This is a genomic window from Psychromonas sp. MME2, from assembly GCF_040566515.1.
Taxonomy (GTDB): Bacteria; Pseudomonadota; Gammaproteobacteria; order Enterobacterales; family Psychromonadaceae; genus Psychromonas.
The window spans coordinates 57672-115342 of the sequence record NZ_JBEWXI010000007.1 but is presented as its reverse complement, the minus strand read 5'-3'; the positions used below and the strand labels follow the sequence as shown (position 1 = coordinate 115342).

General features: G+C 39.2%; 60 protein-coding genes and 2 pseudogenes (2 of these 62 cut by a window edge). 17 read left to right on the top strand and 45 right to left on the bottom strand.

The window, feature by feature from the left end:
* Positions 1–835, bottom strand: partial view of an EAL domain-containing protein gene (locus AB1A03_RS07545; RefSeq protein ID WP_354624045.1) — the 5' end (the start) only. Its footprint begins 1931 nt before the window's first position; 835 of the gene's 2766 nt are visible here — the first part of the coding sequence; the start codon lies at positions 833–835; its stop codon lies off the left edge, out of view.
* 336 nt (positions 836–1171) lie between these two features.
* Here AB1A03_RS07545 and AB1A03_RS07540 point away from each other — a divergent pair, with 336 nt between their 5' ends.
* Positions 1172–1906, top strand: coding sequence for a dienelactone hydrolase family protein (locus AB1A03_RS07540; protein WP_354624044.1), 735 nt, complete (start codon positions 1172–1174; stop codon positions 1904–1906).
* 289 nt (positions 1907–2195) lie between these two features.
* Here the strand turns inward: AB1A03_RS07540 and AB1A03_RS07535 are convergent, their stop codons facing one another.
* From AB1A03_RS07535 to AB1A03_RS07520, 3 genes and pseudogenes are all read right to left on the bottom strand, one after another.
* Positions 2196–3242, bottom strand: a complete 1047-nt coding sequence (locus AB1A03_RS07535) for an ABC transporter ATP-binding protein (protein ID WP_354624043.1) — start codon at positions 3240–3242, stop codon at positions 2196–2198.
* Positions 3242–4878 (bottom strand): annotated as a pseudogene (locus AB1A03_RS07525) (ABC transporter permease). Before AB1A03_RS07525 ends, AB1A03_RS07535 begins: the two are co-directional and overlap by 1 nt.
* Complete coding sequence (locus AB1A03_RS07520) at positions 4856–5860, bottom strand: Fe(3+) ABC transporter substrate-binding protein (protein WP_354624040.1); 1005 nt, start codon at positions 5858–5860, stop codon at positions 4856–4858. Before AB1A03_RS07520 ends, AB1A03_RS07525 begins: the two are co-directional and overlap by 23 nt.
* 244 nt (positions 5861–6104) lie before the next feature.
* Between AB1A03_RS07520 and murQ the strand changes: the two genes are divergently transcribed.
* A complete protein-coding gene (murQ, locus tag AB1A03_RS07515) occupies positions 6105–7016 on the top strand; it encodes an N-acetylmuramic acid 6-phosphate etherase (protein WP_354624039.1) in 912 nt (303 codons plus the stop codon).
* 67 nt (positions 7017–7083) lie between these two features.
* Here murQ and AB1A03_RS07510 read toward each other — a convergent pair whose 3' ends face one another.
* The 3 genes from AB1A03_RS07510 to AB1A03_RS07500 form a co-directional block, all read right to left on the bottom strand.
* The gene (locus AB1A03_RS07510) at positions 7084–8469 is read right to left on the bottom strand and encodes a sigma-54-dependent transcriptional regulator (protein ID WP_354624038.1); all 1386 of its coding nucleotides are present in this window, start codon (positions 8467–8469) and stop codon (positions 7084–7086) included.
* Between the two features lies 1 nt (position 8470).
* Entirely contained in the window at positions 8471–9586 is a 1116-nt protein-coding gene (locus tag AB1A03_RS07505; protein WP_354624036.1) for a sensor histidine kinase, read from the bottom strand.
* Positions 9587–9764: 178 nt separating this feature from the next.
* Positions 9765–11213: a sigma-54 dependent transcriptional regulator gene (locus AB1A03_RS07500; RefSeq protein ID WP_354624035.1), complete on the bottom strand. Its 1449-nt coding sequence runs from the start codon at positions 11211–11213 to the stop codon at positions 9765–9767.
* 379 nt (positions 11214–11592) lie between these two features.
* On the opposite strand from AB1A03_RS07500, the gene fliS reads away from it, so the two are divergent.
* The 15 genes and pseudogenes from fliS (at position 11593) to AB1A03_RS07425 (ending at position 24570) form a co-directional block, all read left to right on the top strand.
* On the top strand, positions 11593–11988 hold the full coding sequence (fliS, locus tag AB1A03_RS07495; RefSeq protein ID WP_354624033.1) for a flagellar export chaperone FliS: 396 nt from the start codon (positions 11593–11595) through the stop codon (positions 11986–11988).
* Positions 11988–12305: a hypothetical protein gene (locus tag AB1A03_RS07490; protein WP_354624032.1), complete on the top strand. Its 318-nt coding sequence runs from the start codon at positions 11988–11990 to the stop codon at positions 12303–12305. Before fliS ends, AB1A03_RS07490 begins: the two co-directional genes overlap by 1 nt.
* Before the next feature lie 28 nt (positions 12306–12333).
* Positions 12334–13329: a UDP-N-acetylglucosamine 4,6-dehydratase (inverting) gene (pseB, locus tag AB1A03_RS07485; RefSeq protein ID WP_354624031.1), complete on the top strand. Its 996-nt coding sequence runs from the start codon at positions 12334–12336 to the stop codon at positions 13327–13329.
* 9 nt (positions 13330–13338) lie between these two features.
* On the top strand, positions 13339–14496 hold the full coding sequence (pseC, locus tag AB1A03_RS07480; protein ID WP_354624030.1) for a UDP-4-amino-4,6-dideoxy-N-acetyl-beta-L-altrosamine transaminase: 1158 nt from the start codon (positions 13339–13341) through the stop codon (positions 14494–14496).
* Positions 14493–15188, top strand: coding sequence for a pseudaminic acid cytidylyltransferase (pseF, locus tag AB1A03_RS07475; RefSeq protein ID WP_354624029.1), 696 nt, complete (start codon positions 14493–14495; stop codon positions 15186–15188). The genes pseC and pseF overlap by 4 nt, the downstream gene beginning before the upstream one ends.
* Positions 15188–16057, top strand: coding sequence for an N-acetylneuraminate synthase family protein (locus AB1A03_RS07470; protein ID WP_354624028.1), 870 nt, complete (start codon positions 15188–15190; stop codon positions 16055–16057). Before pseF ends, AB1A03_RS07470 begins: the two co-directional genes overlap by 1 nt.
* The gene (gene pseG / locus AB1A03_RS07465) at positions 15969–17009 is read left to right on the top strand and encodes a UDP-2,4-diacetamido-2,4,6-trideoxy-beta-L-altropyranose hydrolase (RefSeq protein ID WP_354624027.1); all 1041 of its coding nucleotides are present in this window, start codon (positions 15969–15971) and stop codon (positions 17007–17009) included. The genes AB1A03_RS07470 and pseG overlap by 89 nt, the downstream gene beginning before the upstream one ends.
* Positions 16999–17616, top strand: coding sequence for a methyltransferase domain-containing protein (locus AB1A03_RS07460; protein ID WP_354624026.1), 618 nt, complete (start codon positions 16999–17001; stop codon positions 17614–17616). The genes pseG and AB1A03_RS07460 overlap by 11 nt, the downstream gene beginning before the upstream one ends.
* Before the next feature lie 4 nt (positions 17617–17620).
* Positions 17621–18361, top strand: a complete 741-nt coding sequence (locus AB1A03_RS07455; RefSeq protein WP_354624025.1) for a hypothetical protein — start codon at positions 17621–17623, stop codon at positions 18359–18361.
* On the top strand, positions 18358–18828 hold the full coding sequence (locus AB1A03_RS07450; protein WP_354624190.1) for a class I SAM-dependent methyltransferase: 471 nt from the start codon (positions 18358–18360) through the stop codon (positions 18826–18828). Before AB1A03_RS07455 ends, AB1A03_RS07450 begins: the two co-directional genes overlap by 4 nt.
* 23 nt (positions 18829–18851) lie before the next feature.
* Positions 18852–19595: an SDR family NAD(P)-dependent oxidoreductase gene (locus AB1A03_RS07445; protein ID WP_354624024.1), complete on the top strand. Its 744-nt coding sequence runs from the start codon at positions 18852–18854 to the stop codon at positions 19593–19595.
* A 63-nt stretch (positions 19596–19658) separates the two neighbouring features.
* A pseudogene (locus tag AB1A03_RS07440) lies at positions 19659–20936 on the top strand (1-deoxy-D-xylulose-5-phosphate synthase); the annotation flags it as partial.
* Positions 20928–21398, top strand: coding sequence for a transketolase C-terminal domain-containing protein (locus AB1A03_RS07435; RefSeq protein WP_354624188.1), 471 nt, complete (start codon positions 20928–20930; stop codon positions 21396–21398). The pseudogene AB1A03_RS07440 and the gene AB1A03_RS07435, both read left to right, overlap by 9 nt.
* Positions 21395–22669, top strand: coding sequence for an ATP-grasp domain-containing protein (locus AB1A03_RS07430; protein ID WP_354624023.1), 1275 nt, complete (start codon positions 21395–21397; stop codon positions 22667–22669). The genes AB1A03_RS07435 and AB1A03_RS07430 overlap by 4 nt, the downstream gene beginning before the upstream one ends.
* Positions 22666–24570 (top strand): polysaccharide deacetylase family protein, encoded by a 1905-nt coding sequence (locus AB1A03_RS07425; protein ID WP_354624022.1) that lies wholly within the window; start codon positions 22666–22668, stop codon positions 24568–24570. Before AB1A03_RS07430 ends, AB1A03_RS07425 begins: the two co-directional genes overlap by 4 nt.
* Before the next feature lie 28 nt (positions 24571–24598).
* Here the strand turns inward: AB1A03_RS07425 and AB1A03_RS07420 are convergent, their stop codons facing one another.
* The 38 genes from AB1A03_RS07420 to cheY form a co-directional block, all read right to left on the bottom strand.
* Positions 24599–25027, bottom strand: a complete 429-nt coding sequence (locus tag AB1A03_RS07420) for a hypothetical protein (protein WP_354624021.1) — start codon at positions 25025–25027, stop codon at positions 24599–24601.
* The gene (locus tag AB1A03_RS07415; RefSeq protein ID WP_354624019.1) at positions 25024–25977 is read right to left on the bottom strand and encodes a tetratricopeptide repeat protein; all 954 of its coding nucleotides are present in this window, start codon (positions 25975–25977) and stop codon (positions 25024–25026) included. Before AB1A03_RS07415 ends, AB1A03_RS07420 begins: the two co-directional genes overlap by 4 nt.
* 24 nt (positions 25978–26001) lie before the next feature.
* Positions 26002–27798: a motility associated factor glycosyltransferase family protein gene (locus AB1A03_RS07410; protein WP_354624018.1), complete on the bottom strand. Its 1797-nt coding sequence runs from the start codon at positions 27796–27798 to the stop codon at positions 26002–26004.
* Positions 27767–27991: a hypothetical protein gene (locus AB1A03_RS07405; protein WP_354624017.1), complete on the bottom strand. Its 225-nt coding sequence runs from the start codon at positions 27989–27991 to the stop codon at positions 27767–27769. The genes AB1A03_RS07410 and AB1A03_RS07405 overlap by 32 nt, the downstream gene beginning before the upstream one ends.
* 214 nt (positions 27992–28205) lie before the next feature.
* Positions 28206–29768, bottom strand: coding sequence for a flagellar filament capping protein FliD (gene fliD / locus AB1A03_RS07400; protein ID WP_354624016.1), 1563 nt, complete (start codon positions 29766–29768; stop codon positions 28206–28208).
* Positions 29769–29878: 110 nt separating this feature from the next.
* Positions 29879–30265 carry a flagellar cap protein FliD N-terminal domain-containing protein gene (locus AB1A03_RS07395; protein WP_354624015.1) on the bottom strand — a complete coding sequence of 129 codons (387 nt, stop codon included), beginning with the start codon at positions 30263–30265 and terminating at the stop codon, positions 29879–29881.
* Between the two features lie 123 nt (positions 30266–30388).
* Positions 30389–30778, bottom strand: a complete 390-nt coding sequence (locus tag AB1A03_RS07390; protein ID WP_354624014.1) for a flagellar protein FlaG — start codon at positions 30776–30778, stop codon at positions 30389–30391.
* Positions 30779–30877: 99 nt separating this feature from the next.
* Positions 30878–32578, bottom strand: a complete 1701-nt coding sequence (locus tag AB1A03_RS07385; RefSeq protein ID WP_354624012.1) for a flagellin N-terminal helical domain-containing protein — start codon at positions 32576–32578, stop codon at positions 30878–30880.
* Positions 32579–32925: 347 nt separating this feature from the next.
* Complete coding sequence (locus AB1A03_RS07380; protein ID WP_354624011.1) at positions 32926–34602, bottom strand: flagellin N-terminal helical domain-containing protein; 1677 nt, start codon at positions 34600–34602, stop codon at positions 32926–32928.
* Between the two features lie 182 nt (positions 34603–34784).
* Positions 34785–35195, bottom strand: coding sequence for a MaoC family dehydratase (locus tag AB1A03_RS07375; RefSeq protein ID WP_354624010.1), 411 nt, complete (start codon positions 35193–35195; stop codon positions 34785–34787).
* Positions 35196–35221: 26 nt separating this feature from the next.
* Positions 35222–35470 carry a hypothetical protein gene (locus AB1A03_RS07370; RefSeq protein WP_354624009.1) on the bottom strand — a complete coding sequence of 83 codons (249 nt, stop codon included), beginning with the start codon at positions 35468–35470 and terminating at the stop codon, positions 35222–35224.
* Positions 35470–36183: an orotidine-5'-phosphate decarboxylase gene (gene pyrF, locus AB1A03_RS07365; RefSeq protein ID WP_354624008.1), complete on the bottom strand. Its 714-nt coding sequence runs from the start codon at positions 36181–36183 to the stop codon at positions 35470–35472. Before pyrF ends, AB1A03_RS07370 begins: the two co-directional genes overlap by 1 nt.
* Positions 36184–36324: 141 nt before the next feature.
* Positions 36325–37497: a lipopolysaccharide assembly protein LapB gene (gene lapB / locus AB1A03_RS07360; protein WP_354624007.1), complete on the bottom strand. Its 1173-nt coding sequence runs from the start codon at positions 37495–37497 to the stop codon at positions 36325–36327.
* Positions 37498–37503: 6 nt separating this feature from the next.
* Positions 37504–37797: a LapA family protein gene (locus tag AB1A03_RS07355; protein WP_354624006.1), complete on the bottom strand. Its 294-nt coding sequence runs from the start codon at positions 37795–37797 to the stop codon at positions 37504–37506.
* A gap of 245 nt (positions 37798–38042) precedes the next feature.
* Complete coding sequence (locus tag AB1A03_RS07350; protein ID WP_354624005.1) at positions 38043–38321, bottom strand: integration host factor subunit beta; 279 nt, start codon at positions 38319–38321, stop codon at positions 38043–38045.
* A gap of 125 nt (positions 38322–38446) precedes the next feature.
* Positions 38447–40117, bottom strand: a complete 1671-nt coding sequence (gene rpsA / locus AB1A03_RS07345) for a 30S ribosomal protein S1 (protein ID WP_354624004.1) — start codon at positions 40115–40117, stop codon at positions 38447–38449.
* A gap of 114 nt (positions 40118–40231) precedes the next feature.
* Positions 40232–40909, bottom strand: coding sequence for a (d)CMP kinase (gene cmk / locus AB1A03_RS07340; RefSeq protein WP_354624003.1), 678 nt, complete (start codon positions 40907–40909; stop codon positions 40232–40234).
* 23 nt (positions 40910–40932) lie between these two features.
* Complete coding sequence (locus AB1A03_RS07335) at positions 40933–41715, bottom strand: MlaA family lipoprotein (protein ID WP_354624002.1); 783 nt, start codon at positions 41713–41715, stop codon at positions 40933–40935.
* Positions 41716–41802: 87 nt separating this feature from the next.
* Entirely contained in the window at positions 41803–43095 is a 1293-nt protein-coding gene (ccmI, locus tag AB1A03_RS07330; RefSeq protein WP_354624001.1) for a c-type cytochrome biogenesis protein CcmI, read from the bottom strand.
* Positions 43092–43598 carry a cytochrome c-type biogenesis protein gene (locus AB1A03_RS07325; protein ID WP_354624000.1) on the bottom strand — a complete coding sequence of 169 codons (507 nt, stop codon included), beginning with the start codon at positions 43596–43598 and terminating at the stop codon, positions 43092–43094. Before AB1A03_RS07325 ends, ccmI begins: the two co-directional genes overlap by 4 nt.
* Before the next feature lie 3 nt (positions 43599–43601).
* Positions 43602–43952 (bottom strand): DsbE family thiol:disulfide interchange protein, encoded by a 351-nt coding sequence (locus AB1A03_RS07320; protein ID WP_502945935.1) that lies wholly within the window; start codon positions 43950–43952, stop codon positions 43602–43604.
* A gap of 3 nt (positions 43953–43955) precedes the next feature.
* The gene (locus tag AB1A03_RS17345) at positions 43956–44138 is read right to left on the bottom strand and encodes a hypothetical protein (RefSeq protein WP_502945931.1); all 183 of its coding nucleotides are present in this window, start codon (positions 44136–44138) and stop codon (positions 43956–43958) included.
* Between the two features lies 1 nt (position 44139).
* Positions 44140–46101 carry a heme lyase CcmF/NrfE family subunit gene (locus AB1A03_RS07315; protein WP_354623999.1) on the bottom strand — a complete coding sequence of 654 codons (1962 nt, stop codon included), beginning with the start codon at positions 46099–46101 and terminating at the stop codon, positions 44140–44142.
* Between the two features lie 11 nt (positions 46102–46112).
* Entirely contained in the window at positions 46113–46580 is a 468-nt protein-coding gene (gene ccmE / locus AB1A03_RS07310; RefSeq protein ID WP_354623998.1) for a cytochrome c maturation protein CcmE, read from the bottom strand.
* Entirely contained in the window at positions 46577–46783 is a 207-nt protein-coding gene (gene ccmD / locus AB1A03_RS07305) for a heme exporter protein CcmD (protein ID WP_354623997.1), read from the bottom strand. Before ccmD ends, ccmE begins: the two co-directional genes overlap by 4 nt.
* 2 nt (positions 46784–46785) lie before the next feature.
* A complete protein-coding gene (locus tag AB1A03_RS07300; RefSeq protein ID WP_354623996.1) occupies positions 46786–47550 on the bottom strand; it encodes a heme ABC transporter permease in 765 nt (254 codons plus the stop codon).
* 22 nt (positions 47551–47572) lie between these two features.
* Positions 47573–48241, bottom strand: coding sequence for a heme exporter protein CcmB (ccmB, locus tag AB1A03_RS07295; RefSeq protein WP_354623994.1), 669 nt, complete (start codon positions 48239–48241; stop codon positions 47573–47575).
* Positions 48234–48869, bottom strand: coding sequence for a cytochrome c biogenesis heme-transporting ATPase CcmA (gene ccmA / locus AB1A03_RS07290; RefSeq protein ID WP_354623993.1), 636 nt, complete (start codon positions 48867–48869; stop codon positions 48234–48236). The genes ccmB and ccmA overlap by 8 nt, the downstream gene beginning before the upstream one ends.
* 173 nt (positions 48870–49042) lie before the next feature.
* Positions 49043–49435 carry a DUF2802 domain-containing protein gene (locus tag AB1A03_RS07285; RefSeq protein ID WP_354623991.1) on the bottom strand — a complete coding sequence of 131 codons (393 nt, stop codon included), beginning with the start codon at positions 49433–49435 and terminating at the stop codon, positions 49043–49045.
* A 12-nt stretch (positions 49436–49447) separates the two neighbouring features.
* Entirely contained in the window at positions 49448–49936 is a 489-nt protein-coding gene (locus AB1A03_RS07280) for a chemotaxis protein CheW (RefSeq protein ID WP_354623990.1), read from the bottom strand.
* 156 nt (positions 49937–50092) lie between these two features.
* The gene (locus AB1A03_RS07275; RefSeq protein ID WP_354623989.1) at positions 50093–50599 is read right to left on the bottom strand and encodes a chemotaxis protein CheW; all 507 of its coding nucleotides are present in this window, start codon (positions 50597–50599) and stop codon (positions 50093–50095) included.
* Between the two features lie 134 nt (positions 50600–50733).
* Positions 50734–51504 (bottom strand): ParA family protein, encoded by a 771-nt coding sequence (locus tag AB1A03_RS07270; RefSeq protein WP_354623988.1) that lies wholly within the window; start codon positions 51502–51504, stop codon positions 50734–50736.
* Between the two features lie 2 nt (positions 51505–51506).
* Positions 51507–52439 carry a flagellar motor protein MotB gene (locus AB1A03_RS07265; protein ID WP_354623987.1) on the bottom strand — a complete coding sequence of 311 codons (933 nt, stop codon included), beginning with the start codon at positions 52437–52439 and terminating at the stop codon, positions 51507–51509.
* Complete coding sequence (locus AB1A03_RS07260) at positions 52439–53191, bottom strand: flagellar motor protein (RefSeq protein WP_354623986.1); 753 nt, start codon at positions 53189–53191, stop codon at positions 52439–52441. Before AB1A03_RS07260 ends, AB1A03_RS07265 begins: the two co-directional genes overlap by 1 nt.
* Complete coding sequence (locus AB1A03_RS07255) at positions 53184–54368, bottom strand: protein-glutamate methylesterase/protein-glutamine glutaminase (protein ID WP_354623985.1); 1185 nt, start codon at positions 54366–54368, stop codon at positions 53184–53186. Before AB1A03_RS07255 ends, AB1A03_RS07260 begins: the two co-directional genes overlap by 8 nt.
* A gap of 14 nt (positions 54369–54382) precedes the next feature.
* Positions 54383–56602, bottom strand: coding sequence for a chemotaxis protein CheW (locus tag AB1A03_RS07250; protein ID WP_354623984.1), 2220 nt, complete (start codon positions 56600–56602; stop codon positions 54383–54385).
* Positions 56603–56613: 11 nt separating this feature from the next.
* Positions 56614–57369 carry a protein phosphatase CheZ gene (locus AB1A03_RS07245; RefSeq protein ID WP_354623983.1) on the bottom strand — a complete coding sequence of 252 codons (756 nt, stop codon included), beginning with the start codon at positions 57367–57369 and terminating at the stop codon, positions 56614–56616.
* 13 nt (positions 57370–57382) lie between these two features.
* Positions 57383–57671, bottom strand: partial view of a chemotaxis response regulator CheY gene (gene cheY / locus AB1A03_RS07240; protein ID WP_354623982.1) — the 3' portion only. 95 nt of this gene lie beyond the right edge of the window; 289 of the gene's 384 nt are visible here — the last part of the coding sequence; the start codon falls outside the window, past its right edge; it ends in the stop codon at positions 57383–57385.

Sequence of the window (57671 nt, the reverse complement as noted above, 5' to 3'; positions counted from 1 at the left end):
AAGCAGCTCTTGCTGCATGTTGCCGCCCATCTAGCTCGTGCGCACCAACCACTCCATAATCTAATGTTGTAATAGCAATGGTATATACGGGGTTAGTTATACGATCAGTCACCGCCTTTACACCATCATTCCAGCTTAATAAAGCATCATTAAGCGCTGGGCTGACTAACTGCCCGATTAATAACACGGGAATTTTTTCACCAATCCCCTGAAAAGATGCTGTAATAGTCGTGTCTTTCAAATCATCAATAATGGTGACTTTTGCCGGTGATTCAGGGTGGTTTTTGACTTGTTCAATTTTCCAAACATTTGCTTTTCCAGCCTCGGATTGATCTGTTATCACCACCACGTGGTTTTGCCCAGTGTGATTTTTTATATCTATCAACGTTTGACCAATATCTCTATTTTCAAAAACCCCTGTCATGTTAGGCTCATTGACTAACTCCTCTGATACGCGGTTTATGCCTAAGAAAACAATCGGCACTTCAGGAAAAAAACGAGAACGATTGGCTCGAATTAAACTAAGAGCTGCATCATCAGAGATAACTAAAACATCAATGACGGTATTTTTGTATTTATCGCGGAGATAGTTGATAAACAACGAACGAAATTCCTCTTTTGGATTGGGGAATCGCTTGGCATCCATATACTCATGAAATAGACGGGTATCATTATCGTCTTTAAAAGCATCATTAAACCCCTGCTTTAAAAAACTGGTCCAACCATGTTCACCATGATAAGAGTGAATGAATAGCACATTATTAATGGCACTTGCGGGGCTTGATAGACTAAACAACAATAGTATTGAAATATAATAAAAGAAACAATGTCGCATATTTATACCTATAGATTTACCATATTATTTTTATTGTAGGTATTTGTTGAATGATTTAATAACAACAATAACCACTACAGCACAGCAACTAACAAAATTAAAGCACGCTGAAACAGGTAATTATAACGCAAATGTTTGATATCAATGAAATAAAAAGCAATTATCACAAACATATGCGACCAGAGTCACACTCGGCCATTTATGGCTAGAATAGATAATTATTGGGTTAACTATAAGCAATGAAATGGCTCAGCGGCAAGCTTCTGATACTTTTTTTAACAGCAATTTCAACAATCCGCTGCTAAAGTAAATGTATAACTGATGAGGTGATTAGGTATGAAAGCAATAGGTTTAGGATTAGCATTATTAATGAGTTTCCCCGTTGCAGCGCAACAGGTTATTTATCAATTAGATGGCAAAGATTACCAAGGATATTTTGCTAAAGCGCAGGGAACAGCAAAAGGCAGTGTACTGCTCATTCATGACTGGGATGGCTTAACTGAGTACGAAATAAAACGTGCAGATATGCTCGCAAAACTCGGTTATAACACCTTTGCCGCTGATCTCTATGGAAAGGGAAACCGTCCCGTAGAAACGCAAGCCAAAAAAGAGGAAACCGGCAAGTTATATAATGATCGCGATAAAATGCGCCGTTTAATTTTCGCCGGCATCAATGAATCGAAAAAATTGAGCCAAGATGAGATGGTGGTGATGGGTTACTGCTTTGGTGGAGCTGCGGTGTTAGAGCTTGCTCGATCTGGAGAAGCGCCAGCGGTGAAAGGTTATGCTACTTTTCATGGAGGATTAACAACACCCGATGGGCAAAACTACAATAAGCTAACAGCGCCAATTTTTGTCGCCCATGGCGGTGCAGATAGTGGAATCCCATTAACTGAGGTAGCAGAGTTGGGTGTACAACTTGAAGCGGTAAAGGCTAATTATGAAATTCAAATTTATTCTGGTGCTCCACACGCCTTTACGGTGTTCGGCTCTGAAAGGTATCAAGAAGTGGCAGATAAAAAATCTTGGCATACTTTGATCGATTTTCTTGAACAAAATCTACACCCCTGATGGATAATAATTAACTTTATCATGCGACCAATCCGCTTAATTAAATGGTGATCATTATGCGGATTGGTATTATACCAATTCCGATAAATAGCTAATCTATTTTACTGGTTAAAACAACTTGCTGCTGCGTTGTAATTTTCGCAAAGGAAATAACCATTTACGTCAAATTACGCCTTGAATTAAGCTGTTTTTCCTGCGCAAAATTTAAATCACATACTTACCGGAATTGGTATTACTTGAACGAGATAACAGAGGGGCTCATTTTCATTGCAACAACAAAAAGTTGTAATCAATTTAAAATAACAAAGTCATGGCTTAACACGCTCAGTGACACCTTGTCACCGACCGAAAATTGTAGACAATCCCCCAAATAATTGGCCTGTTTAATGCAGTAATCATGACCACGATAGACAACTCTTATTTGCTGGTATGCACCTAAAAATTCAACTTGTTTAACCTGACCTTGCCCTTCAATATCCCGTGCAATGGCAATCTGCTCTGGACGTAACAGTAAACTAAACATGGCGCCAATGGGAGCATCTATTAAACTGTTACTAGTGAGCAAACCAAGGTCAGATTGATAGCTATATTTATCTTCGACTACTACCTGAAGATAATTACTCTCGCCCATGAAGTCGGCAACATACTTCGATTTTGGGTGGCTATATAAATCTTTTGCTGTGCCAATCTGCACGATTTTGCCTGCCTGCATTAAGGCGATTTTATCGGCAAAGGCAAAGCCTTCTTCCTTTGAATGGGTGACAAATAAGGCGCTCATTGCCTGCGCCTTAAGAATATCTCTAATCTCATGGATCAATTGAAAACGAACATTGTGATCCAAATTAGAAAAGGGTTCATCGAGTAACATTAGTTGCGGTTGATAGGCTAAGGCGCGAGCGATGGCAACACGCTGCTGCTGCCCCCCTGATAATTGATGCGGAAAACGCTGTGCATAATTACTCAATTGCACTAAGGCGAGCACCTCATCGACCCGCTTTTGTTGCTCTTCTTTAGGCAGCTTGCTTAACGAAAATGCTACATTATCAGCAACATTAAGGTGTGGAAAAAGTGCATAGTCTTGAAAAATAAAACCAATTTTGCGCTGTTCTGGCGGTAAAGTAATGCCGTCATCATTAACGACTTTACCATTAATTTCAATTCTCCCCTGCAGCTCTGTTTGCAAACCAGCAACGGCTTTTAGCAAGGTTGTTTTGCCACATCCACTCTCACCTAATAAACAGATAATTTCGTTATTATTAAGGGCTAAATCAAGCGATTGTAAAACTTGGTTAGATTGATAAAAACAGCTTAATTGCTGAACAACTAATGAAGGCATTAAGAGCTTTTCTCCAATAAACGATTGACAATAATAAAAGGTAATAATCCCATTAACACGATCAGCAATGCAGGCAGTGCCGCATACTCAATCATCTCATCGGAGACAAACTGATAAACATAAGTGGCCAGTGTTTCAAAGTTAAATGGTCGCAATAATAGTGCCGTAGGTAGCTCTTTCATTGCTTCAATCAACACTAAAATAAATGCCGTTAACATCCCTTTTCTAATCAAGGGCAAGTTAATACGGCGAATAGTTTGCGCTGCACTTTGTCCAAGTGAGCGTGATGCTTGGTCTAGTGATGGCGATACTTGCGCCAAACTACTGTCAATACTGCCCACGGCAATTGCACTAAAACGCACCAGATAACCGACCACCAAAATGAATAGCGATCCAGAAAAAAACAGCCCAATTTGAGAAAAACCATAGTTAACAAGCAACTCATTCAGCCATAAATCAACTTTTGTAAAAGGTATTAACACCGCAATAGCGACAACCGTTCCGGTACAGCATACCCCAATGACGATAAACGGATACAACTCTTAGCCGCAAAACCGGGCGATAAACGTTGATAAAAATTAACCACCAATGCAATGATTAAGGCAATGGTTGCAACAATCATCGCTAAGTAAAAACTATTCTGCGTATAACGCCATAACTCATCCGTTAAGGATTCAGCAAAATAGTGCCAAGCATAGTAACAAAGTATTGCCAACGGCAGAATAAAGGCACAAAAAAGCAACAACCATGCGTAGCCCATGACGCTCCATTTTTTCCAACCCGTTAATTTAAAACGGAGCTCAGTATAAGTTGCACCACTGCGTTGGTAAATTTTCTGCTTACGGCGGCTATAATTCTCCAAACTAATTAAAATCACTAAAATTAGCAGCATTAAAGAGGATATTTTAGCAGCGGTCGTCAAGCTACCTAGCTGTAACCAAGTATCATAAACGGCAGTGGTCAAGGTGCTCACCGCAAAATAATTGACCGTGGCAAAATCGCCTAATGTTTCCATCGCGATTAAAGAGATGCCTACCGCCAGAGCCGATCGGGAAAGCGGTAAAGAGACTCGAAAAAACGCCTGTACAGGGGATAGCCCTAAACTTCGTGCAGCCTGAAACAATCCTCCAGATTGGCCTAAAAATGCACCACGCAACAAAAGATAAAGATAAGGATAGAGTGCCAAACTCAAAATAACTGCGGCACCGAAAAGAGTACGAATATCGGGAAAATAGTAATCGGACATTTGCTGCCAGCCCATCATTGAACGTAACAGCTGTTGCACAGGCCCCGAATAATCTAATAAATCCGTATAAACGATGGCGACGATGTAGGGAGGAAGTGCCAAGGGTAACATTAAAGCCCATTGCAAAATAGTTCGACCAGGAAAATCACAGCAAGCAATAAACCAAGCCACGGGCATCGCAAAGATAAAACTGAAACAAATCACAGCAACAATAAGCAACAAGGTATTGATACTATAATCCATTAAGACGGTATCAATAAGATGTGTAAAACTACCACTATCATCAATAGAAAAAGCGCTTATAACAAGCGCTAAAATAGGAACAAATAAAAGAGTAGTTACTGCCAAAGGCAGTAACTTATAAATATTAGAGGTCAAATTTAACTTCATCCAGTAACTTAATTGCCGTTGCATGGTACTTGGCAAGATCAGAAAGCGGTAGTTTATCCGCTGTAAAGGTGCCCCATGATGCAACCAATTTAGAAGGTTGTACACCCTCTTTTACGGGATATTCATAATTACCTTCAGCATACATTTGTTGAGCAGCATCCGTTGACAAAAATTCCATCAATTTTATAGCATTATTTTTATTTGGCGCATATTTTACCAATACAACGCCCGTTGCATTAACATGTTCGCCGGTTGTTTTTTGGTTAGGGAAATTGATACTAACCGCTTCAGCCCAGCTCACTTGCTTCGGATCTTCTAACATTTTACCTAAGTAATAGTTATTACCTAGCGCATAGTCACAGACACCATCTTTAACCGCTTTCACTTGGGCGCGATCATTTCCCTGTGGCTTACGCGCAAGGTTGGCTTTTAGCCCTTCTAACCAAGTTTTAGTATTTGCTTCGCCGTCATGGGCAATCATTGACGCAATTAATGAGACATTATAGGGATGTTTACCTGAGCGCATACAGACTTTTCCTTTAAAAGCGGGTGTTGCTAAATCTTGATAAGTGATATTTGGTACAGGCCCAACACGTTCAGAAGAGGAGTAGATATTACGCACACGCGTACTAAGCGCAAACCACTGATTGTTAGTGTCACGGTAATAGCTAGGGATATTTTCATTGAGCACTTTACTATCCACTGCTTGGGTTAGCTGTGCCTCATTTAATGCCATTAAGCGGTTAAAATCGGCGGTTAATACGATATCAGCAGGCGATAAAACGCCTTCTCGCTTGATACGTTCGACCAGCCCATCCTTAGCAAATAACAGATTCACCTTAATACCCGTTTGTTCGGTAAATTTAGCCAAAATAGGGTCAATCAAAAAAGGCTGACGGAATGAGTAAATATTAACTTCATCGGCAATGACAGAAGTGGTTAAAGCGGTAAATAGCGAAGTACTAAGTAGTAGTTTTTTCATTTTAGATCCAGTTAAATAATAATAGTTATCAGCTACCTTTAATCTTAATGATAATTGTTATTATTTGCAATCTTATTATATCACTTTTTTTTGCCATCTATCGGCTGTTGGTGGCTATCTCTTTTTACGTTAATATATACCCATGTTATCTCCAGATGCTTTGTCAGGCGCTAGCTCGGATACCAGAGCAAGACGTAACATGAGGTATAATGGGTATAGGAGGACAATTTAAGAGAAGAAAACCATGAAAATAGACTTAAGCCAACTTGGTACAGAAAAACGCAATCAAAACAGTGCCGACATAGATACACTTTCCACATTAGAAATCCTCACTGTCATTAATAATGAAGATCAAACGGTTCCCTTGGCGGTAGCACAAACCTTACCGGAAATAACCCAAGCCGTTGATGCTATCGTTAACGCCTTTCAAGCAGGGGGACGGTTAATCTATTGTGGCGCAGGGACATCGGGTCGATTAGGTATTTTAGATGCAAGCGAATGCCCACCAACCTTTGGTAGCGATTCCTCATTAGTCATGGGATTAATAGCCGGTGGTCATGCCGCCATTTTAAAGGCGGTCGAAAATGCAGAAGACAACATTGAATTAGGAAAAAAAGATTTACAATCAATCCACTTCCAAGCACAAGATATTCTTGTTGGTATTGCCGCGAGTGGTCGCACCCCCTATGTTATCGGTGCAATGCAGCATGCGCTTTCACTTTCTGCAACGGTGATTTCATTAAGCTGTAATGTTAATAGCCCAATGACAAAATTAGCAAATATTAATATTACCCCACAGGTCGGCCCCGAGGTTGTCACAGGTTCATCGCGAATGAAGGCGGGTACGGCACAAAAACTGGTCCTTAATATGTTGACAACGGCGGCGATGATCCGCTCTGGCAAGGTATTTTCTAATTTAATGGTTGATGTACAGGCAAGCAATGAGAAGTTAGTACAACGGCAAATTAATATCGTTATCGAAGCAACGGGTTGTACAGAACAGCACGCCATCGAAGCACTTAAACAAACGAATAGTCACTGTAAAACGGCTATCTTAATGATCTTGTCGGGGCTTAATGCCGAAACTGCAACGGCAAAACTAAAGCAACATCAAGGCTTTGTGCGTAATGCATTGGCAGATTGTCAAATGGATTAAGAAAAGTATTTACCTATCAACCATTTAGCCTCATCTTTATCATATCATGAGGCTAAATAGAATCGGGTTATGCAGGTAAAACCACCCCCTGATCTTTCATACGCGCTATTTTATAGCGAAGCGTTCGTGGACTAATACCGAGTAATTCGGCAACATCTTTACGTTTTCCTCTACAACTATGCAGCGCTTCTAAAATAATTTTCTGCTCTTGATCTTTCAGCCCCTTACCCAGTTCACTAAATTCAGCGTTATCATCCTCGCCATTTTCATCATGGCCGATATCAGAAAGAGAAGTTTGCTCACTCTGCTCCATCATATCTTGGAAATGCATGTCTTCTAATATCAATGCCGACTCAGTAATGATTTCACCATCAGATAAAATTAAAGCGCGTTGCATGACATTATCCAGTTCACGAACATTACCCGGCCAAGCGTAAGCTAATAGCTGCGCTTTTGCGGCGTCTGATAAGGTTGGAATAGGCTGAGATTGATCTAGTGCATGACGCATTAACAGATGTTCCGCAATCGGTAAAATATCACCTTTACGTTTTGCTAATGGCAACCACTGTAATGGAAAAACATTCAAACGGTAATATAAATCCTCACGGAAAGTGCCATTTACTACCGCTTTTTTAAGATCTCGGTTACTGGTCGCTATCACGCGAATATTTAATTTAATGGTTTTTCGAGAGCCAAGACGCTCCACTTCACGTTCTTGTAAAACACGCAGTAATTTAACCTGTAAATCGAGCGGCATTTCTGTAATTTCATCGAGCAAAATAGTGCCATTTTGTGCTTGTTCAAATTTGCCGGGACAAGCTTGTATCGCGCCAGTAAAGGCTCCTTTTTCATACCCAAAAAGCGTCGATTCAAGCATAGTTTCAGGAATGGCCGCACAGTTTATGGCAACAAAGGATTCATCGCAACGCGCTGATTTATCATGTAAATAACGAGATAACACCTCTTTGCCTGAACCGCTGGGGCCAGTGATCATCACCGATGCATCACTGGCTGCAACACGTTCAGCCATGACAAATAATTTTTCAGTACTAGGATCACCGTAAATCGGGGTGCGAGATTCAACCTTATGCACGGGCGCATAACGGCTAACTTGATTTAATAACACTTCCGGAGAAAATGGCTTGGCTAAATAATCTATCGCGCCATCACGCATGGCATTTACGGCATCGTCGATATTGGCATAGGCGGTCATTAATAACACAGGCAGACTAGGGTATTTCTCTTTAATATTTTGTAATAGGGTTAAACCCGACATGCCGCCCATTTGAATATCACTGATCACTAAATCATATTGCGATTTACCTAAGGCAAGCAACGCAGCTTCCGCGCTATTCACTTCATCACAGTTATATCCTGCTAATAATAAGGTATCAATTAATGCTTCTCTTAAGCCTGCGTCATCTTCGACAACTAATAATTTCCCTTGCAACATTCTAGCCTCCAATCGCATGATTCATTTGCACACTACCCGCAGCAGATCGATATTCACCTACGCGATATAAAGGTAACACCAAAGTAAAACAGCTACCCTTACCGAATTCAGATTTTACTTCCACACTGCCTTTATGCGCCTGTGCGACAGATTGTACAACCGCTAAGCCTAACCCAGTCCCTTGAGATTTGGTGGTATAAAAGGCTTCCATTACTTTAGCAATTTTTTCTTTTTCAATGCCAGGACCGTTATCCATCACCGCTATTTCAACTTGATCGCTACCTCTGCGTGCCGTAGAAATATAGAGCTTAACCCCTTCGCCAGTCGCTTCCACTGCATTAGAAATTAAATTAGTAATGGCACTAGAAAGCGCAGTTTTGTTAGCCATAATTAATAGATCGGGATCTGGTAATCGACATTGTAGATGCCCATCAACCTGCGATAAAAGCGTTTCACTTGCATTTTCAACCTCTTCTAACAGAGCACCGAGGGAGACTTCTTCAACCACTTTTTGCTCACCACTGCGGGCGAATAACAACATGTCATTGACCTGTGTTTCAAGGTCTTGTAAACGATTCATCAGTTTACCCTGAAAACGGGCGCGTGAATTTTCCGTTAAAGTTTTATTGGCTAGATTCGCACCATATAACATGGCAGCAGACAGAGGTGTACGAATTTGATGTGCTAACGATGCCACCATTTTACCCAAGGAAGAAAGGCGTTGTAATTTTGCAACGTGCTCCTGTAATAAACGGGTATCGGTAAGATCGGTTAACAGGATCAGCTGGCCGGGGCGACCTTCCAATGAAGAGATAGATAATTGAATACGGCGACCATTTTTAAGCGATATTTCGTGACCATCATCATTTTTAGGCGCAAAGGAACAATCAATAATATGACGCCAAAGCTGCCCCTGTAAAGGCTCACCTAATAATGAAACAGCAACTCGATTAGCTTGCTCAACAACACCGTTTCCATCAATAACAATCAATCCAGAGGGAAGCTCATTATATAGTTGCCCCATATAATTTGCCTGTGCGCGTAGTTGTTTGAGTTCGCCAGAAAATTGCTCCTGCTCTAACACGCCTGAATCTGTTTGCTTAATCTCTGTTGTCATAATGTCGCCCTATTTGCCATTCACCACAACAAATAAGCACTATTTATGCCAAAACATAAATCACAATTAAAAACAACAACTTAACAATAAGCGCGTCGTAAAAATGACGCTTGTTAGAAGATAAAAAAAGCCCGAGATAATATATTATAACGGGCTTGTAATCTGCTAATTCGCTTGCTTAGCCTTCCTTACTTAGTCCATATTTTTTCATTTTTTCAACTAGCGTAGTGCGACGCATCGACAGCAGTTCGGCGGCATGCGATACAACACCATCTTGACTATCTAAAGCTTGACGGATCATCTCAATTTCAAATTCCGTCAATTTATCTTTTAAGTTCATACCATCGGGTGGCAACTGCCCGAGGAATCCTAACGACTCATCAAAACTTTCAGTTTCCTCTGCCGTCACGGGTGAATTGCCAAACATATCAATTAACGCATCACGTTCAGCAATCGCTTCTTGCTCAGGACTATATTGAATAGTTTCAACAAATTCACCTTGCGCATCAACATGACGGTATTTTATTGGTAAATCGCATAAATCAATAATACGATTAGGATGTAAAATAAGTAATCTTTCTAATAAATTAGATAACTCTCGTACATTGCCTGGCCAATTATGTTGCATCAGAGAATCAAGAGCTCGTTGTGTAAAACGTAGGCTCGCCTTATGGTCGCTCTCTAAACGTGATAAAAGTTCCTGTAATAATAATGGGACATCTTCTTGACGATCGCGCAATGCCGGTTTTTCGATGGGGAAGACATTTAAGCGATAATAGAGATCTTCACGAAATTCGCCTTTTTCAATAAGCTCTTCAAGATTACGATGCGTGGCAGCGACAACGCGAACATCAGCCTGTAGTGATTTAGTGCCACCAACACGCTCGAAGGTTCGCTCTTGCAGTACACGTAATAGCTTAACTTGCATTGGCATTGGCATGTCACCAATTTCATCCAAAAATAGTGTTCCACCTTCAGCCAGCTCAAAGCGACCTTTACGTGCAGAGAAAGCCCCCGTAAAAGCGCCCTTTTCGTGACCAAATAATTCACTTTCTAATAACTCAGCAGGAATAGCCCCACAATTGACCGGGACAAAAGGCCCGTTTTTACGGCTAGATATTTCATGAATAGCACGAGCGACCACTTCCTTACCCGTTCCAGATTCGCCAAGAATTAATACATTTGCTTTACTATCAGCAACTTGCTCAACTAAATAACGCACTTCTTGAATGCGCCCTCCTCGTCCAACCAAGGATGTCAGTAAGTATTTATTGGCTTTTTGTAGTTTTTTATCTGAGCCATTAAAGGACTGGCAAAGATGCAGTAATTGCATTAATTTGGCGTACTCAACGGGTAACTCTAATACGCCAATGTGATTGCTGGACTGATTGTCTTCACCCGATAACGTCAAAAAGGCGTTATTAGGAAAGGCATCAAGCAGTTCAATAGAAGCTGCATTGACATCTCCAAGAATAATACATAGCGGAGCGCGCTCATTAATCTGATTTAATAAGTCCGCTTGCATAACAGATAAACAATTTTCACCGACAAAATTTAATACGGTAGATAAAGTATCATATTGTGCCTGACTAGTACCCACTATATAGATAGGAGATCGCTGTTCCATAAGATTCACTTCTAAAATTAAACGATATGACTCGTTAAGCCTATAGTAGGCTGAGCATGTAGCGAACCATTTTAACGCAAATTAGATAAATAAAAAAACGATTATTGTCAATTATATGACGATGCCCAGATTCTGACGGTACAATCAAAACGAAAAAAACAACCATTACAATCGAGTTTTCCATTAGATTTTTTAAGGTTGGTATACATTTTGCTAAACTATTTGTCAGATTAAAGCGGCGTAATATTGACAAATTAACGTTAAAAAAGCGTCAAACAACACAACATAATCTTGAATAAGATGCATTTTCATTAGTAACGAGTATATTTAGCAGTATACGTAGCATTAAATTTAAAGTAGTCGCAAGGAAACAGAAAATATGACGCGTCTTTCTATTAAGAAATATCAAAGTTCGAATTTATCCCAAATTGAACAGGCTGATCCACATACTTTGATATCATTAGTCATGCAACATATTCTAGGCAATTTAGCTGCTGCGAAAGGAGCTATAGAGCGCAAGGATATAGAAAATAAAAACAAATTATTGAACCGAGTAATAGGATTAATCGGTGAATTACAGGATAGTTTAGATATGGAAAAAGGGGGGGAGCTTTCTAACAACCTTTTTAACTTATATTCCTATATGATTTCACAGGTTACCCAGGCTAATATACAAAATAAAGCAGAGCTATTGACGGAAGTCGGCACTTTAATTTCAGAAATAAAATCTGGATGGGACGCAATCCCTCAAGAAATTCGTCAGCAGTATAGATAATGGATAATGCAATCGAATCTAAATTAGATGAGTTGTTTGTGTTAACACAACAACTCAACGCTTGTTTAAATGAAAATAATATCGATGAGTTTCAATTATTAGAAAAGCATTTTTCTTCAAAAATGTATTCTTTGCTAGATACTCAGACACAACAAGCTTTGCAGGATTTCCTTCCTCAGTTAGCAAAGTTAGAAGCGCTTTTACAGCAATTACAGATAGTTGCATCGCAAAAACAGACAATGCTCAAAGAACAAGCCTTGTCTCTAAAACGCAATAAAGGCAAACTTAATGCCTATAAGAAAAACGTATATAAATAAGTAACTAACAGCTACCTAAAGGTCGATTATGTTCAATAATAAAACAATACTCATTACTGGCGGAACCGGTTCTTTTGGTAAAAAGTATGTGCAAACATTACTCGAACGTTACCAGCCGAAAAAAATTATTATCTTTTCTCGTGACGAGCTAAAACAATTCGAGATGCAGCAAATTTTCAACCAGCCTTGTATGCGTTATTTTATTGGTGATGTCCGGGATGCAGAACGAGTACAACGTGCTATGTCTGATGTCGATTACGTGATCCATGCAGCAGCCATGAAACATGTCCCCGCCTCGGAATATAATCCGATGGAGTGCATTAAGACTAACATTTTAGGCGCTGAAAACGTGATAAAAGCGGCCATTGATAATGGCGTAAAAAAAGTTATCGCCCTATCCACCGATAAAGCCGCTAATCCCGTTAACCTTTACGGTGCAACCAAACTTTGCTCAGATAAGCTCTTTGTCGCTGCAAATAATATTGTCGGGTCAAATGAGACCCTATTTTCAGTGGTCCGTTATGGTAATGTGGCGGGTTCGCGAGGCAGTGTAGTACCCTACTTTAAAAAAATAATTGCCGATGGTTGCGACCATATCCCTATTACCCATAAAGAGATGACTCGCTTTTGGATCACGCTACAAGATGGTGTCGACTTCGTACTTAAAAATTTCCAACGTATGCATGGTGGCGAGATCTTTGTACCAAAAATACCTTCTATTAATATTATCGACCTTGCAACGGCTTACGCGCCGCATTTACCGATAAAAATAATAGGCATTCGCCCAGGGGAAAAAATTCATGAAATCATGTGCCCTGCGGATGAGTCGCACCTCACCTTAGAATTTACCGACCATTATCTGCTCAAACCCAGTATTCAATTTTTTGGCTGTGAAAATGACTATGCCATTAACCTGCTTGGCGAGCATGGTCAAGAGGTTAAGCAAGGTTACGAATTTCACTCTGGTAATAATCCTCACTTTTTAAGTGTTGAAGATATTATCAAATTTGACAAATCAATATAGCAGTCAACCATGATCCCCTACGGTAAACAAGATATTAACCAACAAGATATCAATGCGGTCATTGCAGTTTTGCAATCAGACTTTCTAACCCAAGGACCGCAAGTACCTCTATTCGAAGATGCAATAAAAACGGTAACATCTTCCCAATATGCCGTGGCAGTTAACTCGGCAACCTCTGCACTGCATATCGCATGCTTAGCACTCGGCGTCGGGACAGGTGATCATGTCTGGACTAGCCCCATTACCTTCGTTGCCTCAGCAAACTGCGCCTTATATTGCGGTGCAAGCATTGATTTCGTTGACATAGATCCTGTCACTTATAACCTTTGCCCTCTGCAGCTTGAAGAAAAACTGATAGCGGCAAAAAAGAATAGCTGTTTACCTAAAGTGGTTATTCCTGTTCATTTGACCGGGCAATCCTGTGATATGCAGAAAATCCACCAGCTAAGCTTAGAATATGGCTTTGCTATTATTGAAGATGCCTCCCATGGCATTGGTGGATTTTATCAAAATCAGCCCATCGGTAATTGTCAATACAGCGATATCAGCGTATTTAGTTTTCACCCAGTGAAAATTATCACGACTGCAGAAGGGGGGATCGCCACCACCAATAACCAAAGATTAGCGGAAAAAATGCAGCGTTTACGCAGTCATGGTATCACACGAGATACACAGCTAATGAGTGAACCACCACATGGTGATTGGTACTATCAACAGCTTGAATTAGGCTTTAACTATCGCATGAGTGATTTACAAGCGGCACTCGGCGTTAGTCAAATTAAACGCTTAAATGAGTTTGTATCTGCCCGTAAACAGTTAGCGGAAAATTACAATGAACAGCTCTCTGATTTGCCGATTATGCTACCTCAACAGATGCAGCAAGCAGATTCATCTTGGCATCTTTATATCATCCAATTAGAGCTAAATAAAATAAATAAAAGCCATCGTCAAATATTTGATGAATTAAAAAATGCGGGAGTCGGCGTCAATCTGCACTATATTCCAGTGCATCTACAGCCCTATTATCAACAGTTGGGATTTACGGCGGGTGATTTTCCGCAGGCAGAAAAATATTACGCCAGAGCACTCACTCTTCCCTTACATACGCAACTTAATAAAACAGAACAAAATACCGTGATTAGCAGCTTAACAAGAGTATTATCATGAATATCGCGATCATACCTGCTCGAGGTGGCAGTAAACGTATCCCACATAAAAACATTAAAAATTTCTGTGGCAAGCCATTGATTGCCTACTCAATCGAAGCTGCTATCGCCTCGCAACTTTTTGATCGCATTATTGTTTCCACAGATGATAAAGAAATAGCTGATATAGCCCAACGTTATGGGGCAGAAATTCCGTTTATTCGCCCGAATGAGCTAGCAGATGATTATACTGGAACCAGCGCAGTTATTAACCATGCATTAAAAATATTACAACAGCAGGGTGAATCCTATGATTACGCTTGTACTATCTATGCCACCGCTCCGCTACTACAAGTAAAATTTTTGCAGGAAGGTTATCAAAAACTTAAAAACAGTTCGGCACAACTAGCCTTCAGCGCCACTAGCATGCCATTCCCTATTCAAAGAACATTTAAAATAACAAAAACAGGAAGATGTGAAATGTTTACACCTGAACATTTCATGACCCGTAGCCAAGATCTAGAAACTGCATATCAAGATGCAGGACAATTTTATTGGCAAAATTTAAAACTGGACGCACCTGATATCGCATTTAGCCACAGTAGCATCCCGATCATTCTGCCACGCTATTTAGTCCAAGATATCGATACCCCTGAAGATTGGGAGCAAGCGGAGCTAATGTTTCAACTACTCAAACAGAGAGGGAAAATTTAATGGCTAGTAATACACCGATGTTTATCGCAGAGGTTTCCAGTAACCATGGCCAGAATATTGATCGCGCCAAAGAATTTATTAAAGTATCAAAAGCGATTGGCTGCGATGCCGTAAAATTTCAGCTTTTCAAAGTAGAGCAGCTATTTGCCCCCGAAATTTTACAAAAAAGTGCAATGCACCGTGACCGCAAAGCGTGGGAACTTCCCGTTACTTTTATTCCTGAGCTTTCCAAATATACACACGAACTGGGCATGCAGTTCACCTGTACTCCTTTTTATTTAGAGGCAGTCACAGAACTTGAACCTTATGTCGATTTTTATAAAATCGCCTCCTATGAACTACTGTGGGATGAACTAATTATTGCCTGCGCGCAAACGGGAAAAGATCTTATTCTATCCACGGGTATGGCAACCTTAAATGAAATAAAACATGCCGTAGAGATATTTAGAAAAAATAGCAGTGCGAAACTCACGCTGTTACATGCTATTTCTGGTTATCCGACCCCTATTATAGAAGCCAATGTTAAAGCTATTCACACCTTAAAAGAGGCATTTGATTGCCCAGTTGGACTCTCTGATCACAGCGTATCCCCAGCAGTACTATTAAGAGCTATCCATAAATGGGGTGCCAGTGCGATTGAATTTCATCTCGATTTAGACGGCCAAGGGGAAGAGTTTTCAGCAGGCCACTGCTGGTTACCTGATAATATCAAGCAAACAATTACCCTAGTAAAAGATGGTATAAAAGCCGATGGTGATGGCGTGAAAAAAGCGGCGCCAAGTGAAGAGGCAGATAGGCTTTGGCGAGCAGATCCAAGCGATGGTTTACGCCCTTTTAAAGAAATTAGAGATGGCTTTGAATCCGCTTAATATATTAATAAGGTGCGATGCATCTGTTGAGATAGGCCTTGGTCATGTCACACGCTGTTTAGTACTGGCGCAAAGCTTTAAAGACAAAGGGCATCAAGTGTTTTTTGCCATGAAAAACCATGCGCTGGGAATAAATAAAGTAACCGAGCAAGGCTTTAAAGTACACATTGCCCCTACGCCATTTAACTATGACCACTGGCTGCTAACATTAAGTTCACAACTAAAGGTTAATGTATTCATTGGGGATGTGCGTGATGGTTTACCGATAAACACTATCATGCAATTAAAAGCACAAAAGATACTTACGGTCGCTATTGATGAACCCAGTGATTACCGCAAAGCATGCGACCTCTGTTTTTACCCTCCCCATGCACAACTCGATAATTTAGATTGGTGTGGGTTTACAGGAAAAATTAAACAAGGGTTAGAGTATGTGTTATTACGCCCTGAGTTTTATCAAAAGCATAAAAAAGTTAAAAATGAAAAACCAAATATCTTAGTGATGATGGGTGGCACTGATCCGAACAATTTAACCTTAACGATAGTAAGACAACTGCTAACGTTAGTAAATGAAATAGATATAACTGTAGTCATCCCTCCTAATCACCCAGACTACTGCGTTATTAAAAATTCAGCTGAAAATGTATCGATAAAATCCAATATTACTAATATGGCAGATTTTTTAACACACATTGATTTCGGCATTATCGCTTTTGGGGTAACAGCCTATGAGTTATTAACCATGCAAATCCCAGCATTACATATCTGTTTAAATAATAACCATTGGCAATCAAGTGAGTTTTTCAAAAAAAATAAATTTGCACAACGAATCATGAAAAGTGATATCAATAACATGAATGCATTTCTACACATAAAACCGATAACAAATAATATTGTTAGTAAAAATATGATAATAGACATTATTCAAAAAAAGGTTGGATATGGATCTTAAAGCCCAATACGCATCAAACCATGCGCAGGAAAACAAACAGTCAGAGCATCTCAATAAGCGTCTTTTTAGTACCTATAACAGAGTGGCAACTCGAGCTCTCAACAAACCGCTTCAAGGTGTTAATGTTGATTTAGGAAGCGGAGATCAAGGATTTAGCCGATATTGCCACAGTATCAATATCAATTCATTTCCATATGATTACCCTAATTTCGATATTGAGAAAGATTCACTTTCACACGACAATGATAGTGTCGATTTTGTTACCCTAAATGCCGTTATTGAGCATATCCAAAAACCTGAAAATATATTTAAAGAAATAAAAAGAATTTTGAAAGTAGATGGACTAGTTTTTATAAGAACGCCGAATTGGAAAATGGATTACAAAAACTTTTACAATGACCCAACTCACGTTAAACCCTATTCACCTGAAACGCTAAAGAATTCATTATTATTATTTGGGCTTGAATGCGTGTTTATAGAGCCAGGATTAATAGAGAAAAGTTGGTTTTGGTGGAAGTTACCAAATAAGATAAAGTGGAAGCTGGCTTCGTTAATCAAAGGCGGTACTAAATCAATTTTATGCGTTGCAACAAAAATAAAGGAATAAAATAATGATTAATTTTGTAGTTCAAGCAAGCTCAAGATCATGGGCTGGTGACATCGAACATTGTATGAATGAAATTAATGGCTACCCTGCTGTGTATTGGACCATAAAAAGAATCTACAATAATTTTAAGGAGGCCAATGTCATTCTTGTGGCTCCGGAATATGATGCACAAGGGGAGTTAAATAAACTCAAATCCCACTTTGAAGATTTAATAATTGTATATGCACATGATAGTAGCCCGCTCTTACGTATCATCAAAGCAACAAAATCACTCAATAATGAGCATTTTATACGGCTTAACGCATTAAATTTTCAGTTTGACATATCGCTTTTCCAACAAATTTATCAATTAGCAAAAGTAAATAACTATGATTGTGTAAAATTCCCAGATGATTATCCCGTCCACTTTACCTGCGAAGTATATAAGCCAAGTGCATTAATTTTATTAAACAATATATTAAACTCGGGTGAGATTGAAAATCCTAATATACATGAGATCCACCCTAAATTTTTATTAATGAGACGCCCCGAATTTAACTGCAAATATTTCACTCCACAAGATGAACTTGATATCGAAGATATTGAAGAATATCGAGAAAATATGAAGCAAGTTATGTTCAGCGAAAGGCAAGAAGTATCTGGTGACAAACAGATACTATCGGGAGACCAATTAACTTATCACTATGATTTGTCCGAGGAGTTCATGAATAGCAAAGGAATAACCTCAGGGAAAATTCTCATATAGCCTGTGGAACAGGCTATGGTTCAAAAAAATTAAGTGGAAAAAATTACCAAATAGTAGCAGCGGACTATGATAAACAACAAATAGAAAAAAATATAGTTGCACTAGCGCATTGCCAAGATATTGCCTTTAAACAGGAAGACATAACTAACATATCATTTCCCGATAATACTTTTGATGTAGCATTAAGTATGGAAACAATTGAGCATGTTGAGCCTCACAAAACGTTACGCGAATTAAAAAGAGTAATCAAAGATGGGGGATATTTAATTATTAGCACCCCTCAAAACTCATGCCCAAGTAAATGCGTTAACCCACAACATATCTATGAATACTCCTTAAAAGAACTGACTGATTTGGTTTCTCAATACTTTGCTATTGAACGTATAACAGGGTTAAAAGCAGGAAAAATTCATTTTAATGATGATCCTATTGGTGCAAACACTATTATTTTTGCTCGCAATCAATAATATACAGATAAAACGAGAATATTTTGAAAAATAACAATAAAGTAGTTTTAGTAACTGGCTCTAGTCGAGGTATCGGGAGAAGCATTGCTATTGGTTTCGCTAAGCAAGGCTATAAGGTTATCATCAATTACAATCACTCTCCTAAACAAGCAGAAAATACCGTTGATGAAATAAATCAATTTGGTGGAATTGCAGTTTCTTTTAAAGCAGATGTTTCTATACGAAAAGAAGTTATTAAAATGAAAGAATTCATTTTAGAAACATTCGGAAAATTAGATATTCTAATTAATAATGCAGGTATTAATAGACAAAAAACATTCTGGGAAATCGATGATGATGAATGGGATCTATTAATGAACGTCAATTTAAAATCGGTATTTATATGTAGCCAAGAATTTATGCCTCTTATGATTGAAAACAAATGGGGGCGCATTGTTAACATATCTTCTGTTTCAGGTGATTATGGAGGACCGAAAACCTTGCATTACGCAACCTCTAAAGGTGCAATACAAACATTAACAAAAGGATTAGCAAGGTATGGCTCGCCTGATGTTTTAGTTAACGCAATTTCTCCTGGTATTATCAAAACTGAAATGACTGAAAAAGAACTAGAAGGTAAAGCAGGGCAAGAGTATTTAGATAAAGTTTTATTAAAAAGAGCTGGTGATATGGACGATATTGTTGAAGCGTGCCTATTTCTAACTTCAACAAAACAAAACTACACAACTGGCCACACCATTAAAATAAATGGTGGTCTATACCTATAGCTATATTATTTTTTTATCGCTACGAACCATAACATAGAAATAAAGGAATACCATTTGAAAAACATGCCAACAAGTCAATCAATAAGCAATTTAAACTTAAATGAACTTAATGAGCTAGCAGAAAAAATTCGCACATTCATAATTTCCAACGTATCAAAAACTGGTGGGCATATCGGTGCAAATTTGGGTGTTATTGAATTAACCATTGCCCTTCATTATGTTTTTGATTTACAAAAAGATAAATTACTTTTTGATGTGGGTCATCAAGGCTATACACATAAATTATTAACGGGTAGAGCCGAACTTTTTCCAAGTTTAAATTCCATCGGAGGAATGTCTCGTTTTATTTGCCCAAAGGAAAGTAAATACGATATTTTAGATGCATCTCATGGCGGCACCGCAGTTTCTATCGGTACAGGAATTGCCTATGCGAATAAAATAAGTAACAGTGACTGTATCACTGTTGCCATCGTCGGGGATGGTGCGTTTGTTGAAGGAATGACCTTTGAAGGTCTTAATTACGCAACACAAAGCCCACTTCCCCTACTTATTATCATTAACGATAATGGTATGTCTATCCCTAAAAATGTAGGCAGCGTGAACCATATTTTGGCTAATGAACAAAGTGCATCTGATTATTTTAAGGCGATGAATTTCGATTATTTCCACATCGGAGATGGCCATGATTTAGCCTCTAGCATCAAAGTATTACAACAAGCTAAACACGCATTACAAAATAAAACAACTATCGTGCATGTTAAAACAGTCAAAGGTAAAGGCTTAGATATTGCTAAAAACCACCCGTACAAACTGCATTTCTCAATGCCCTTTGACCCTCTTGATGGCGCCAGTACCTCTCCAACGCCAGCAGGCAAATCCTATACAGAAGTAATTGGCAATACACTAAGTCGATTAATAAGCAATGATCAAAGTATATTTGCATTAACGCCATCAACCCCCTATGCGTCTGGATTGGATAAGTTACTTATTGATTTTCCAGAAAATAGTATTGATGTTGGCATGGCCGAGCAGCAAGCGGCAGGTATGGCTGCAGGTTTAGCAATGAGCCATAAAAAAGTGTTTTTATGCTATCAATCTACCTTTATGCAACGGGCCATGGATTAAATATTCCACGATATATGCTTTATGAATTTACCTGTTACTATTATCTCGTCTCGTTCTGGCTTTGCTGGGTTTGATAGCCCAACACACCATGCCATCTACGATTTATCTTATCTACGTGGATTGCCAAATCTGGAAATATTCTATGCAGGAAGTAGTCGAGACCTGCAAGAAATGATTGAATTACGAGCTCATACCGCAACTAAGCCGATGATAATATTACACCCCTATGAAGCTATTAGAAGCGATGAACAGAAATATTTGCAGAAACAGCCCATTGAGCAGAATGAAATTATTTTTGAAGGCAATGATGGATACATTTTATCCGTAGGCAATCGTTTAACCACTGCGATAGAGTTGAGGGAAAAACTTACACAACTGGGTAAATCTGTAGGTATTGTTAACGTTCGATGGATTAAACCATTCCATAAAGAATCCATTAAGCAATTAATCAAAAACACTCCCTTTGTCGTAACATTAGAAGAAAATGTAAAAGAGGCTGGGTTTGGTTCAATTGTTAGTGAGTTAATTACAGATAACGCTCTTTCTACGCCACTTATACGCATAGCAATTGAAAATGACTACACTTCAACGGGCGATAAAGAATATCTGTCTAAATTAGAACAAATCGATTGTGCTTCAATTATCAAACAACTTAACAGCAGAAAGCTCTTATCATGAAACAAAAAGCAATACTAATATTAGGCGGTAGCAATGATCAGCTGTTTATGATTAACACGGCCCATTCAATGGGCTTATTAACCGTAGTAGTTGACGGAAATCCAGAAGCTCCCGGACTAAAAATAGCCGATTATGCACAAGCAATTAATTTCAGTAACACTCAAGATGTCATCGCTTATTGTCAAGAACTCATCGCCAACAAGGTAAATCTAGCTGGCATATTAACGATGGGAAGCGATGTCCCTCATCTTCTTGCCAGCATAGCGAAACCATTTTCATGGGTAGCACCGAGCTTTGAAACAGCAGAAATTACTACTAATAAATTTTTAATGAAAGAGAAATTTGCCCAACATAATATTGCCATTCCACAATATGCACTCATCACAAATAGTGAGGAGATAGATACATTTTGGCAAGCTTGGCAATGCCAAAGTATTATCATTAAACCCATTGATGCAGCGGGATCTAAAGGAGTGAGTATTTGTAGTGATAAAAACAGCATAAAAGACCTTTATATGCATGCACAGCAAAACTCAAAGAGTGGTAAGGTACTTATCGAAGAATACATTGAAGGTAATCAAATAAGCACAGAAACTATTATTTATAATGGAAAATGTTATCACCCTGGTTTTGCAGATAGAGTTTATAATGATACTCGACATTTTTATCCTTATATTATGGAAAATGGGGGGTGGCAACCAAGTGCTATCAAAGATGAAAAATACGACGAGATATGTGCGCTTATCGAAAAAGTTGTGGATACATTAAAGATTAACAATGGTGTATTGAAAGGTGATGTAGTTTATTCAACTAAATATAATAAAGCGATGATTATTGAAGTAGCCTCTCGTTTAAGTGGCGGAGATTTTTCAGCAAGCCTAGTACCATTAGCCCACGATATTAATTATATTAAAAGTGCAATTCAAATTGCTTTAAGCGAACCTGTCGATTTATCTGAACTTACCCCTAAAACAAATAATGTAGTTGCTAATAGATACTTCTTTTTACCCCCAGGAAAATTAACTTCTATATACGGAATTGAGCAAGCCAAACAAATTCCACAACTAAAAAAGCTTGAATTTAATTACCAAATAGGCGCAGAAATCCCCATTATACGTAACCATGGGCAACGAATCGGCGTATTTATTATTCAAGCGGATAGCTACCAGCATTTACAGCAACTTGTTGACCAAGTATATGACACTATCACTTTTGCTGTTGACGACATAGCATGCAATGGTCATCCTAAACATTACAAAGTATTACAATGACTAGCTTATATAAAATCTATCACGGCAATTTGGCATTTTCAGCCGTTGAAGAAGAAAGCATTCCTGAAGTGATTGATAAATGCTATTTTCCTCTTTTAACATTTATCGAAAAGAGTAAGACCCCAACGGGATTAGAGCTAAGCGCTTATAGCTTAGAAAAAATTGCCCTGTATCGCCCCCTGTGGATTGAAAAATTCAAAGCGCTTCACGCGCAAAATCTTATTGAGCTTATCGGCAGTGGTTATATGCAAATAATCGGCCCTCTGGTTCCCTATGAAGTCAATATTGCCAACCAGAAAATTGGCAGAGAGGTGTATCAACAGATTTTAGGTATAACACCTAGCCTTGCCTATGTTAACGAGCAAGTTTTTTCCAAATCAATGGTCGATATTTATTATGAAGCTGGCTATGTCGGTATTGTGATGGAATGGAATAATGCCTTTACCAAACATAAAGAGTGGCAAAAAAGTTATGCATTTACCCCGGTTATAGCATCCGGCCTGAAACAAAAACTGCCTCTGCTATGGACAGATAGTATTATTTTTCAAAAATTTCAACGAGTAATACATAGTGAAAATATTGCAGAGGATTATTTAGCACAAATAACTTATTACATAACAAAAGGCTACCAAGCACTACCTATTTATACTTCTGATTTAGAGGTGTTTAATTATCGACCGGGGCGATTTGAAACGGAAGCGTTAATTGCTCACAATGAATGGCAAATCATCTTAGAAACGATTGAAAAGCTTAAACTTATCGGTGACTTTGTTTTACCATCTCAAGTGCTTATAGACCATTTACGTGCTGACATCAATCTGACACTAACTTCAAATTGCACACCTGTTATCGTCAAGAAACAGCAAAAGTATTCACTGAGCCGCTGGGCTGCCTGTGGACGTGGCGCGACCTACATTAATCACTTATGTTATAACTATTTTCGCACTATAAAATCATCGACCAATACAAATGATTGGAAAAAACTTCTACAATATTGGGGCAGCGATTATCGCACGCATATAACCCTAAAAAAATGGGCTGATGCCTTAGATTTTTTACGGCCATTAAAAACAAATGAAGAGCTAAAAAAATCACTGTTGCACGTTGTTAATGATATTTCAGTAACGAATGAAAAACAGCAATTAACCATCAGTAAAGATGGGCTAAGTTTTACTTTTCTAACACTCAAAGGACTCTGTTTAAAATCAATTATCCATCATGGTGAACGGCAAGCTATCGGCACCGTCATGCATGGTGATTTAGACTTTATTCATCATGGTGCTGACTATTACACTGGAACGACGGTTATCGATTATGCAGAAGGTGGCCGTATAACCGATTTATGTAACGTGAGCGATTATAAGCTGCAAGAGACAGAAAACGGCATAACTCTAAGTGCAGTAATTCCTTTAAAGACATTAGGGAAAATAGAAAAAGCGTGGCATATTGACTTCACTACACAGCAGCTATGCTACGATGCAAATATCACCCTGAGTGCAAGTATTAAAGGCTCTATTCGTTTGGGTACTATTACCTTAATACCGCAAAAACATAAAGAGTTGTGGTATGAATGCAAAAATGGAGGCTGTGCATATGAACGTTACCAACTTGATGCAAATACTCACATTAACCATGCGCAGGCATCCTCATTACTACAAAGTAGTCAAAGTGGAATAGGGGCAACGGATGGCGTTATTGCCTTTGGAAAAAATAACAGTAGAATTTTAACGATTAACATAGACCAAACAGCCAGTTACCCTTTTGTCATGTTACAAAACAGCATTGATGATAATCTGTTTTTAACTCGACTATTTTTCAGCTTGCAAGAGCTTGACGATACACTGAAAGAAATTGACAACAACTCATTTAGATTAAAATACAGTATTAACTTACAACAGTAAAAGCAAGTGGTCACAATAGCATGACCACTTACTTCAAGAGTTTAATCGCATCACAAAATTGCTGAACCACTCCCCCCCAATCTTTATCATTATTTTGATAAAAAAGGCGGCAATTTTTAGTCCAATGAGAATCGAGGTAGCTATCAGGATGATTTAACTGATTTATGGTTGGCAAAAACATCCACGATTTAATGCCTAACCTTGACGCTAGCATTAACGCGGCGTTACTAGCTGAAATGACCAGATCTAAATTAGCAATTAACGCACCGTAACGCTCAAAGTCCCCAGCTGCTGAACAGTCTTCAAAATGGGTAATCGTGATACCATGTTTCGCTTTGATATTTTCTATCTCTTGGTGGTATTCACCAAATTGTAAATTAACCCATTCGATATCTTCGTGCTTAAGTAATGGCAATAACTCTTCAAGGTACATTGAAAATTTGTTACCGTCATTCATGCGGCCGTGAAACCATGATATACCAATACGTAATCTTTTTTGGAAAGGCGAATCGAAATTGACTCCCTTAAACTATTATCGATGCTTAAATGACGCTGTTTAGAAAATGATTGTTCCGATAATCGATAAAGGTAAGATAATGATCCCGCTAAAATTTGTAAATCTAATTCCCCATTAACCGCCTGCTCTCGATTGACATCGGCGTAGGAGAGAATATTTGCCGTTGGAAAATTGTGTTGATATAAGGCTTTTAAACGGTTATCACAAACTATATAGGTTTTATTAGCATCAGCAATCGCCTCTGCAAAACAGCCCGTATAGGCGAGATTATCACCAATTCCCTGCTCTGGATAAATCAGTATGTTTTTACCTACGAGCGACTCACCATTCCATGCAGGCGCAAACCAATGCACTTGTTCTTTAATTTCGGCACGTTGTAAGCGACTATGGAAGCAGACCCAAGCATCTTGATACTCTTTTAAATGTAAAAGAATCGGATATAAATTAAATTTTGCTTGGTCGTTATTGGGCTCTAATTCGATTAACTTTAAATAGACTGCCCGTGCATTTTCATACTGGCCCAGATTTGAATAAGCCAAGGCAATATCTAGCAATACTTTGCTATCGCCAGTTTGATTGAAAAGAGCCTCTAGAATAGTTAATGCTTTTTCGTGCTGCTCTTGGTGAATATAATTACAACCAAGTAAATGCAGCAAGGGCTGTTTTTCCGCTTCTACAGTAATTAATTTGAGCACTTTTTTAAGGGTTAACTCTACCTCATCAAGGCGATTTAATTTAATAAAATTGGTTGCCAGTAACTTATAGGCGGCAATGTTTTTCGGTTCTTTTTTAATAATATTTTTGCATAAAGAGATGGACTTTATATAGTTGTTTTTTTTAGCTTCCGCACTGGCCTGTTTTAATTTAAGCAACAATTTTTGACTCTGCATGACTCTGTTCCTTGATAAACGCAACTAGGCTCTTGCTGGTTGATTGTAGTGTGCTTTAAGATCAGCTAATAGCCAAATAAAATGGTCGCTCATCTCTTTAACACAAAATTGAATAAACCGATTACGTGCTTTTTCATCGTGATAATTATTAAGGTTGCTCATAATGCTGGTTTGCAAATAGTTTAAAGAGCCGCAAAAAAAACGGTGAAATAATTTTCTCTGCTTGCCCGCATCAACACTGTTCATGAATAGATACTGTGCCGAAAAAGCCTGCGTTAAATCCTCTTTATTGTTAACCCCATTGAACATGTCTAGTAATGTCTCGATATACCCATCAAAGTAAGCCATAACATCACTAAATTCTGCAAATAAATCATGCTTTATCGTGTAATCATTATCAAAACAACTAGCAAGATGCTGACTAATGAGTTGCACTTTATTCTCTATTACGGGAAATGCAGGTAAAGCATCAACGCGACAGGGTGTCGTCAACAATATTCGAGCGCCATCACTGCAATTAACACATTCAACATCTCTGTTCTGTTCAAGTAACATCTCTAACACGCCACGAGAGTTATCAAAGGTTCTGATGGTTAATACCTCGTCAACAAAATTCCCAGGAACTTTAAAATCATAGTGCATCTTAAAATGGTCAATATCTTTATAATAAATACTGTCCTTAGCGTGATGTTCATCTTGCGATTTAAATCCATAATCGAGACCAAACAGAAATAATTTTTTAAAGCCCATTGCAATCGCCCCTGCACTAGAGGCATTGGTGACGGTTGGGTTACAATAAAAGAGTTCTTCATATCTATCGGAAATATGATCATGAATAAAACTGGTGCCGGCATCTCCGGTTTTTAACATCACATAGGGCTGCTTAAAGAGCGAGAGAATACCGGGATAAACCGTATTTAAACAAATCAGCGGTATCTCCTTTAGCACCTCTTCATGCCCCACTTTTTTTACCCATTGGTAAATCGACATCGGTCTCTCTTGTTCAACGTGCATATCAGGCTTTATGCCGTAGTTAAGCAACGGCTTTAACGACGTCCCCGAGGAAATAATAATCGCGTTGTTTTGGTTCTCTTTAATAAAGGGTAAGCACTCATCGAGCGAGGGGCCGTTACCAATAATAAACACGGGCTGCTCTTTGACTTGAAATTTGGCATGTTGTAATAACGTCGCCGCTTTATTAGCAGAAATATTGGTTAATGTATGGGAGATACCAATGATTTCATCTTCACAAAACCCCCAACCTGATTGATAACGATAGGCAACTTCTTTAATTTTTTTAAAGGCATCGGTGGTTTTATCACTCAAATAATGACGGTACTGATACATTTGCGCTATATTGAAAAACCCTTGTCGCTTAAAACTTTTATAAATTTCATTAACAAATTCATTCTCATTGCCGCCAATTTTAAAACTAATTTCCCCCCCACGGCGCTGACAATCAGTTAATAATTTTTCAATATCAATCGTATGCAACATAGCATAAAAGCAATCTGGCTCAGGTTCGTACACATAAGCGGAACGAATCGCAAACTTTTCAAACAACCCTTCAATATGATAACCAAGCCCACTACCGATAATCGCGATAAAATTAACACTGTCGCCTGCTTTTAATTGAAATTGAGAATAAACGCCTAATTCATCGCGACGTTTTTGAAATAGTCTGTGAATAACACGTTCATGCTCATATTTACTCTGATGATCTTTGTTTTGGTAAACTTCATAATCAAACTGTACTGGATTACGAATAAAGAGGTCAATCTGTGCTTGGCTAGCTAGCTTCAGGATCTTCTTGATAAACATACTCACCATTGCTGATTAAATTTACATGACCATGACTATCTAATCCTAACTGCACCTTGGTCGGCGTATAATTCTGATAATATTGATAAATAGTCGGCATCTGAGTCTTTAATACCGCCATATTTTTTAAAAATGTAGCACGCAATAGTTGTGTTTGAATTTTTACCATTAATGAATATAACTGAGATGACATTGCCGTACCTAATTAAAATAACTGAATAAAAAGATTATATAGACTAGAAGAGTGAAAAATAAGAAAAACCCAATAAAATGTGCGTTGTATCGGTATATTTATTGCTGCACAAGCAAAAAAGAGTAATCGATGAATCTCGAGGAGCAATAAAAAGCGGATGTAAAAATCGTGATTTTTGACATCCGCTTAAAGAGTCTAACATAAAAATATGCGTCTATTTTTCGCGGGTGTATCCTGGTAAGGCATCGAGCGTTGCTTTTAAATAGCTCATGGTATTATTAAGGCTAGAAACTGCCATATCCATAGCATTAAAATCCTTATAGAGGCGCGCTTCTAACTTATCCATGCGGTAATTAACGGCGGTTTGTTGCTCGTCAATCGTATTTATTTTCTTATATAAAGAGTCAATCTTACCATCAATGATAGTATTACTTTTTTCTATATCTCCCGTCGATGAGCTAATATTCGCATCGATAATACCGGCTAGCACATCATTCATCAGCTTGGTGACCCCCTCTGCGTAGGTAACCGTGCCACGACTGCCTAATGCACCACCTTCAATGAGTAATTTAATACCATTTGATTTACCATCCTGTGACAATAGATATTGACCATCACCAAATGCAGCAACACCATCAATTAATCCTTCGGCATCTACACCATTAATACCACCTTGCACATCTAACCCGACGGAAGTCAAAAAATTAGTATCCACCTGAGTAAAGGCAACCGTGGAGGATGATCCATATTTATTTGATGTAATAGCTAATTTTCCAGCATCATTGGCAATATTGACACTAATGCCATTACTTACAAAGTTGCTATCGGAATTAATTTGCGACTGCATTTCAATCGCCAGCTCTTCTATCGTTGCATAACTTTTCTGGCTGAGGTTTATATTGCCAGACAAGTAACCATCGACACGCATGGTAAAACTATCGTTATCCGCATCGATAGTTAGCGGAAAATTGAGGCCAATATCCGTACCGGTAAGTATCCCCTGTGTCGCCAACTGCGTCACTTCGACCGAATAAGTACCCGGTTTAGTTAAACTGCTATTGCTTTCGAATGAGACCATGGGATCAGATGCCGAGCCCGACGCAGTAAAAAACTCAGCAACACTATCCATATCATTTTTTAATATATTAGAAAACTTTAATGAATCGAGGGAAAGCGTGCCATCTCTATTGGTCAATATGCCCAAATCTGCAAAGCTTTTTACACTACCTTGAATGTGGTCAACGGAGGTATTAAGCACTGAGCGCATTTGGCTTTGAATATTACGAATCGTTGAATCACCATTCAAAATACCATCGGAATCCCCTACCCCACCTGCCTTGGTTAACTCATTCATTTTTAGAATAGTACTGTTATAGTTATCAACGAAGGCTTGAATTTGTTCTTCCACTTTACTGGTGTCTTTATTAATTTTTAAAGTCACCGTTTTACCAATCTCGGTTTCACCATTTAAGTTTAATGTGACACCTTCAATGACATTACTGATTTCGTTACTAGCACGTGAAATGGTAATACCATTCATGATGATTTTGGCATCTTGCGCGGCGGCGGTTTGTTCCGCATTCTTGGTGGTTTCTGAATAGGTAAAGCGCGATAGACCTGTGCCATCTTGATTATTACCATCATCATCTTGCACGGTTAACTCGATACCGTTAGCTTCGCCTGTCTCCTTATTTGTTAATACAAGGCGGTAATTTGTACCATCATTAACTATCGAAGCACTTACACTATAATCACCTTCATTAATGGCATCTCGCATCGACGTTAAAGAGTTATTACTGCTATCGATGGTTAAGGTCTCAATCGGTTTGTTCGGATCGACGGAAAAACTACCATCAACGTCACTATAGGTACCAAAACGAAAGGAGATTACCCCCGTGCCGACGAAATGATCACAGAGTCAAAGGCATCTGCAGCCGAGGAAATTAAGGTGTGCGCCTGTGCGCGCTGTTTTACTTCAAACTCCCATTGCCCGGTTTCCGCACCTAAGCCCAAGGTTGCATCAAGTATCCCCTTATCACTACTCGTTGCCGCAGCAGCTGAAAAGGTAGAGCCATAACCAAGTTGTTTATAGGATGATTTAAAACCAGATAACTCGCTATTAAGCATGCCATAGGCGGATATTTTTGCCGTTGCTTCGGCGGATGATTTCATCATTTTAGCAATAAGAGGATCTTTTTCAGCCCCCACAATTGCCGTCACAATGCTGTTAATATCCAGTCCTGAGCCAAGCCCAGTGGAAGTGATGGAAGACATAATTATTCCCTACTCGCTTATAAAAATCGGTTACCAAAGGAATTAAAAGCAAAAATCAGACCAATTAAAACCACATCAGTCCGCTATCTAATAACCAGCCATTATGGCATAGATAACAACTAACTACACTTTAGTATCAAATAGAATCCCTGCAACATCGTCCATTTTTTTACGTAGTACCACTAGCTCTTCAGATGGAATTTGACGAATTAATTCATCGGTTTCCATATCTTTAACCGAAATAATCGACTCGCCAAGATCTTCGTCGACCTGAAAAGAGAGATTTCGCTGCATACTTTGTACAAAGGCATTAATCTCTGCAATCGCGCTTTCTGCTTCTTTACTTGACAAATTTTCGGTTACTTTTTCACTTTCTTGCAGTGGACTAACGAGGCCCTCTTGCTCTTCATTAATGCCAACTTCAATCGCATTATTACGTGCTTTTGCCGTTATATTGTCTCCCTCTAAGGGAACCAATCTACTTGCTGATGCGGTCACTGTTAACTCAGACATATATCCTCCTCAATTCTCAACTAGCTAATGGTAAAAAAGCCCCCTACAAAATAGGGAGCTATTTATAACCAACTTATTAATCTAAGCTACCCAAGGTGATTACCCAAGCATTGATAGTACACTTTGAGCCGATGCATTTGCCTGTGAAAGCATTGATGTACCCGCTTGTTGTAATATCTGTGCTTTACTCATTTTAGAGGTTTCTGCAGCAAAGTCAGCATCTTGAATACGCGAGTTAGAAGCCGCTAAGTTTTGCGATACATTTTCTAAGTTAGAAACTGTAGAGCCTAGACGGTTTTGAATCGCACCCAAACTTGCACGAGAATCACTGATTTTACCTAGCGCTTCATCGATCTTGTCGATAGTGCTCACAGCGCCCGCCATGGTTGATACATTGGTACCTAAACTATCGATAACCTTACCGCCCATTTCACCAGTCATCCCCAATTTAGCAAGAGCAGCTGCTTGATTAGTCTGACCATCCGCTTTTGAGGTGATTTCAACCGCACTGCCATCTGCAGAGGCAAAATTTAACTTACCACCAGTAAAGTTTGCAGTCACACCTGTTTGCTCAGTGAGTTTATTAATCTCGGTAGCGATTGCAGCACCAGTAGCTGCTGTTGATGCAACTAAATCTACACCATTAATTTGAATACCATCTGTTGCCGTAATGAGACCATTGTAAGTACCTGCAGAGCTAGTTGAGATTGCACCAGCACCATTTGATACGTTAAATCCAGCTAATATAGTTTTAGCACCTTTAGTCGGAGCATTGTGGTCACTCACACTAATTGCAGAACCATCTTCACTAGTTAAAGCAATATAACCTTGATTTGTTGTTGCAGTTAAGCCCGTGTTAGTTGCTGTACCAGCAATAGTAATATCGGCACCAGTATCATTGGTTAGTAGTAATCCGCCCTTATCATCCAATGATGCAGTAACACCAGCTACATCACGGTTAATTGTATCAACTAAGTTAGACATTGATGACGTTGCACCGAGTGTAACTGTTTTGGCATCACCCACTGTGATTTGTAGTGTACCATCGGTAATACCCGTTAATGCTTTACCACCTTCAGTTGAAGCACCTTGCACGACGTTATAGGCATTTGCTCTGACACCTGTTTCTGCTGTTTTATCGTTAATTGCATTCGCATTTGCTAATGCAGTATTGCTAGTGATAGGCGTTGCCGCTCCAATTGACACACCATTGATATCAATAGCAGATGCAGTTAGATCACCTGTTACACGACCACCGTTTAGATCACCTTTATTAAGGTCACCGTTTAGACCTAAGTCATTAGTGGTTACTGATGCGATAGAGAAGCTTAATGTTTGTCCTGAGTTTGCACCAATTTGCAGTGTTGTCTCACCTGCTGTGCCGTTAAGTAGTTTCGTACCGTTGAATTCTGTTGTTTCAGCAATACGGTCTAATTCAGAGTGTAGTTGATCAACTTCTTCTTGAATCGCTTTTCTGTTTGATGCTGAGTTAGTATCATTGGCAGATTGCACAGAAAGTTCACGCATACGTTGTAGGATGTTAGTCATCTCATCCATTGAACCCTCAGCGGTTTGTGCCATTGACACACCATCGTTAGCGTTACGTACCGCTTGGTTGATACCTTTAATTTGTGATTGCATACCAGTCGAAATCGCAAGACCCGCTGCATCATCTTTGGCGCTGTTAATACGTAAGCCAGAAGATAAACGTTCCATGGCTTGGTTACTGGTTGCCTGTGATTTGTTTAACTGACGTTGTGCGTTCAGTGACATTACATTTGTGTTTACTACTGCGACCATGATGTGCTCCTTGGTTTATATATTTCTGACTTAAGATTTAGAGGGCTTAAATATCAGTTCAATTGGTTATGTTTAATTTATCGACCGCTTAAAAAATAACTTTAATGTTTTTTGCAAATTTTTCGTTATTTATTTTGTAACGGTTCATTTTCAAAACAGTCGATGTTCAGACTTAATTACTTTATCGACAGGGAGAAAAATAACTTTAGAAGAAAAGAGATGTTTTTTTGTGCATGTTGATTAAACACGACAGAGGATAGAGTTTGGGCTGTAGTTATCAGGCGCTAAGTCAGATGCCAGAGCAAGGAAATCACCCCACCAGCATGTTAGCAACTATCTATGTAGGGTTAGCCAAGCATTGATAGTACACTTTGAGCCGATGCATTCGCTTGGGAAAGCATTGATGTCCCCGCTTGTTGTAATATTTGTGCTTTACTCATTTTCGAGGTTTCTGCCGCAAAGTCAGCATCTTGAATTCGCGAGTTCGCAGCGGCTAAATTTTGAGATACATTTTCTAAGTTAGCAACTGTAGAGCCTAAGCGATTTTGAATCGCCCCCAAACTTGCCCGAGAATCACTAATTTTACCTAAAGCTTTATCGATCAAGTCAATGCTTTTACTGGCGTGAGCAGCTGTTTTTATGTTAACACCTAAAGCATCAATTGATTTTCCCCCCATCTCTGTGGGCATTCCCAACTTTCTTAGCGCTAATCCGCGATCTGTTTGAGTCGTCGCATTCGAGGTGATCTCAACTCCAATACCATACTCAGCCGCATAGACCATCTTCGGAAATCCAACTGCAGATAAGGTTACGCCAGTTAGCTCACTGTAAGAGTTAATATATGCTTCCAATTGAGTTGGAGATGCGATAGCTGCAGGCGCAATATCTACACCGTTAATTTGTAATTTATCGTTCGCCATAATATCGAATGATGCCGTCGTCATCCATTTTCCGACAATGGAGTCAATACCATTGGATTCTAAAAAACCCGCATTCAGAGTTTGCGCCCCACTCACGGCAATACTGTTATCGTCTAGACTGTGTAGGGCTAGATAACCTGAATATGTTCTATCAATCAATCCCGTTGCCACACTTTGACCGCCACCAATAGTAATATCAGCCCCCGTATCGTTGGTTAGCAAGAGCTCGCCCTTATCACCTAATGCAGCACTTATCCCAGCCACATCACGATTGATAGTTTCTACTAAGTTCTCCATAGAGGAAGTAGCCCCTAATGTCACAACCGCAGCAGTACCAACACGAATTTGAAGAGCGGTAGTAATCCCCGTTACAGGTAGATTTGCATCATCCCCTTGTATAACATTATAGGCACTAGCTAGCACCGCTGTGTCTGCGACTTTGCTGTTAATTGCCTTAGCGATGTCAATGGCTGAAGCTGAATCAGATTTAGGAATATTAGTACCATTAATTTTCAAGTCGCCGTCAACGCCAGTAGTCGCAAGCTGAACTCGACCACCATTTAAATCACCCTTATTTAAATTACCATTTAAACCTAAACTATTTGTACTGACCGAGGCGATAGAGAAGCTTAATGTTTGCCCTATATTTGCACCAATTTGCAGTGTAGTTTCACCCGCGCTACCGTTCAGTAGTTTCGTACCATTGAATTCCGTTGTTTCAGCAATACGATCTAATTCAGAGTGCAGTTGGTCAACCTCTTCTTGAATCGCTTTTCTGTTTGAGGCTGAGTTAGTATCATTGGCAGATTGTACAGAAAGTTCACGCATACGTTGTAGGATGTTGGTCATTTCATCCATTGCCCCTTCAGCAGTTTGTGCCATCGACACTCCATCGTTAGCGTTACGCACCGCTTGGTTAATACCTTTAACTTGTGATTGTATACCAGTCGAAATAGCAAGACCTGCAGCATCATCTTTGGCACTGTTAATACGTAAACCAGAAGATAAACGTTCCATGGCTTGGTTACTGGTTGCTTGTGATTTGCTTAGCTGGCGTTGTGCATTCAGTGACATTACATTTGTATTTACTGTAGCCACTACCATTTATCCCTAATTTATATTATTGATTTAACATTCACAAAATTTAAACATAAATTCAATGACTTATATTTTATTTATCGACCATTAAGAAAATAACTTTAGAGTAAATGGAGATTTTTTAGTACTTTATAGGGGGGATGAAAAAGAGATACAGCGTGCGGGCAATGACCCGCATTTAATGAATACTAAAAATAAACCCGCACCACAGAAACCGCAACACAGCCTGGGCGGCGAGTATTTTTGATTTCTACGGAGATCTCTTTTTCAATTTCTAAGCCGCTTTTAATCGGGGTGACTTTAATTAATCGACTATGGGCTCGAACAACACTTCCTGCTTTAACTGGGTAAGGAAAACGCACTTGATTAAGGCCATAATTAACCGTCATTTTGGCATTAGCATAGAGCGGTTTGTCTGGGTTAACACTATCGGTTAAACGTGGCAATAACGATAATGTCAAAAATCCATGAGCAATAGTCGTTTTAAAAGGAGACTCATTTTGCGCACGTTCAATGTCATTATGCAGCCACTGGTGATCTTCAGTGACATCAGAGAATTGATCAATGCGCTGCTGTGAAATTGTTAGCCAATCTCCCACATGTACCTCTTCTCCAAGCTTGCTTTTTAGTAATAAAAAAAGCTCCCTTGCTTCGGGAGAAAGTTCACCGGCTTTTGTTCGACACTAACGGAACGGCCATCTTTTAAAATTGAGTACTCTTTCACCCAAGAAAGTAGCTGGGTACGATTATTGTGCGCTTTTTTGATAAATAATGAATAATAGTCACGAATGGCTGGAGACATCCACTCTTTGAAATCAAAGGCAAATTTCTCCATAAATTCCATTTTATATCTATTCATATCAAACTTTTTCATTACTTATCCTGATGCAAGGTTGCATTTATCTCAGCTAATACTTGCACTGGATCAGTCGATTGTGTAATTGGACGGCCGATAACCAAGTAATCAGATCCTGCATTTATCGCCTCTTTAGGCGTCATAATACGACGCTGATCGCCTGCATCAGTTCCCTCTGGACGAATGCCCGGTGTGATCAATTTAAACTCCGCACCTAATAACTCTTTTAGCTCATGCGCTTCGTGAGAAGAACAAACCACCCCATCAAGGCCAGATTGTTTGGTTAACATAGCAAGACGCTTCACTTGCTCGGCTGGTGTTAAGGTAATACCTAATTCAGTTAAGTCTGATTGATCCATACTCGTTAAAACAGTCACTGCGATTAATAATGGCGCTTTGTCACCGTAAGGTTCAAGGATCGCTTTTGCCGCTTCCATCATACGTCGTCCACCACTGGCATGAACGTTAACCATCCAAACTCCAAGATCTGCCGAGGCTTTCACTGCTTTAGCAACGGTATTAGGAATATCATGAAATTTTAGATCCAGAAAAACGTCGAAGTTTTTTTGTACAATTTCTTTCACAAAATCAGGGCCAAAATGGGTAAACATCTCCTTACCTATTTTAAGACGACAACTTTTTGGATCAAGTTGGTTAATGAAATTTAATGCGGCTTGCCTATCATCATAATCTAATGCGATAACAACTTTTGGATCGGTAATGTGACTCATTATTGTTCCTATTCTTAATGCCCTAAAGGCCAACCTATCTTATCTATTACGATAATCTTTGCAGTAAAATCTTAAAACGAAAGCGCGCAGTTTAGCCCCTTAAATTCGCACTTTCAACTCGGAATTTTCGCTAAAAGCCCCCTACTCACCATCTAACCCTCGAATAGGCTTGATACGCCCCCAACTTCTACAAGAGGGGCAAAGCCAAAATAATTTTTTGCTTGAATAGCCACATTTCTGGCAGCGATATTTTGGGCGTAATTTAATTTGTTCAGAAACTAATTGTTGTAATGAATTCAAGCTCTCTTTTTCACTAGACGATTGAGCCTGTTGTAAGTGATAGGTGATGAAGTGGTTAAAGCCTTTCATCGTAGGATTACGCCGTAATTCCTGCAACATAAACGCCTGTGCTTTGACGATACCTTGATGTTTTTCTATTAGTTTAGCTAAGATAATAACGGCGCTAGCGCCACCACCAAGGCTCACAATACGATATAAATAAGCAATTAATCTTTGTTCACTACCAAGTTGCTCATGCAATGCTAATAATTTATCTAAAATGACTTCCGTAAAATCGATATCAAGTTCAGGTATCAACTCCAAAATAGCAAGTGCCTTTTCTGGCATTCCCTTTTGCGTATAATAATCACTTAAAGCAATATTGGCACGTACACAACTAGGCCATACAGCTAATGCTTTTTGGTAAATTTTGATCTTCTGCTTTTCATCAACAGGTTGATTAAGTTGTTCCGCTAGGCTGCAATAGAGATAAGATAACGTTCTACGTTTAGTTTTCCCTTTGGACTGCTTGTGCAGGCTCTCAGTAACAGCAACGGCTTCCTTCCAATCTTTTAGCTGCTGGTAAATCTGTAGTAAGTTTTCTAGGGCTATTTGGTGATAATCAGGGGATTCTTTAAGTTTACTAAATATATCTTCACTACGGTCTAATAGCCCTGATTGGTAAAAATCTTTACCCAATTGTAGTAATGCTAAATCTCTTTGTTCACGCGTTAAACTGGGGCGTGCTATTAAATTTTGATGAATACGAATAGCGCGATCAACCTCACCGCGTTGCCGAAATAAGTTACCTAAGGCAAGATGTGTTTCAATAGTTTCACTGTCAACTTCAAGCAGTGCAATAAAATGGTCAACCGCTTTATCGGGTTGCTCATTCAAAAGAAAGTTGAGACCTTGGACATAATCTCGGCTAAGTTTATTACCTTTCTTCTGATTTTTTTGGTGCACACTGCGCACCCCCATATACCAGCCATAAAAGGCAGCAACAGGAAGTAAAAGAAAGAAAATTTCTTGCACTGAAATTTAATCCTTATTGGTGACTGGCTGAGAAAGTAATTTATCTAACTCTTTACGTTGCTTATTATTAGCGCGACGTAAAAGCCTATTTTTCACTTTCAGTTGCAAATAAAGCCAGCCCATGGAAATGGCTGCAATAGCAAAACCAACTGTAAAGGTAATGGCTAATAGCGTGGATAAATGCATGTCACTTTGTGCCACAATGTAATTCACATTAACCATATCTTGGTTTTTTAAGCCAAGCACAACCGCGATAATAAAAAACAGTACTGCGACAAGCAAAGTCAAAAATCGTTTCATAATTATACCTATAAAAATGAGATTGCTATCAGTGTATTATAAATGCCATTGGGAATATACCCGTTACCATTGAAAATACAAAAATCAATCGGGTGTGTCATGATTATAAGTGATGGGGGGGCGGTAATAAAATCCTATAATTATCGACTCATTAATGGTTGTTAAAATGAGAGGTAACTCCATTAATAATTTCAAGGCAAAAAAAATGGTGCTATAAAGCACCATTGTCGTTACTTGCAAAAGCATCAAACATTAACGCGCTCTCGAAGCGCTTTGCCTGGCTTGAAGTCAGGAACGAACTTACCACCTAATTCAACTTTATCACCCGTTTTCGGATTTCGGCCAATACGTGGAGCTCTAAAGTGTAATGAAAAGCTACCAAAACCTCTGACTTCAATTCGCTCAGCACTCGCCAATGAATTGGTCATTAATGATAATATCTCTTTTACACTCTCTTCAACTTCTTTAACAGACAACTGAAAATGTTTGCTGGTTAGTCTTTCTATTAAATCTGACTTAGTCATAACTCACCTCAATTTCATAAATGAAAACAGTAAAGCGACACCAGTTAATACAAATAATGACGCCAGAAAACTGACGTCAAATTAATACTAAATCCAATAACTATTCATTAAAGGAATGAGTAAAATTATTTGCCTTTAGCAGCATTAAACGCGTCAAGCATTGCATTACCCATGCTTGCTTCGTCTTGTTGCTTCAATGTATCAATTGCTTCTTTCTCATCAGCTTCATCTTTCGCTTTGATAGAAAGGCTAATTACGCGGTTTTTACGATCAACACCAACGAATTTAGCTTCAACTGATTCACCAGCTTTTAGCTCTGTAGATGCATCTTCGATACGATCACGTGAAATATCAGCAACACGGATATAACCTTCAACACCATCAGCAAGAGCAACAGTAGCTCCTTTAGCATCAACTTCAGAAATAGTACCTGTAACAATAGACCCTTTCTTGAATTCTGCTAAATAATTATTGAACGGGTCAATAGCTATTTGTTTGATTCCTAAAGAGATACGCTCACGCTCAGGATCAACTTGTAGAACTACAGCTTCGATTTCGTCGCCTTTTTTGTAGTCTAATACAGCTTTTTCGCCTTCAACTTCCCAGCTGATGTCTGAAAGGTGTACTAAACCATCGATGTTGCCATCTAGACCAATGAAGATACCGAAATCTGTAATAGATTTGATTTTACCTGATACTTTTTGGCCTTTATCATGAGTTGAAGAGAACTCTTCCCATGGATTTGGTTTACACTGTTTAAGACCTAAAGAGATACGACGACGATCTTCATCAATATCCAATACCATAACTTCAGCTGTATCACCAAGATTTACAACTTTAGATGGGTGGATATTTTTGTTAGTCCAATCCATTTCAGATACGTGAACAAGACCTTCAACGCCTTCTTCGATCTCAACGAAACAACCGTAATCAGTTAAGTTAGTCACTTTACCAGTTAAACGAGTTGATTCAGGGTAACGCTTAGCAATTGCTACCCATGGATCTTCACCAAGTTGTTTAAGACCAAGTGATACACGAGTACGATCACAATCATATTTAAGTACTTTAACGTTGATTTCATCACCAACATTAACAATTTCACTTGGGTGTTTAACACGTTTCCAAGCCATATCTGTGATATGAAGTAGACCGTCAACACCACCTAAATCTACGAACGCGCCGTAGTCAGTTAGGTTTTTAACGATACCTTTAACATCTTGACCTTCTTGAAGGTTCTCAAGTAACTCATCACGTTCAGCACTGTTTTCTGTTTCAATAACAGCACGACGAGATACAACAACGTTGTTACGTTTTTGGTCAAGTTTAATCACTTTGAATTCAATATCTTTGTTTTCAAGGTGAGCAGTGTCACGTACTGGACGTACGTCAACTAATGAACCAGGTAGGAAAGCACGGATACCGTTTAATTCAACAGTAAAACCACCTTTAACTTTACCGTTGATAACACCGATAACAGTTTCTTGGTCTTCGTAAGCTTTCTCTAGTTGGATCCAAGCTTCATGACGTTTCGCTTTTTCACGAGAAAGTTTAGTTTCACCGAAACCATCTTCAACCGCGTCTAACGCTACATCTACAACATCGCCAATAGCAACTTCTAGTTCGCCAGCAGCATTCTTGAACTCTTCAGCTGGAATTGCAGCTTCAGATTTAAGACCCGCATCAACGAATACTAGGTTATTACGAATACCAACAATTGTACCTTTAACAATCGTACCAGGGCGAGTTTCTACTTGTTGAAGAGATTCTTCAAACAGTTCAGCAAAAGATTCCATCATCTATTTATTCACACTTATTTATTATACAACCACTTACAATCCATTAGTAAGGGAGGCTGAGGAAGATAACCACTTTATCCATAAGGTGGTGTTTTAAAAGCAGAAAATTATTTTCTACAAATTTAATTTATGCGCGACAAGATTAAGAATTTGCTCGACCACTTCATCGATAGTCAAACAAGTTGAATCGATAACAAATGCATCTTCTGCGGGCCGTAAAGGCGCTACAGTGCGATTTCGATCACGAAAATCTCGCTCTTTTATCTCGCTTAAAATTTGCGCAATGCTAACACTAAAGCCTTTCTCTTGCAACTGATTAAAACGACGTTGTGCTCGCTCTTCTGCACTTGCATCTAAGAATACTTTCACTGTGGCATCAGGAAAAACGACCGTCCCCATATCGCGTCCATCGGCTATTAAGCCGGGCTTTTGATAAAATGCTTTTTGGCGAGCCAATAATGCATCTCTAACGACTTCAATTGATGCAATTTGCGATGCAGCATCGGCAACAATTTCAGTACGTAATTGATCACCGATATTGTTACCAGATAGCAGTGTATCCACACCAACACCATTCGATTGGAAAGAAACTTGTAAATCTAGCGCTAATTTAACCAGCGTCTGGTGATCCTTTAAATCTATTTTTTGCTGCAATGCCGCAAAAGCTAAAACCCGATATAATGCGCCACTATCAAGTAGGTTCCACTGTAGTTTTTTAGCAAGAATATGACAAACCGTGCCTTTTCCTGAACCGCTTGGCCCATCAATGGTAATGATATTTGTTGTTGCCACCAGTTAATTCCTCATAATTATGTTTAATCAATTTCATCCATATAGCTATCTAAATTGGGATCAGGTTGTCCTGTTCTCTCTGGCGAGTCTGTTTTCATAATAAATTCGATTTTGGCATTAGCATCACCAGAATAAAACTTAAATGCTTCATATTGAATATAAGCTTCTTTAACAAAAAGGTAAGGATCTAACGATTGCTCTAATAGCGTCTCTTGCCCTAACAATTGCTCACGCTTATCTAGACCATCGAGGGCTAACAAAGCGACCCGATCCCAAAAACTGATATAACTCATCGGAAAATACAACCCATCGACAAAGTTACCCACTAATTTCCTCGGGCTGCTAGGTCCCAATACGGGCAACATTAAATAGGGTCCATTGGGAACAGACCAACGTCCCAATACATTGGAAAAACTTTCACGACGTCGAGGCACGCCAAACTCATCGGCGACATCAAAAAAACCCAAGACACCCAGTGTCGTATTAACAACAAAACGGAATAATGCTTTACCACCGTGCTCAAACTCTAACTGCAATAAATTATTAATGACTGTCGAAGGTTCTGAAAAGTTGGCAACAAAGTTGTTGATTGATTTTCTGCCCGTTGTAGGGACCCAATCAACGTAGGTTTCGGTGGTTGGTTTGTAGATATAAGGATCGAGTATTTTATAGTTAAAATCCCAAAAAACACGGTTAATCGGTTCAATGGGATCGCTCATTTTATACTCAGGATCCGTTGCTGGGTTTATCGTTTGCGCTGCAACTGGTTGGATAAAACAGACACACAAGATAAAAAATAGTCTCATAAATTCATTCAGTTATTATAAAGATAGATAAACCGATTATAGATATAAAACGGTCATACACCAAATAATTATAATAAATCAGCCATATTATAAAGCTTCATCAATAACAATTTTAACCTCGTTTTGACTATCCCGTTCCACCACTTCACTTTGTCCCTGCCACTTGCCAGAAGTCGCATTTTCATCCGTGGTTATACGCGCCTTAATAATAAACTCCGGGTAATCACTTAATTTCATGCCAGCAGTCATTGCATTCGCATCGGATAATTCAACCTTAATTGGAAACAGGTTAAGTGGCAATTTTACTGCTGCAATAGGCATTTTTGGACCAGCAGGTAATTGCGCAAAAACAAATAAAGAGCCACCTTCAGGAAGATTAACCGATTCACTAATATTAATAGTTACCTGATACGCTTGACCAATCGCAACCACCTTGTTAGTGGTTAACGCATGTTCCGATGGTGCTATGATTTGCATTTGCTCACTGCGTGCCTGTTGAACCTGCAACTGAGTATTGGCATAGGCAATGCTGTCATGTAATATTTTTTCCTGTTCAGAACCAGCATCCACCAAGGTCAACATTTTTTCCCAACGCACTTTAGCTTCATTGAAGTCCTGTTTTTCAAGGGCAATAAAAGCATACATTGACCAAGCTTCAATCAGGTCGGGATAAGTCGCTAATATATTTTTTAACATCAACTCAGCTTGCTGCTGTGAATATTCATCACCTTGCATTTTAAGCTCTATAAAAGTTAGTTTTGCATCTAACGATTGGGGATTTAACAGATACGCTTTTTGCGCTGCATCCAAAGCAGAGTCTGCATCTTTAAAAAACATCGCTAAGCGTGTATATAATAACCAACCATCGGCATCATTGGCTTGTACGCTAAGGTGTGTACGTAAACCGAGCATGATATCTTTTAAATCTTGTTCACTCGGGCGGCTGTTTTTATCATTAAAAAGTTTATTCTTTAATGCGGGATAACGCTGTAGTACATTATCCCAATGGCTTAACTGCTGGTATCCACCAACCGAAGAATAGAGACTAATACTACCTGCTAATAATATGAATAGACCAGGTAACCAGATAAATTTACTTTTTTTAGCACTCTTTTTCTGATCTGCATCGATAACATCATCGAGTAAATTGTATTGCAATTCTTCAATTATTTTATCTTTATCAACTATAATTCCCTGTGATTCATCGTTTTCTAACTCCGCTAACCTTGTCTCATATAGGTCACGATTAAGTTGGTTACGCGCGGCTGTATTACTATTTTTAGATTGATTCGCGCTTTTCCTAATGAAAGGAAGCATAAACAGCGTACAGGCGATAATTAGCAATAAGATAATGCCTAGAAAAAATTGTATGATCATCATTGATTTCCCTGTTTTACGTTTTTTTCTGACTGTTTATTTTTACCAAGTAGGGTTTGTAACCGTTTAGCATCGTTATTATTTAAAGGGTCGTCAGTTTTATTCTGGCTGTTAATTTGTCGATATAGAATATAAAAGCCCAGCACAATAAAAATAAGCGGCCCTAACCATAAAAAGATAGTTGCCGGGGTCATTGGCGGATCATAACGAACAAAGTTACCAAAACGAGCCACCATATAATCAATAACCTGTTCTTCACTCTTACCCTGTTTCACTAGCTCATAGGTTTTATTACGTAAATCCTTCGCAAGCTCCGCGTTAGAGTCTGAAATATTCTGATTCTGACATTTTGGGCAACGTAATTGTTTACTTAAATCCAAAAAAAGCTGTTCTTGTTGTGGATTATCAAACTCAAAACTATCGATTGCATTTGCACTACTAACGGCCGTTATACAGCACAGTAACATGAGTAGTTGGCGCACAGGGGAGAAAAGTAATTGATTCATAGATTATTCCATTTTGGCAAAAATAGCGGAGAGTTCATTTTCCCAGATTTGAGCATTCAAATCACCAACATGACGGTATTGAATAATGCCTTTGCTATCAATAAAAAAGGTCTCTGGCGCACCATAAACACCAAGATCTAAACCAAGCATGCCATTTTCATCAAACAGACTAACTTTATAAGGGTCATGTAAATCTGTGAGCCACTTAATCGCTTTGGGGCGTTGATCTTTATAATTCATACCAACAATATAAACCCCCTGCCCAGCCAATTGGTTTAAAAATTGATGTTCGGCATAACAAGTAGGACACCAAGTTGCCCATACATTAAGTAACAATTTTTGCTCTGTAAAAATTGATCAATCGTACTGTTTTTCCGGGCTATAAATATCCTGCAGGGTAAACTCAGGGACGGGTTGCCCAATTAATGCTGAATCTAATTTACGCGGGTCAGAATATAAGCCCTTAAAAAGAAAATAACAGACAATAACAAAAATAATTAAAGGGATCGACAAAGCCAATAGGGTACGATTTTTAGCCATATTATGCAGCTTCCTGTAGAGCATTTATTGTTTTTTTAACGCGGTAACGACGGTCAATGATCATCAATACACCCGCCAATGCCATTAGTAGTGGCCCAAACCAAATCCAACGAATAAACGGTTTGTAATAAATACGCACCGCCCATGCACCATCGGGTAAGGCTTCACCCATTGCAATATACAAATCACGAGTAATACCGGCATCAATCGCAGCTTCCGTCATTGGCATTCTTTGTACAGTATAAAAGCGTTTTTCAGCGCGCAGTGTGGCAATCACATTGGCCTCTTTATATACGGTAAACACACCAACTGTGCCCTTATAATTACTACCTTGTAACGCTTCGAGCGCATCAAAATGAAAATGATAGTGTTCAAAAGCAATATTCTCACCAACGGCTAATTTAACATCTCGTTCAATGGAGTAATTTTGCGTCATCGTGATACCGATAATTAACACCGCAAAACCTGCATGGCCTAAGCTCATCGCCCAATGGCTATTACCTAATTTCATAAACCCTTTTACAAGAGAAAAACGATGCGTTGAGCGCAAATAAAGCTCACTGAACGTGGTCGATAATATCCAAAAACCAAGAAAAACACCTAACACGGCCAACCAAGTAAAATGCGAGGCGAATTGGAATAAAAATATTAAGGTGAAAACGACACTAGCAACTAATGAGATAGCTAATGGTGCGAATAGTTCAGCCATATTTTGACGTTTCCAACGCATCAACGGGCCAACTCCCAAAAACAAGGAAAATGGCACCACAAGTACGGTAAAGATACGATTAAAAAAGGGTTCGCCAATGGAGATGCTACCCAAACCTATCTCCTTATGAACAAGAGGTAATAGCGTTCCCAAAAGTACGACTATCAAGGCGGCAATTAAAAAAATATTATTAATAAGTAACCAACTCTCACGCGAGCAGAGTGAGAATTTACCTCGACTTTTTACCTTAGATGCTTGAATGATATAGAGTAATAGTGAGCCACCAATAACGAGAATAAGGAATGCCAAAATAAACAACCCTCTCGCGGGATCACTGGCAAAAGCGTGTACTGAAACTAAAACACCAGAGCGCACTAAAAAGGTACCCAACAAACTTAATGAGAAAGCACTGATAGCGAGTAAAACAGTCCAGGACTTAAAGACACCACGTTTTTCACTGACGGCTAAGGAATGAATTAATGCAGTGCCTGCAATCCAAGGCATAAATGAAGCATTTTCAACGGGATCCCAAAACCACCATCCTCCCCAACCAAGCTCTGCATAGGCCCACCAACTTCCAAGCGCAATGCCTACGGTAAGAAATACCCACGCAGTCATTGTCCAGGGGCGCGACCACTTTGCCCAAGCACTATCAAGACGCCCCTCTAATAGAGCCGCAATGGCAAAGGCAAAGGCCACGGAAAAGCCAACGTAGCCCATATACAGCATAGGGGGATGAATAATCAAACCAACATCTTGTAAGAGAGGATTAAGGTCTCGACCATCTACTGGAAAATAAGGCAAGGTACGTAAAAACGGGTTGGAAGTTAAGATAACGAAAAGATAGAATCCTAATGAAATCAATCCTAATATAGCTAAGACGCGCGCAATTGACTCGACGGGAAGTGCTTTGCTCAATACCGCAACGGCCATACTCCACAGTGCAAGTAAAAAGACCCAAAGCAATAGTGACCCTTCATGGGCTCCCCAAACTGCTGACAAGCGAAAATACCAAGGCAGTGATGAGTTGGAATTATTCGCGATATAGGCAACACTAAAGTCATTATCAAGGAATAAATAACTTAAAATGATGAAGGCCAAAAAAACAAATATAAACTGTAAAATCGTCAATATTTTAGCAGATGCAATAGCACTTGGCTGGTTAGCATACAACCCATAAAGGGGATAAACAGTTTGCAATAACGCTAACATACAGGCTATAGCTAATGAAAATTGACCAATTTCAGCAAGCATTGAACAGTCCTTTAATTATTATTTACTTTTAAATGTTCCATGCCCTTAAGCGCATCGGCAACATCAGGCGGCATATATTCTTCATCATGTTTTGCAAGCACTTCAAAGGCATAAATTTCTGTCGCAGCGGTTAACTCACCTTGCGCCACAATCCCCTGCCCCTCGCGAAAAAGATCCGGTAAAATACCATCAAAGAAAATGGTGACCGTCCCGCCCCCATTATCAAGTAGATCAAAACTCACTTTTAAACTATCAGGATCTCGCCTTACACTGCCCGGTACAACCATTCCCCCAACACGTAATGTCTGCCCAACAACAGGTTTAACACCGGTTTCCTTTTTACCTTGTATCACCTCTGTCGGTGTATAAAAAAGATCGATATTTTGCTGCAAAGCAAATAACACTAATCCTAATGCTATCGATAATCCCAATATTAATGAGGTAGTAATTAAGAGTCGTTTTTTGCGCCTAGGATTCATAATGAGCCTTCTACATTTTGTGCATCTTTAATACGTTGTTGCCGTAACAAACGCTGTTTAACGGTTACTAATATTTTCTTTTTTTTCGCTCTGGTATTAATGATCAAAACAAGCAACGCCAAAAAGGAGATGCCATAGGCCAACCATACATAAAAAGCGTATCCGCCCATCGCAAAAAAATCACTGATTGAAGAAAATGCCATTGTTAACACCCCTCTTTTGAAACATTCACAGACGGTTTGGTTAATAATGCAATCACCCAAGGCCGGTGACTCTCTCGCGATAATATCTCATTACGAAAACGCATTAAACTCAGTGAACCTAGAAAGGCAGCAAAAGCAATAATCATGATAAGCAAAGGCCAAAGCATTTCAGGGGCCATTGATGGCTTCTCAAATTTACTAATTGTTGCCCCTTGATGCAACGTATTCCACCACACAACTGAGTAATGGATGATGGGCAAGTTAATCACGCCGACAAGCGTTAAAATGGCAGCCGCACGCCCCGCTAAGGCTTTATCTGAGAATGCATTGTAAAGCGCGATAATACCAAGATAGACAAATAACAAAATTAGCTCAGAGGTTAACCTTGCATCCCATACCCACCAAGTTCCCCACATCGGTTTCCCCCATGCAGCTCCGGTGAATAAAGCAATGAAAGTAAAAACAGCACCAACGGGAGCAGTTGCAGCAACACTCATTTCCGCTAAACGAATTTGCCAAACAAGTGCGACAAATGCAGCAATAGCCATTGTTGAGTATGCCGCCATCGCCATCATAGCAGCAGGGACATGAATATAGATAATACGAAAACTATCCCCTTGTTGATAATCTGGCGGTGCGAATAATAACCCCCATACCATACCAATAATAAATGTAACAACAGTTACGACAACAAACCAAGGTAATAACGTACCTGCTAATTGATAGCTTTTTTCAGGTTTTGCGTAGGGGTGTAACCATTTCCACATAATCTATCTCTACTATAAAAAATTAACTAAGACTAACGCGCAATGAGGCCGCAATAGCAAAAGGAGCCAATGTAATTGAAGCCACTAACATAGCAGCTAAAAGTGCTAAGAATCCTAAATAAGATTGTCCATAAGCTGCCGCATCAACCGCCATCGTTGAAAAAATTAAAATTGGGATACTTAAGGGTAACATGATGAGACTTAATAATACCCCCCCTTTACGTAACCCTACCGTTAATGCAACACCAATCGCGCCGAGTAAACTCAAGATAGGGGTCGCAATTAAAAGGGTTAAAAATAACGCGTAATAAGTGCGCATATCCAGCGCTAAAAAAATCGCTAACAAGGGTGAAACCAACAGAATTGGGACACCTGTTAACAACCAGTGCGCAAATACCTTGGCACTAACCAACCAAGGTAAAGGGTAACCAGTCAGCATTAACTGCTCTAGACTCCCATCAATGAAGTCATCTTTAAAAAGCCGCTCAAAGGAGAGTAATGCTGACAATAACGCAGCAACCCAAATAATGCCGGGAGCAATACGTTTAAGTAAAGTGGGCTCACTACCAATCGCTAATGGAAAGAGGGTCACCACAATAACAAAAAACCAAATCGGATTTAAAATATCACTTTGACGACGAAATGCGCCCTTCAATTCTTTACTAACAATTTGCACAAAAGCACTAAACATAAATGTCACTCAGTGATTTTTCTAAGGTCACTTTTCTCAGTAATTTTTTATCAATCGATAAATCTTGATGGGTAGTCAATAACAACATTCCCCCTTTTTTGGCATGCTCAATAAAAAGTTCCTCCAATACAGCAATGCCAGATTTATCAATTGCAGTAAAAGGTTCATCAAGAATCCATAACGGACAATCATTAATCCATAAACGCGCTAAAGCAACTCGACGCTGTTGCCCGGCTGAAAGCTGTGATGTTGGTATATCTTCATAGCCCGCTAGGCCAACCTTAGCTAATACGCTGCAAAGATTAAAACTTCCCTTAGCCGGATGCATGTTTTGAAAAAACTGTAAATTTTCCAATGCTGTCAGTTCGGGTTTTACGCCCGATTTATGGCCAAGGAACAATAATTGTCGATGAAAAACATCACGATCTGAGGCGATACTCTCATTTTGCCAAGAAATATCACCACAATAGGGCTGAGCCAATCCAACTAACAAACGAAATAGAGAGGTCTTTCCAACCCCATTAGGGCCTTCTATTTGGACAATATCACCCGGTTTGACTATCAAATTAAAATTTTGAAACAAAACTCTATTTTCACGCACGCAGGTTAAATTGTTACAATGAAGCATACCAGCTACCTAATATTAAAAATGTGCAATATGAAAACGTAATGATGCAGGTTGCAAAAATAAGAATGTTAACACAGCGATTTTATCTGAGGAATAGAGTGGAATATACAAGCGCATACTTTTCTCAATTCACATTGCCTGTGGCATGCGCTCGTTAATAATAAAATAAATCCCTACTTCTTATGCAAGTTAAGTAACAATTCAGCTTCAGCTCTGGGTAATTCACATTCAACCATCAATTCATCAATTGATGCACCAAGCTCAACCATTTTCATGGCTCGAGTATAAAGCCTATTTTCAGGCGCTTGTGCAACTAAATTGGAATGATTTTCTTGAATTTGTTTTACCATTTTTTCAAATTTTTGTATTTTCTTCCCCATCCCTAAACTGACCGCATGCGCTTCCGTAAACTGTCTTTTAAAAGACGCGTTATTGCTCGTAAGAGATTCAACAAGTGACTGTAATTCATTAATTTTAAGTTGTTGTTTTTTTATGAATAGATAATTTACAACAAATAAAATAATAGATAGCAACAAAGCAATCCAAGGGATATAGGATAAGAGCATTATTTACTCAACTTATAATAAATTTAATTCATCCCACTCATCTTCAGAGAGCAGCTTATTCAAATCGACCAGAATAAGTAAACCATCTCCTCGATTACTTACCCCCTGAATAAATTGTGCACTCTCAGCGGTGCCGACATGCGGCGCATCTTCTATCTCAGATTTCTTAAGGTAAACAACTTCGGCAACGCTATCGACCAAAATACCAATTACCTGTTTTTCAGCTTCGATAATAACAATACGGGTATTATCTGTAATTTCAGCAGGCATTAAACCAAAGCGGGAACGAGTATCAATTACCGTGACAACATTACCACGTAAATTAATAATACCGAGTACATAACTAGGCGCACCGGGCACCGCAGCAATTTCACTATAACGCAAAATTTCTTGTACCTGCATTACATTGACGCCATAGGTTTCATTTTCAAGTTGAAAAGTTACTCTTTGAAAGACTTCATCATCTACAGATTTCACGATTTTTTTATCATTGTTTTGCATAAGGTTCCCTACTTATATATTAATTAAAGTAATCTTAGTGTTTTTTTAAGTCCATTGAACACTATTTATTACTGTGAATATTCATACCACTATTTAATAGTTTAACGAGCTCTTCGGCATGTAACAACGCACACATTTTATCCTTCACCATCCCTGCTAGCCAAGGTCTTCTGCCTGCAAACTACGCCACTTAATTTGCTCTTTCGTTAACGTTTCCGTTCCTAACAATTTTTCACAGGAGAGTCCCCACTCCGTTGAACCTAATAAAACATAATGGCTATAATTGAGTGTTTCCGAAGAAAGTGTTGGATTCACCCATTTAGCTGTATCGACAATATTAAACAATGATTCGTTGTGTGTCATCACACCAGCAAACCAATCGGGCTTCCCAAGTAAAGAATTCAGAGATCGGTCTAATTTATGGATACCACCGAGGTCAGTTAACGGGATTGCAAAGGTCAATCCGGCTAATTCAAAAAATAACACTTGAAATTCATTGGCAATAGAAAGTTGCTGCCACTCATCAGCAAATTCAGCTCCACTAATATCAATCGTTTCAGTTAATTCAGGCGTAGCAACAATATCGATACTTTCTAATAACTTCGATGATTCCGAAACTTCCGATGAGTCTGGCAATGGGGAAAAAACCAATGTCTCGGGCAATGAATGAACAGGCTCTTGAAAAGGTTCTAATCAATCACATCAACGGATTTTTCTGTTGCCGTTGGCTTAGTGTTTTTTTCAGATAACATTGACGAAAAATAGTTCGCCATCGCTTGATCATTATGATTTTTCATTTATTTCTCTGTTGTCATTAAATCATTGAGTAGAGCTTCATAGGCGATGGTACCGCGACAATCACGTGAATAGATAGAGATGGGGAGGTGATCTAAACTTGCATCTCTAAATTTTGTATCAACGGGAATAACACCACTCCATACCTTATCGGCATAACTTGCTAATAATACCTCAAGTGCATTGATAGATGCACGCGTACGTTTATCGTACAGGGTTGGAATAATACAAAAATCAAAATTTTCAGCGTGGGATTTTTGTATAATATCTAACGTTTTGATCATCTGCTCTAACCCCTTCAATGCAAGAAAATCAGTCTGCACTGGCACTAATAGTTTTTCACAGGCTGCAAGTGCATTAACCATCATTATCCCTAATACAGGAGGGCAGTCAATTAAAACAAAATCATACTCATCTTCGACTAAGGTTAGCTGTTTTTTAATAAATAGCCCCATACCATCTTGACCTCCAACCATACGGTCAAGGGTTGATAACGCCATCGATGCAGGAATTAAGGAGATGTTTTGTAAATCCGTTGGTAGAATAACCTGTGCCAGCTCTTCCTTCGTTTCAGCAGGCTCAACAAAGAGGTCAAATAAACTAACAGGCAGTTGTTCAGGGTCAAATTGCAAATAACAAGTTAAAGATGCCTGTGGATCGGTATCTATTAATAAAACTCGATAACCTCGTTGAGCAAGTAATCCCGCTAATGATATGGCAGTGGTCGTTTTACCGACTCCACCTTTTTGATTTGCTACAGTCCAAATAAACAACGTTATTCCTGCCTTGTTGTGAAAATTAATCTGCCATCAGGTAAATGCAATTCTTGCATCGTCTCTAAGTCTGGCTTTTGCGTTGCCACCGACTCAGAGACCGTTTTAACGATAGGCTTGGCCAACTCTATGCTGGGTTGTTTAACCATTGAGTAACGTGAAATTGCCAGAACAACTCTTCGGCTCGCTAAATTATTAACGCTACCATCAGAATGATAAATTGGACTGTATGAACCATAAGCTTCGACGGCCATTCTTTGTGGATCGATGCCTAAATTAGCTAATTCATGTAATACACTAAATGCCCGAAAAGCAGAGAGTTCCCAATTTGAAAAGTAGATCTCATTGGAGACCTTTGTTTGATCGGCATAACCACGGACTCGGATTAAATTATCAATCGGTTGTATACTTTTCGCCAATGCTTTTAGCAATTCATTTGCTGATATAAGTAGTGTATGACTTCCGCCTGCAAATAACATTTGCCCGGCAAACTCTAAAGTTAACCAATCACCATCATCCTTAATAACTAGCAATTCATTATCTAATTCCGCTGAAAATAAATTCTCCAGCTCAGTCTTTAACTGTTTCAGCTCTACCCCTTCTTTAAGATCATCTACCGCTGACAATTCATTTTCAGCTTGTTGATATCGATGCTCTGAAAGCAGAGCAGGTCCACTATCTTCTAATATATTATTACTCTGCTTATCGAGAATCCCTGCATCATTACTGCTTAAAATTGCATTATTGAGTAATTTACTCGCCTCCTGAATACTTTGCATCACCTCTTTGTATTTATCTTCTTCAGTTGAAGATACTGAATACAAAACGACAAAAACAGCAAACATTAATGTCATGAAATCAGCAAAGGAGACGGTCCAACGATTTAGGTCATTGCCGCCATGTGCATGCAATCTTCTGCGAGGCCGAAATCCCATTAATAGGCGGCTCTATTGAGATAACTGTCTAAGCGACGTTCAAGTAATAGGCTATTTTCACCATGGGAAATCGCAATTAATCCCACTAAAGTCATCTCTTTGTAAAGTGCAATATGTCGATAATGTAAACGGATTTTATTGGCAATAGGTAAGTAGATAAAATTAGCAAACCCAACACCATAAATAGTTGCAACAAATGCAATGGCAATGCCATTCCCTAATTTTTCAGGTTCATCTAAAAAACTCATCGCTTGAATCAAACCGAGTACCGCACCGATGATCCCGATAGTCGGGCTATATCCTCCCATTGACTCAAAGATTTGTGCACTACGTTCCTGATGTTCGCACTCAAGATCAATGTCATGCTGTAAAACATCTTGCAATGCAATCGGATCGCTACCATCGACTATCATTGCTATGCCCTTATCGGTAAAGGGATCTAAGCTATTATCATTGGCTTGCTCTAAACTTAATAAACCATGCAATCTCGATTTATGTGACCACTCTTTGATCTTTAGTGATTGTTCAATAAGAGAGGAGGAAGGCGCTAAAAATATTTTTGGCAATAATTTCAATGCATCTAAAAACTGCTTAGAGGAAGTTTGTATTAAAATAGCTCCTAAGGTGCCACCAAAGACAATGAGAAAAGCAGGTAAGTCCAGAATTCCTTGTATCGATGCACCGTGATAGCTTTGTGCAATCAGTAAGCTAGAAATAATAATAAAAAAACCAAATAGAGCGAGCTTATTCATGTCGTAATTCAATATTAATCGATTTAGCTATCTGATCTAGCGGTAATGAATACGATGTATATCCGGCTTTAAAAACCGCTTGAGGCATGCCATACACCACGCAACTGGCTTCATCTTGTGCCCAAATAACGGCTCCTTTTTCCTTAAGCATACGCGCCCCCTCACGGCCATCTGCTCCCATTCCAGTAAGCACAACCGCAAGCACCTTTCCACCATAACTTTTTGATAATGATGCGAATGTAATATCGACACTAGGTTTATAGTTTAGTTTATCGCTGCCTTCATGAATACGGATGGAAGCATTACCAGGACGCCCATCTATTAACATCTGCTTTCCACCAGGTGCTAAATATGCACAACCAGGAAGCAGCTTATCCCCATCACTTGCCTCTTTTACATTAATTTTACAAACACCATTTAAACGATCAGCAAAGGCTTTAGTGAAGGTACCAGGCATATGCTGAATTAAAACAATGGGTAATTTAAAATCCGCGGGTAACTCCGTTAAAATAGTTTGTAACGCCACAGGACCACCAGTTGAAGTACCAATAGCCAATATATCGTAGGATTTACCCGACGCTTTAAAAACCGCATGTCGGGAAGGGGCACTGGTCACATTCCTGTTCGTTAGTGTTGAGAGAGGTTTAGCGGCTGAAGTCGCTGTACTTTCTGCTCGTCTATTGTTCAATTTTTGTAGCGCAGTCAAGGTCGCACTAGGCGCTCGACTGGTCGTTTTCGTTATTGTAGGTTGTGTGGTTGGTGTTATAACTCGATGAACTCGTTTACTCGCGATTGCTTTAATACGCTGTTGAAGCAGTGTTATTGCTTCCTCTTTATCACGCGCGATATCTTCAAATTTTTTCGGTAAAAAATCTGCTGCACCGGCTTCTAGTGCATCCAACGTAGCACTAGCACCTTGATGGGTCAGCGATGAAAACATTAAAATTGGCACCGGATTTGATGCCATTATTTTTTTTACGGCGGTAATACCATCCATCACCGGCATTTCTATATCCATGGTGACAACATCAGGTTTTAATTTCGCGACCATCTCTACCGCTTCTAAACCATTATTTGCAGTTCCAATCACCTCTAATGCAGGTGAATTGTTAATGATCTCACTTACTCTTCGACGAAAAAAACTTGAATCATCAACAACTAATACTTTGATCACCATATTGGATCCTATTTTTATACGTAATGTTTCAGTAGGCTTGGTATATCAAGAATAAGTGCAATACCACCATCGCTAGTAATCGTCGCTCCAGCCATACCCGGTGTCCCCGTTAACAAACGATCCAGTGCTTTAATAACGACTTCTTCCTGCCCGAGTAACGCATCAACAACAAATGCAACTTGCTGAACACCTAACTGAACAATCACCACATGCCCCTCTTTCTTTGTTTCTAATGCAGATGCTGATTTTGGAGCTAACCATTTACTCAGATAAAACAGAGGTATAGCGCGGTCACGAATGACAATTGTAGGTTGACCATTAACAATATTTTGTTTACTTAAATCTAAATGGAAGATTTCATTAACATTCGTTAATGGTAGTGCAAAGGTTTGTCCGCCAACGACTATCATCAATGTCGGTAATATAGCGAGAGTTAAAGGTACTTTGATCTCTAAACGCGTACCTTTACCAATGGCTGAATCAATGGAAATAGTGCCGTTTAACTTGGTAATACTGGTTTTCACTACATCCATGCCGACACCACGGCCTGAAATATCCGAAATTTCAACTTTAGTCGAAAAGCCGGGAGCAAAAATAAGTGTATATGCCTCTTTATCAGGCATACGCTCAGCGGTATCTTGATCTAAAATGCCTTTATTTATCGCAATTTGCTTTAATTTTTCAGCATCCATTCCTGCACCATCATCTTCGATAACAAGCAGGATATGATCCCCCTCTTGCGAAGCGGAAAGTAAAATACGTCCTTCTTTTTCTTTGCCTGATTGCATGCGTATATTGGGCATTTCAATACCGTGATCCACCGAGTTTCGTACTAAATGCACGAGCGGATCTGCCAGAGCTTCAACCAAATTTTTATCTAAATCAGTATCTTCACCAACCAATTCAAGTTTAATATTTTTGCCTAAGGTGCGAGCTAAATCTCGCACTACACGCGGAAACTTACCAAATACTTTCTTGATTGGCTGCATACGCGTCTTCATTACCGACCCCTGAAGATCGCCCGTCACAATGGCAAGATTAGCAATTGCACGTGAAATCTCTTCATCTTCGGTCGTTGTTTCAAGACTGACCAAACGATTTCTCACCAATACTAATTCACCGACCATATTCATAATTTCATCAAGAATGGCGGTATCTACACGGACGGTCGGTTCGACGATCGTCGCTTTAGCAGCGTTAGCCGGCATGGCTTTAGCTGCTGGGGCAGCAGGAGCCGGAGTGGCAGCTGGCGCTTTAACCTCTTTGCTGGAGTTTGTGGCACTTTGAGCAGGAGCTTTAGCAGGCTCAATTGCTGCAGGCTTGGATTCAGCTTCTGGCTCTGTTTTAGACGTTGTCTGAGCCGCCTTGCCTACCCCATGTAACTCATCGAGTAAAGATTCAAATTCATCGTCACTTATTTCATCGCCATTTACTTCAGCCGCAGCGGGTTTTTCTTGTGAGACTTTGGGCGTTCCACCATGAGTCCCTTTACCATGAAGCTCATCGAGTAAAGATTCAAATTCATCATCGGCTATCGCATCGGAGCTATGCGGCTCTTTATTATTTTGTACAGCAGGCGCCGTCAATGAGTGCTTACCGACACCATGTAATTCATCTAATAACGACTCAAATTCATCTTCACTAATCTCAGCATTTTCAGGAGAAGCAGGGGGAGCAACGACTGAGGAGCCTGAAACTGCATGCAGTTCATCTAGCAGGGCATCAAATTCATCTTCGCTAATATCGTCTATATTGTGATTGTCATCAGCGACTTCAACGGGGGCGACAACTGGCTCAGACTCAGAAACGGGGACTTCATATTTAGTTGCCACTTCATCTAGTGACTCGGGTTTACTTAATTGGTGTAACTTTGCCAAAATATCCTCAGGAGCCGCATTGATCGGATCTCCGGATTTGACAGCGTCAAATTGCTCATTAATAACATCAAGCGCAGCTAATATGGTATCCATCAATACGGCAGTTACTGAGCGATTATTTTGTCGCAAACAATCGAAAACATTTTCAGCACCATGGCATGTTTCAACAAGCTCAGTTAAGGATAAAAAACCAGCACCACCTTTTACCGTATGAAAGCCGCGAAATATTGCATTCAATAATTCCGTGTCACTTGGATTATTCTCCAGTTCAACTAACTGTTCCGATAATAATTCTAAAATTTCACCAGCTTCAACCAAAAAGTCTTGCAGGATTTCTTCATCTACTTCAAAGGTCATTATCTTTATCCTTAAAATCCTAAACTAGAAAGCAAATCATCTACGTCATCTTGTCCATTTACAACGTCGTCGCGTTCTTCGGCCCGCATAATCGGCCCTTCAGCGGTAATATCTTTCTCAGTGTTTTTTTCTATTACTCGTTTGTTACTAAGCGCGATCTCTGTACTAGATATTTTTAAAATATCTACCAGTTTAGCTTCAATCTCTTGCACTAAAGTAATCACCCGACGAATCATCTGTCCGGTTAGGTCTTGAAAGTCTTGTGCCATTAATATGTCAGTTAGTGAAGATCGCAAATCTAAAGCACTAATTGTTGACTCTTTAAGCATGGCATCAACATCATGACAAAGTGTTTTAAAATCGCCTAACGCTAAATTTCGCGTCATTAAACCTTGCCAATTTGGACTGATTTTTTCAAGTGAAGCAATCATTTTATCGGCAATGGGTAGACAAGAATCAACTGCATCCATCGTTTTATTGGCTGCGTTATCGGTCATTTCAATAACGTAATTTAAACGATCTTTAGCATCAGGAAGCTCATGGTCAGCTAAATCAATTAACCTAGTGTCCTCTTGAAAACTAACTAATGTATCATGCAGTTCTCTTGTTAATTCACCTACTTTATCAAACACAAAATCTTTGTTTATGGTACTAAGAGTTACATTTTCAACAATTTTATTTGCAGCATCTATATCGTCAGCTTCTAGATGAGCAACAACAGCTCTAGCTTGTTCAATAGAGAGTAGCGGCATCAATGGGTTTGCCATAGCGATTTCCTTTTTAACCTAATCGCTCAAATACTTTATCTAACTTCTCTTTTAGCGTACCCGCAGTAAAAGGTTTCACGATATAACCATTTACGCCCGCTTGAGCCGCTTCAATAATTTGTTCACGTTTCGCTTCAGCCGTCACCATTAAAACAGGTAAGTGTTTCAAGTTGGGGTCTTTGCGAATCTCTTTTAACAAGTCGATTCCTTGCATAATTGGCATATTCCAATCAGTTACAACGAATTCAAAGCCGCCTTCTTTAAGCATAGGTAAAGCCGTGCTTCCATCATCAGCTTCAAAT

Excerpts from the sequence above, each read along its gene's own strand:
- AB1A03_RS07540 (WP_354624044.1), top strand. The coding sequence starts at position 1,172 with ATGAAAGCAATAGGTTTAGGATTAGCATTATTAATGAGTTTCCCCGTT.
- AB1A03_RS07535 (WP_354624043.1), bottom strand. The coding sequence starts at position 3,242 with ATGCCTTCATTAGTTGTTCAGCAATTAAGCTGTTTTTATCAATCTAAC.
- AB1A03_RS07520 (WP_354624040.1), bottom strand. The coding sequence starts at position 5,860 with ATGAAAAAACTACTACTTAGTACTTCGCTATTTACCGCTTTAACCACT.
- murQ (WP_354624039.1), top strand. The coding sequence starts at position 6,105 with ATGAAAATAGACTTAAGCCAACTTGGTACAGAAAAACGCAATCAAAAC.
- AB1A03_RS07510 (WP_354624038.1), bottom strand. The coding sequence starts at position 8,469 with ATGTTGCAAGGGAAATTATTAGTTGTCGAAGATGACGCAGGCTTAAGA.
- AB1A03_RS07505 (WP_354624036.1), bottom strand. The coding sequence starts at position 9,586 with ATGACAACAGAGATTAAGCAAACAGATTCAGGCGTGTTAGAGCAGGAG.
- AB1A03_RS07500 (WP_354624035.1), bottom strand. The coding sequence starts at position 11,213 with ATGGAACAGCGATCTCCTATCTATATAGTGGGTACTAGTCAGGCACAA.
- fliS (WP_354624033.1), top strand. The coding sequence starts at position 11,593 with ATGACGCGTCTTTCTATTAAGAAATATCAAAGTTCGAATTTATCCCAA.
- AB1A03_RS07490 (WP_354624032.1), top strand. The coding sequence starts at position 11,988 with ATGGATAATGCAATCGAATCTAAATTAGATGAGTTGTTTGTGTTAACA.
- pseB (WP_354624031.1), top strand. The coding sequence starts at position 12,334 with ATGTTCAATAATAAAACAATACTCATTACTGGCGGAACCGGTTCTTTT.
- pseC (WP_354624030.1), top strand. The coding sequence starts at position 13,339 with ATGATCCCCTACGGTAAACAAGATATTAACCAACAAGATATCAATGCG.
- pseF (WP_354624029.1), top strand. The coding sequence starts at position 14,493 with ATGAATATCGCGATCATACCTGCTCGAGGTGGCAGTAAACGTATCCCA.
- AB1A03_RS07470 (WP_354624028.1), top strand. The coding sequence starts at position 15,188 with ATGGCTAGTAATACACCGATGTTTATCGCAGAGGTTTCCAGTAACCAT.
- AB1A03_RS07460 (WP_354624026.1), top strand. The coding sequence starts at position 16,999 with ATGGATCTTAAAGCCCAATACGCATCAAACCATGCGCAGGAAAACAAA.
- AB1A03_RS07455 (WP_354624025.1), top strand. The coding sequence starts at position 17,621 with ATGATTAATTTTGTAGTTCAAGCAAGCTCAAGATCATGGGCTGGTGAC.
- AB1A03_RS07435 (WP_354624188.1), top strand. The coding sequence starts at position 20,928 with ATGATAATATTACACCCCTATGAAGCTATTAGAAGCGATGAACAGAAA.
- AB1A03_RS07430 (WP_354624023.1), top strand. The coding sequence starts at position 21,395 with ATGAAACAAAAAGCAATACTAATATTAGGCGGTAGCAATGATCAGCTG.
- AB1A03_RS07425 (WP_354624022.1), top strand. The coding sequence starts at position 22,666 with ATGACTAGCTTATATAAAATCTATCACGGCAATTTGGCATTTTCAGCC.
- AB1A03_RS07420 (WP_354624021.1), bottom strand. The coding sequence starts at position 25,027 with ATGAATGACGGTAACAAATTTTCAATGTACCTTGAAGAGTTATTGCCA.
- AB1A03_RS07415 (WP_354624019.1), bottom strand. The coding sequence starts at position 25,977 with ATGCAGAGTCAAAAATTGTTGCTTAAATTAAAACAGGCCAGTGCGGAA.
- AB1A03_RS07410 (WP_354624018.1), bottom strand. The coding sequence starts at position 27,798 with ATGTTTATCAAGAAGATCCTGAAGCTAGCTAGCCAAGCACAGATTGAC.
- AB1A03_RS07405 (WP_354624017.1), bottom strand. The coding sequence starts at position 27,991 with ATGTCATCTCAGTTATATTCATTAATGGTAAAAATTCAAACACAACTA.
- fliD (WP_354624016.1), bottom strand. The coding sequence starts at position 29,768 with ATGCGAGATGCCATTAATGAAGGTGATTATAGTGTAAGTGCTTCGATA.
- AB1A03_RS07395 (WP_354624015.1), bottom strand. The coding sequence starts at position 30,265 with ATGTCTTCCATCACTTCCACTGGGCTTGGCTCAGGACTGGATATTAAC.
- AB1A03_RS07390 (WP_354624014.1), bottom strand. The coding sequence starts at position 30,778 with ATGTCTGAGTTAACAGTGACCGCATCAGCAAGTAGATTGGTTCCCTTA.
- AB1A03_RS07385 (WP_354624012.1), bottom strand. The coding sequence starts at position 32,578 with ATGGTCGCAGTAGTAAACACAAATGTAATGTCACTGAACGCACAACGT.
- AB1A03_RS07380 (WP_354624011.1), bottom strand. The coding sequence starts at position 34,602 with ATGGTAGTGGCTACAGTAAATACAAATGTAATGTCACTGAATGCACAA.
- AB1A03_RS07370 (WP_354624009.1), bottom strand. The coding sequence starts at position 35,470 with ATGAAAAAGTTTGATATGAATAGATATAAAATGGAATTTATGGAGAAA.
- pyrF (WP_354624008.1), bottom strand. The coding sequence starts at position 36,183 with ATGAGTCACATTACCGATCCAAAAGTTGTTATCGCATTAGATTATGAT.
- AB1A03_RS07355 (WP_354624006.1), bottom strand. The coding sequence starts at position 37,797 with ATGAAACGATTTTTGACTTTGCTTGTCGCAGTACTGTTTTTTATTATC.
- AB1A03_RS07350 (WP_354624005.1), bottom strand. The coding sequence starts at position 38,321 with ATGACTAAGTCAGATTTAATAGAAAGACTAACCAGCAAACATTTTCAG.
- rpsA (WP_354624004.1), bottom strand. The coding sequence starts at position 40,117 with ATGATGGAATCTTTTGCTGAACTGTTTGAAGAATCTCTTCAACAAGTA.
- AB1A03_RS07335 (WP_354624002.1), bottom strand. The coding sequence starts at position 41,715 with ATGAGACTATTTTTTATCTTGTGTGTCTGTTTTATCCAACCAGTTGCA.
- ccmI (WP_354624001.1), bottom strand. The coding sequence starts at position 43,095 with ATGATGATCATACAATTTTTTCTAGGCATTATCTTATTGCTAATTATC.
- AB1A03_RS07325 (WP_354624000.1), bottom strand. The coding sequence starts at position 43,598 with ATGAATCAATTACTTTTCTCCCCTGTGCGCCAACTACTCATGTTACTG.
- AB1A03_RS17345 (WP_502945931.1), bottom strand. The coding sequence starts at position 44,138 with ATGGCTAAAAATCGTACCCTATTGGCTTTGTCGATCCCTTTAATTATT.
- AB1A03_RS07315 (WP_354623999.1), bottom strand. The coding sequence starts at position 46,101 with ATGCTTGCTGAAATTGGTCAATTTTCATTAGCTATAGCCTGTATGTTA.
- ccmE (WP_354623998.1), bottom strand. The coding sequence starts at position 46,580 with ATGAATCCTAGGCGCAAAAAACGACTCTTAATTACTACCTCATTAATA.
- ccmD (WP_354623997.1), bottom strand. The coding sequence starts at position 46,783 with ATGGCATTTTCTTCAATCAGTGATTTTTTTGCGATGGGCGGATACGCT.
- AB1A03_RS07300 (WP_354623996.1), bottom strand. The coding sequence starts at position 47,550 with ATGTGGAAATGGTTACACCCCTACGCAAAACCTGAAAAAAGCTATCAA.
- ccmB (WP_354623994.1), bottom strand. The coding sequence starts at position 48,241 with ATGTTTAGTGCTTTTGTGCAAATTGTTAGTAAAGAATTGAAGGGCGCA.
- ccmA (WP_354623993.1), bottom strand. The coding sequence starts at position 48,869 with ATGCTTCATTGTAACAATTTAACCTGCGTGCGTGAAAATAGAGTTTTG.
- AB1A03_RS07285 (WP_354623991.1), bottom strand. The coding sequence starts at position 49,435 with ATGCTCTTATCCTATATCCCTTGGATTGCTTTGTTGCTATCTATTATT.
- AB1A03_RS07280 (WP_354623990.1), bottom strand. The coding sequence starts at position 49,936 with ATGCAAAACAATGATAAAAAAATCGTGAAATCTGTAGATGATGAAGTC.
- AB1A03_RS07265 (WP_354623987.1), bottom strand. The coding sequence starts at position 52,439 with ATGGGATTTCGGCCTCGCAGAAGATTGCATGCACATGGCGGCAATGAC.
- AB1A03_RS07260 (WP_354623986.1), bottom strand. The coding sequence starts at position 53,191 with ATGAATAAGCTCGCTCTATTTGGTTTTTTTATTATTATTTCTAGCTTA.
- AB1A03_RS07255 (WP_354623985.1), bottom strand. The coding sequence starts at position 54,368 with ATGGTGATCAAAGTATTAGTTGTTGATGATTCAAGTTTTTTTCGTCGA.
- AB1A03_RS07250 (WP_354623984.1), bottom strand. The coding sequence starts at position 56,602 with ATGACCTTTGAAGTAGATGAAGAAATCCTGCAAGACTTTTTGGTTGAA.
- AB1A03_RS07245 (WP_354623983.1), bottom strand. The coding sequence starts at position 57,369 with ATGGCAAACCCATTGATGCCGCTACTCTCTATTGAACAAGCTAGAGCT.